The 56,761-nt window shown below is 68.6% G+C and carries 51 protein-coding genes and 2 pseudogenes (1 of these 53 cut by a window edge); 23 read left to right on the top strand and 30 right to left on the bottom strand.

Annotation, left to right across the window (positions count from 1 at the left end; genetic code table 11):
- The 3 genes from AB0I53_RS22005 to AB0I53_RS21995 all read left to right on the top strand — a co-directional run.
- Positions 1-232: the end of an NAD-dependent epimerase/dehydratase family protein gene (locus AB0I53_RS22005; RefSeq protein ID WP_358605859.1), read on the top strand. The gene continues 836 nt to the left of window position 1, outside the view; the window shows 232 of its 1,068 coding nt (coding positions 837-1,068); the start codon falls outside the window, past its left edge; it ends in the stop codon at positions 230-232.
- 88 nt (positions 233-320) lie between these two features.
- Positions 321-863 carry a hypothetical protein gene (locus tag AB0I53_RS22000; protein WP_358605856.1) on the top strand — a complete coding sequence of 181 codons (543 nt, stop codon included), beginning with the start codon at positions 321-323 and terminating at the stop codon, positions 861-863.
- A gap of 76 nt (positions 864-939) precedes the next feature.
- Positions 940-1,377 (top strand): VOC family protein, encoded by a 438-nt coding sequence (locus AB0I53_RS21995; protein ID WP_358605853.1) that lies wholly within the window; start codon positions 940-942, stop codon positions 1,375-1,377.
- A gap of 197 nt (positions 1,378-1,574) precedes the next feature.
- On the opposite strand, the gene AB0I53_RS21990 is transcribed toward AB0I53_RS21995, so the two are convergent.
- From AB0I53_RS21990 to AB0I53_RS21965, 6 genes and pseudogenes are all read right to left on the bottom strand, one after another.
- A complete protein-coding gene (locus AB0I53_RS21990) occupies positions 1,575-1,910 on the bottom strand; it encodes a plasmid stabilization protein (RefSeq protein ID WP_358605850.1) in 336 nt (111 codons plus the stop codon).
- A 111-nt stretch (positions 1,911-2,021) separates the two neighbouring features.
- Positions 2,022-2,426 carry a DUF6292 family protein gene (locus AB0I53_RS21985; RefSeq protein ID WP_358605847.1) on the bottom strand — a complete coding sequence of 135 codons (405 nt, stop codon included), beginning with the start codon at positions 2,424-2,426 and terminating at the stop codon, positions 2,022-2,024.
- 205 nt (positions 2,427-2,631) lie between these two features.
- Positions 2,632-3,819 carry a zinc-dependent alcohol dehydrogenase gene (locus AB0I53_RS21980; RefSeq protein WP_358605844.1) on the bottom strand — a complete coding sequence of 396 codons (1,188 nt, stop codon included), beginning with the start codon at positions 3,817-3,819 and terminating at the stop codon, positions 2,632-2,634.
- Between the two features lie 32 nt (positions 3,820-3,851).
- Positions 3,852-4,043: pseudogene (locus AB0I53_RS21975) on the bottom strand (NAD(P)-dependent oxidoreductase); the annotation flags it as partial.
- A 75-nt stretch (positions 4,044-4,118) separates the two neighbouring features.
- A complete protein-coding gene (locus AB0I53_RS21970; RefSeq protein ID WP_358605841.1) occupies positions 4,119-4,469 on the bottom strand; it encodes a hypothetical protein in 351 nt (116 codons plus the stop codon).
- Positions 4,470-4,836: 367 nt separating this feature from the next.
- On the bottom strand, positions 4,837-5,967 hold the full coding sequence (locus AB0I53_RS21965; RefSeq protein WP_358605838.1) for a hypothetical protein: 1,131 nt from the start codon (positions 5,965-5,967) through the stop codon (positions 4,837-4,839).
- Positions 5,968-6,131: 164 nt separating this feature from the next.
- Here AB0I53_RS21965 and AB0I53_RS21960 point away from each other — a divergent pair, with 164 nt between their 5' ends.
- The gene (locus AB0I53_RS21960; protein WP_358605836.1) at positions 6,132-6,521 is read left to right on the top strand and encodes a hypothetical protein; all 390 of its coding nucleotides are present in this window, start codon (positions 6,132-6,134) and stop codon (positions 6,519-6,521) included.
- A gap of 29 nt (positions 6,522-6,550) precedes the next feature.
- Here the strand turns inward: AB0I53_RS21960 and AB0I53_RS21955 are convergent, their stop codons facing one another.
- The 3 genes from AB0I53_RS21955 to AB0I53_RS21945 form a co-directional block, all read right to left on the bottom strand.
- Positions 6,551-6,733 (bottom strand): EAL domain-containing protein, encoded by a 183-nt coding sequence (locus tag AB0I53_RS21955; protein WP_358605833.1) that lies wholly within the window; start codon positions 6,731-6,733, stop codon positions 6,551-6,553.
- A gap of 337 nt (positions 6,734-7,070) precedes the next feature.
- The gene (locus tag AB0I53_RS21950) at positions 7,071-8,309 is read right to left on the bottom strand and encodes a hypothetical protein (protein WP_358605830.1); all 1,239 of its coding nucleotides are present in this window, start codon (positions 8,307-8,309) and stop codon (positions 7,071-7,073) included.
- Positions 8,306-9,808, bottom strand: a complete 1,503-nt coding sequence (locus AB0I53_RS21945) for a cell shape-determining protein (protein WP_358605827.1) — start codon at positions 9,806-9,808, stop codon at positions 8,306-8,308. The genes AB0I53_RS21950 and AB0I53_RS21945 overlap by 4 nt, the downstream gene beginning before the upstream one ends.
- Positions 9,809-10,103: 295 nt before the next feature.
- Between AB0I53_RS21945 and AB0I53_RS21940 the strand changes: the two genes are divergently transcribed.
- From AB0I53_RS21940 to AB0I53_RS21930, 3 genes are read left to right on the top strand one after another with little or no spacing between them, the layout of a single operon-like run.
- Positions 10,104-10,871: a CDP-alcohol phosphatidyltransferase family protein gene (locus AB0I53_RS21940; protein ID WP_358605824.1), complete on the top strand. Its 768-nt coding sequence runs from the start codon at positions 10,104-10,106 to the stop codon at positions 10,869-10,871.
- A gap of 2 nt (positions 10,872-10,873) precedes the next feature.
- Entirely contained in the window at positions 10,874-11,326 is a 453-nt protein-coding gene (locus AB0I53_RS21935) for an adenylyltransferase/cytidyltransferase family protein (protein ID WP_358605821.1), read from the top strand.
- Complete coding sequence (locus AB0I53_RS21930) at positions 11,323-13,077, top strand: right-handed parallel beta-helix repeat-containing protein (protein ID WP_358605818.1); 1,755 nt, start codon at positions 11,323-11,325, stop codon at positions 13,075-13,077. The genes AB0I53_RS21935 and AB0I53_RS21930 overlap by 4 nt, the downstream gene beginning before the upstream one ends.
- A gap of 34 nt (positions 13,078-13,111) precedes the next feature.
- Here the strand turns inward: AB0I53_RS21930 and AB0I53_RS21925 are convergent, their stop codons facing one another.
- Together AB0I53_RS21925 and AB0I53_RS21920 are read right to left on the bottom strand one after the other, a co-directional pair.
- Entirely contained in the window at positions 13,112-14,770 is a 1,659-nt protein-coding gene (locus AB0I53_RS21925; RefSeq protein ID WP_358605815.1) for a hypothetical protein, read from the bottom strand.
- Complete coding sequence (locus AB0I53_RS21920) at positions 14,767-15,945, bottom strand: DUF1972 domain-containing protein (protein WP_358605812.1); 1,179 nt, start codon at positions 15,943-15,945, stop codon at positions 14,767-14,769. Before AB0I53_RS21920 ends, AB0I53_RS21925 begins: the two co-directional genes overlap by 4 nt.
- A 208-nt stretch (positions 15,946-16,153) precedes the next feature.
- On the opposite strand from AB0I53_RS21920, the gene AB0I53_RS21915 reads away from it, so the two are divergent.
- Positions 16,154-17,455 carry an O-antigen ligase family protein gene (locus tag AB0I53_RS21915; protein WP_358605809.1) on the top strand — a complete coding sequence of 434 codons (1,302 nt, stop codon included), beginning with the start codon at positions 16,154-16,156 and terminating at the stop codon, positions 17,453-17,455.
- Positions 17,452-18,600 (top strand): glycosyltransferase, encoded by a 1,149-nt coding sequence (locus AB0I53_RS21910; protein ID WP_358605806.1) that lies wholly within the window; start codon positions 17,452-17,454, stop codon positions 18,598-18,600. The genes AB0I53_RS21915 and AB0I53_RS21910 overlap by 4 nt, the downstream gene beginning before the upstream one ends.
- 15 nt (positions 18,601-18,615) lie before the next feature.
- Here AB0I53_RS21910 and AB0I53_RS21905 read toward each other — a convergent pair whose 3' ends face one another.
- The 3 genes from AB0I53_RS21905 to AB0I53_RS21895 form a co-directional block, all read right to left on the bottom strand.
- The gene (locus AB0I53_RS21905) at positions 18,616-20,130 is read right to left on the bottom strand and encodes a sugar transferase (RefSeq protein WP_358605803.1); all 1,515 of its coding nucleotides are present in this window, start codon (positions 20,128-20,130) and stop codon (positions 18,616-18,618) included.
- 598 nt (positions 20,131-20,728) lie between these two features.
- Positions 20,729-21,640: a glutaminase gene (locus AB0I53_RS21900; RefSeq protein ID WP_358605800.1), complete on the bottom strand. Its 912-nt coding sequence runs from the start codon at positions 21,638-21,640 to the stop codon at positions 20,729-20,731.
- Between the two features lie 247 nt (positions 21,641-21,887).
- Entirely contained in the window at positions 21,888-22,601 is a 714-nt protein-coding gene (locus AB0I53_RS21895; protein WP_358605797.1) for a GntR family transcriptional regulator, read from the bottom strand.
- A gap of 122 nt (positions 22,602-22,723) precedes the next feature.
- On the opposite strand from AB0I53_RS21895, the gene manD reads away from it, so the two are divergent.
- Genes manD through AB0I53_RS21865 form a run of 6 tightly spaced genes read left to right on the top strand, consistent with a single transcriptional unit; the run spans position 22,724 to position 28,950 of the window.
- Entirely contained in the window at positions 22,724-23,932 is a 1,209-nt protein-coding gene (manD, locus tag AB0I53_RS21890) for a D-mannonate dehydratase ManD (RefSeq protein WP_358605794.1), read from the top strand.
- A 5-nt stretch (positions 23,933-23,937) separates the two neighbouring features.
- Complete coding sequence (locus AB0I53_RS21885) at positions 23,938-25,392, top strand: mannitol dehydrogenase family protein (RefSeq protein WP_358605961.1); 1,455 nt, start codon at positions 23,938-23,940, stop codon at positions 25,390-25,392.
- A gap of 36 nt (positions 25,393-25,428) precedes the next feature.
- Positions 25,429-26,799 carry an MFS transporter gene (locus AB0I53_RS21880; RefSeq protein ID WP_358605791.1) on the top strand — a complete coding sequence of 457 codons (1,371 nt, stop codon included), beginning with the start codon at positions 25,429-25,431 and terminating at the stop codon, positions 26,797-26,799.
- Positions 26,796-27,836, top strand: coding sequence for an L-idonate 5-dehydrogenase (locus AB0I53_RS21875; protein ID WP_358605788.1), 1,041 nt, complete (start codon positions 26,796-26,798; stop codon positions 27,834-27,836). Before AB0I53_RS21880 ends, AB0I53_RS21875 begins: the two co-directional genes overlap by 4 nt.
- Positions 27,833-28,795: a sugar kinase gene (locus tag AB0I53_RS21870; RefSeq protein ID WP_358605785.1), complete on the top strand. Its 963-nt coding sequence runs from the start codon at positions 27,833-27,835 to the stop codon at positions 28,793-28,795. The genes AB0I53_RS21875 and AB0I53_RS21870 overlap by 4 nt, the downstream gene beginning before the upstream one ends.
- Entirely contained in the window at positions 28,792-28,950 is a 159-nt protein-coding gene (locus tag AB0I53_RS21865) for a hypothetical protein (protein ID WP_358605782.1), read from the top strand. The genes AB0I53_RS21870 and AB0I53_RS21865 overlap by 4 nt, the downstream gene beginning before the upstream one ends.
- Positions 28,951-29,623: 673 nt before the next feature.
- Here AB0I53_RS21865 and AB0I53_RS21860 read toward each other — a convergent pair.
- Positions 29,624-30,229: a TetR/AcrR family transcriptional regulator gene (locus tag AB0I53_RS21860; RefSeq protein WP_358605779.1), complete on the bottom strand. Its 606-nt coding sequence runs from the start codon at positions 30,227-30,229 to the stop codon at positions 29,624-29,626.
- Between the two features lie 277 nt (positions 30,230-30,506).
- Here AB0I53_RS21860 and AB0I53_RS21855 point away from each other — a divergent pair, with 277 nt between their 5' ends.
- From AB0I53_RS21855 to AB0I53_RS21840, 4 genes are read left to right on the top strand one after another with little or no spacing between them, the layout of a single operon-like run.
- Positions 30,507-31,748, top strand: a complete 1,242-nt coding sequence (locus AB0I53_RS21855) for a M20 family metallopeptidase (protein WP_358605776.1) — start codon at positions 30,507-30,509, stop codon at positions 31,746-31,748.
- 31 nt (positions 31,749-31,779) lie between these two features.
- Positions 31,780-33,336 (top strand): long-chain fatty acid--CoA ligase, encoded by a 1,557-nt coding sequence (locus AB0I53_RS21850; RefSeq protein ID WP_358605773.1) that lies wholly within the window; start codon positions 31,780-31,782, stop codon positions 33,334-33,336.
- A gap of 9 nt (positions 33,337-33,345) precedes the next feature.
- Positions 33,346-34,548, top strand: a complete 1,203-nt coding sequence (locus AB0I53_RS21845; RefSeq protein WP_358605770.1) for an acyl-CoA dehydrogenase family protein — start codon at positions 33,346-33,348, stop codon at positions 34,546-34,548.
- A 29-nt stretch (positions 34,549-34,577) separates the two neighbouring features.
- Positions 34,578-35,867: an MFS transporter gene (locus AB0I53_RS21840; protein WP_358605767.1), complete on the top strand. Its 1,290-nt coding sequence runs from the start codon at positions 34,578-34,580 to the stop codon at positions 35,865-35,867.
- Positions 35,868-36,046: 179 nt separating this feature from the next.
- Here AB0I53_RS21840 and AB0I53_RS21835 read toward each other — a convergent pair whose 3' ends face one another.
- The gene (locus tag AB0I53_RS21835; protein ID WP_358605764.1) at positions 36,047-36,499 is read right to left on the bottom strand and encodes an Hsp20/alpha crystallin family protein; all 453 of its coding nucleotides are present in this window, start codon (positions 36,497-36,499) and stop codon (positions 36,047-36,049) included.
- Positions 36,500-37,109: 610 nt separating this feature from the next.
- Between AB0I53_RS21835 and AB0I53_RS21830 the strand changes: the two genes are divergently transcribed.
- The gene (locus AB0I53_RS21830) at positions 37,110-38,087 is read left to right on the top strand and encodes an acyl-CoA desaturase (protein WP_358605958.1); all 978 of its coding nucleotides are present in this window, start codon (positions 37,110-37,112) and stop codon (positions 38,085-38,087) included.
- A gap of 30 nt (positions 38,088-38,117) precedes the next feature.
- Here the strand turns inward: AB0I53_RS21830 and AB0I53_RS21825 are convergent, their stop codons facing one another.
- Positions 38,118-38,606: a DUF5994 family protein gene (locus AB0I53_RS21825; protein ID WP_358605761.1), complete on the bottom strand. Its 489-nt coding sequence runs from the start codon at positions 38,604-38,606 to the stop codon at positions 38,118-38,120.
- A gap of 565 nt (positions 38,607-39,171) precedes the next feature.
- A pseudogene (locus AB0I53_RS21820) lies at positions 39,172-39,646 on the bottom strand (zinc-binding dehydrogenase); the annotation flags it as partial.
- A 658-nt stretch (positions 39,647-40,304) separates the two neighbouring features.
- Here AB0I53_RS21820 and AB0I53_RS21815 point away from each other — a divergent pair.
- Positions 40,305-40,937, top strand: coding sequence for a hypothetical protein (locus AB0I53_RS21815; RefSeq protein WP_358605759.1), 633 nt, complete (start codon positions 40,305-40,307; stop codon positions 40,935-40,937).
- Between the two features lie 498 nt (positions 40,938-41,435).
- On the opposite strand, the gene AB0I53_RS21810 is transcribed toward AB0I53_RS21815, so the two are convergent.
- The 12 genes from AB0I53_RS21810 to AB0I53_RS21755 all read right to left on the bottom strand — a co-directional run bounded on the left by AB0I53_RS21810 (position 41,436) and on the right by AB0I53_RS21755 (position 55,146).
- Positions 41,436-41,573: a hypothetical protein gene (locus AB0I53_RS21810; protein ID WP_358605756.1), complete on the bottom strand. Its 138-nt coding sequence runs from the start codon at positions 41,571-41,573 to the stop codon at positions 41,436-41,438.
- A gap of 265 nt (positions 41,574-41,838) precedes the next feature.
- The gene (locus AB0I53_RS21805) at positions 41,839-43,242 is read right to left on the bottom strand and encodes an MFS transporter (RefSeq protein WP_358605753.1); all 1,404 of its coding nucleotides are present in this window, start codon (positions 43,240-43,242) and stop codon (positions 41,839-41,841) included.
- Positions 43,243-43,305: 63 nt separating this feature from the next.
- Positions 43,306-44,478, bottom strand: a complete 1,173-nt coding sequence (locus AB0I53_RS21800; RefSeq protein WP_358605750.1) for a thiolase — start codon at positions 44,476-44,478, stop codon at positions 43,306-43,308.
- Between the two features lie 3 nt (positions 44,479-44,481).
- Positions 44,482-46,026 (bottom strand): AMP-binding protein, encoded by a 1,545-nt coding sequence (locus tag AB0I53_RS21795; RefSeq protein WP_358605747.1) that lies wholly within the window; start codon positions 46,024-46,026, stop codon positions 44,482-44,484.
- Positions 46,026-46,448, bottom strand: coding sequence for a Zn-ribbon domain-containing OB-fold protein (locus AB0I53_RS21790; protein WP_358605745.1), 423 nt, complete (start codon positions 46,446-46,448; stop codon positions 46,026-46,028). Before AB0I53_RS21790 ends, AB0I53_RS21795 begins: the two co-directional genes overlap by 1 nt.
- Positions 46,441-47,937, bottom strand: a complete 1,497-nt coding sequence (locus tag AB0I53_RS21785) for a hypothetical protein (RefSeq protein ID WP_358605743.1) — start codon at positions 47,935-47,937, stop codon at positions 46,441-46,443. The genes AB0I53_RS21790 and AB0I53_RS21785 overlap by 8 nt, the downstream gene beginning before the upstream one ends.
- A gap of 4 nt (positions 47,938-47,941) precedes the next feature.
- A complete protein-coding gene (locus AB0I53_RS21780) occupies positions 47,942-49,378 on the bottom strand; it encodes a hypothetical protein (RefSeq protein ID WP_358605740.1) in 1,437 nt (478 codons plus the stop codon).
- Complete coding sequence (gene accC, locus AB0I53_RS21775) at positions 49,375-50,805, bottom strand: acetyl-CoA carboxylase biotin carboxylase subunit (RefSeq protein WP_358605737.1); 1,431 nt, start codon at positions 50,803-50,805, stop codon at positions 49,375-49,377. The genes AB0I53_RS21780 and accC overlap by 4 nt, the downstream gene beginning before the upstream one ends.
- Complete coding sequence (locus tag AB0I53_RS21770) at positions 50,802-51,332, bottom strand: biotin/lipoyl-containing protein (protein WP_358605734.1); 531 nt, start codon at positions 51,330-51,332, stop codon at positions 50,802-50,804. Before AB0I53_RS21770 ends, accC begins: the two co-directional genes overlap by 4 nt.
- A 41-nt stretch (positions 51,333-51,373) precedes the next feature.
- Positions 51,374-52,996 carry a carboxyl transferase domain-containing protein gene (locus tag AB0I53_RS21765; protein WP_358605731.1) on the bottom strand — a complete coding sequence of 541 codons (1,623 nt, stop codon included), beginning with the start codon at positions 52,994-52,996 and terminating at the stop codon, positions 51,374-51,376.
- A gap of 33 nt (positions 52,997-53,029) precedes the next feature.
- Positions 53,030-53,935 carry a CoA-binding protein gene (locus tag AB0I53_RS21760; protein WP_358605728.1) on the bottom strand — a complete coding sequence of 302 codons (906 nt, stop codon included), beginning with the start codon at positions 53,933-53,935 and terminating at the stop codon, positions 53,030-53,032.
- The gene (locus AB0I53_RS21755; RefSeq protein WP_358605725.1) at positions 53,932-55,146 is read right to left on the bottom strand and encodes an ATP-grasp domain-containing protein; all 1,215 of its coding nucleotides are present in this window, start codon (positions 55,144-55,146) and stop codon (positions 53,932-53,934) included. The genes AB0I53_RS21760 and AB0I53_RS21755 overlap by 4 nt, the downstream gene beginning before the upstream one ends.
- A 125-nt stretch (positions 55,147-55,271) precedes the next feature.
- Between AB0I53_RS21755 and AB0I53_RS21750 the strand changes: the two genes are divergently transcribed.
- Positions 55,272-56,204, top strand: a complete 933-nt coding sequence (locus AB0I53_RS21750; RefSeq protein ID WP_358605722.1) for a LysR family transcriptional regulator — start codon at positions 55,272-55,274, stop codon at positions 56,202-56,204.
- Positions 56,205-56,366: 162 nt separating this feature from the next.
- On the top strand, positions 56,367-56,759 hold the full coding sequence (locus tag AB0I53_RS21745) for a hypothetical protein (RefSeq protein WP_358605719.1): 393 nt from the start codon (positions 56,367-56,369) through the stop codon (positions 56,757-56,759).
- The last annotated feature ends 2 nt before the right edge of the window (positions 56,760-56,761 follow it).

Below are 56,761 nucleotides of genomic sequence, written 5' to 3'. Positions count from 1 at the left end.
CGTCCCCGCGTCGCCGGGCCTGTTCGACGTCTTCCTGCGGCTTCCCGTCATGGATGTGTCGCGAGCCCGGGACGAACTCGGCTGGATCCCGCGGCACAGCTCCACGGACGCCGTCGAAGGATTCCTCCACGGCTTGCGGGAAGCCGCAGGCGGCAGAACCCCGCCTCTCGCGCCGCGCGTCCCAGGAGGCCGCCTGCACGAGCTCGCCACGGGCGTAGGTCAACGCCCCTGACCACGACGACCACGTGCGGTTGAGGTCCGTTCCGGTGGGTAGCCGGTGGGTGTTCGGCTCAGCAGGACAGATCTTGTGAGGTGGCCCGGTGTCACATTCCCAGCACTCGAAGACCCGCGACCTGGTCCGCGCCGGGGCGCGGGGACTCGTCGGTGCCATGGCGATGACCGGCATCCGGACCCTCACCGGGAACGTCGGCCTCGTCGAGGAAACGCCCCCGGAAGCGATAGTCGGCAAGCATGCGCCGGAGTCCGTCCAGCAGCTGCCCGTGGAACACCGCACCGCGCTCACCGCGGCCGCGCACTGGTCCTACGGCGCATTCGCCGGGCTCGGGTACAACGCCCTGCCGCGGAAGATCAGATCGCTCCCCTGGTCCGGCCCGGCGTACGGCCTGATCATCTGGCTGGCGTTCGAGGCCGTCATCGCGCCGTTGCTGGCCGTGCGCCCGACCCGTCGGAGGCTGCTCGGCCGTCTCGTCATCGCGCTCGATCACGCCGTCTACGGCATCGTGGTGGCCGGTCGGCTCGCGCCCGATCCCGATGCGGTCAAGCGGCCGGCCAATGAGCGGCGCCGCCACGTCATGAACGCGGTGCGGGTGCGGGAAAATTGTCAGACCCACAGTAGCGCGTGAACGCCCCGGTGGCTTGTTCGATCGAGCCCCGGCTCGCCACCAGAGCTGCTCAGCCCGGCTCGGTAACATGCAACGCATGGCCATCAAACTTGAGAACGTCGGCATCGCCGTTCGCGACCTCGAAGCAGCGATCGCCTTTTTCACCGACCTGGGTCTCACGGTCCTCGGCCGTGACACGGTCAGTGGTGAGTGGACCGACACTGCCGTCGGCCTTGATGGCAACCACGCCAACATTGCAATGCTCCAGACGCCAGACGGTCACGGTCGCCTTGAGCTCTTCGAGTACATCCACCCCAAAGCGATCGAGTCGAAGCCCACTCGTCCCAACGAGATTGGCATGCACCGCGTCGCCTTCTCAGTCGACGACATCGACAAAGCCCTTGAGATAGCCGCGAGGCACGGCTGCCGTCCGCTTCGTGGCGTGGCGGCGTATGAGGACGTCTACAAGCTCACGTACGTCCGCGGTCCCAGCGGCATCATCGTGATGCTCGCCGAGGAGCTGAAGAAGAACTGACGGCCGATCGGCCCAATTAGAGTGTGTTGCGAGACCTCGTCGAGGCTGTAAGTCTGCCCACTAGACCATCACCTACCGTGTCGCCGTCGTCCTCAAACGCCGTGATCGCCTGGACCCGAGCCTTGTCAGACACGCTGTAGGCGACCACCGGGCGGGACTTGCTCGCTCCTTCCCGCGCGCAAGCCCCGCTTCCCGGGTCAGCTGCGGCTGAGAGCGCGCTCCAGCTGTTCCTTGGTCATCTTCGAACGGCCCTTGATGTTCTGGCGACGGGCGTCGTCATACAGCTGCTGCTTGGTCCGGCCACCGGGGCCTTGCCGCTTGCCCGACCTCGTCCCGCCTCGCCGCTGCGGCGACATGTCCTGGGTCGACGTCTTGCTCCGCTGCCGTGCCTGCCCCTGCTGCGCCCGGTCCTTGTTCACGGTCCGCGCAGCTATCTCCTTCGCACGTCCGGCACTCGACCCGCGTTCCTGAGCCTGTTCCTTGATGTGCTCGTACTGCCGCTCTTGCTTCTTGTTCCAGGTCTGCTGCGGCATCGTTCGCGCCCCCTCACAGGGTTTCCACCCACGTCGGCTACCCGCGGACGGCATGAAGAACACCTTCCGGGCACCTCAACAGGCCACATTGGATTCCAGCCGCCGCCATCGTCAGATGCAGAACCGCGCGAGTCGTTGCTCCATGTCGTCACACGCGTTCGGCAGCCGGAACGCGGGCGAGGCGAGCACGCCGGGGCTGTTCCCGCGGACCGCGTCCCAAAGGAACCGCCGCACCGACGCGGATTCCGGCAGGATGTCCTCGCCCAAGAACTCCAGCGTCGCGGTCCCGCCGCAGCCGTCGGTGTCGATCCGCAGCGCCCACCCGCTCACCTCGTCCCAGGTCAGCAGGAGCGGGAACTCCTCGAACACCGGTACTTGGGAATCAACGAGAATGATCACGGTCGCGAGATCGACATCGACGTTGATGTCGATCTCGAAGACGTCGACGCCGAGATCTTCCGCTACGGCAGTCGCGTAGCCGACCAATCCGTCTGCCGCGAGGCTCATCGTGTCCATCACCGATCCTCCCGTCCGACCTCGCTTCCCGTTCGACCTCGCTTCCCGTTCGACATCAGCAGGCTGCCGCCCATTGGGTAACCGGTATCGCGCCGGCCTAGTCCAGCCGACGACGTACCCGGCGCCGTCGCGGGAACCTACCGGTAACCGCGCGGCGCTCAACCGCTGCAAGCGCTGCCGTTCACCCCCGGCGAGGAGCCCTGGCCTAATCGCCGGGGCGCAGCAGGACCTTCACCGCGCCATCCTCCTTCCGCTGGAAGATGTCGTAGCCGTGCGGGGCCTCGTCCAACGGCAGCCGGTGCGTCGCGAGGTCGCGCACCCCGAGCGGGTCCGCCTCGTCCCGGACCAGGGGCATCAGATCACCGATCCACCGCTTGACATGGGCCTGCCCCATGCTGACCCGCACGCCCTTGTCGAACATCACCAGCATCGGCAGCGGGTCGGCGGTGCCCGCGTAGACGCCGCTGACCGAGATCGTCCCGCCACGCCGGACCGCGTCGATGCACTGGTGCAGGACCGTGAGCCTGTCCACGCCCGCCTTGGTCATCATCGGCTCCGCGACCGCGCCCGGAAGGGCGCTGACCAGCTTCTGCAGGAACTCCGCACCGGGCGAGCCGTGCGCCTCCATGCCCACGGCGTCGATGGCGGAATCCGCGCCGCGCCCCTCCGTCATGGTGCGGACCGCGGAAGGCACGTCGTCGTGCGCGCGGGCGTCGATGACCTCGATCCCGTACCGCAGGGCCATCTCCAGCCGGTCGGGTTCGAGGTCCACCCCGATCACCCGGGCGCCCTTGAAAGCGGCGATCCGCGCGCTCATCTGCCCGATCGGGCCGAGGCCGAACACGACGACCGATCCCCCTTCCGGGACGGCCGCGTACTCAACCGCCTGCCATGCGGTCGGCAGCACGTCCGAGAGGTAGACGAACTGCTCGTCCGGTGGGCCGTCGGGCACCTTGATCGGGCCGAACTGCGCCTGGGGCACGCGCAACAGCTCCGCCTGCCCGCCCGGCACGCTGCCGTAGAGCTTGGTGTACCCGAACAGCGCCGCACCGCTGCCGTGCTCGCGCACCTGCGTCGTCTCGCATTGGGCGTACAGCCCGCGGCGGCACATCCAGCAGTGCCCGCAGGAGATGTTGAACGGGATCACGACGCGGTCGCCGGGCTTGATGTGGGTGACTTCGGAGCCCGTCTCCTGGACGATGCCCATGGCTTCGTGCCCGAGCACGTCACCCGGCTCCAGGAACGGCCCGAGCAGTTCGTACAGGTGCAGGTCGGAGCCGCAGATGCCGGTGGTGGTCACCGCGATGATCGCGTCGGTCGCGGCTTCCAGCCGCGGTTCCGGCACGTCGGTCACCCGGACATCGCGCGGTCCCTGCCAAGTGAGCGCCTTCACGCGCGCCTCCTAGGTGGTCGATCCGTTCGGCGTCACCCGGGGTGGGTCTCGCCGCCGACGGGTGCCAGCACTTCACCGGTGTAATAGCTCGAAAGTCGCTCTGATGCGAAGAAGACGTACGACGGCGCGATCTCGTCGGGGTGGGCTATGCGCCCCATCGGCGTCTGCTCGCCGAATCCCTCCACCTCGTCCTCGGTCAGCGTCGCCGGGATGAGCGGAACGGGCGTCCGCGCGCGAGCCGTAGCCGTCTCCGCCCGGCCCGCTCGGCGCGAGGGAGCCGGGCTCGCCGGCGGCGGGGCTCACTGCTTCCGCGGGCGATCGGCCTTGGGCTTGCCTGGAAGTCCGCCGATGCCGTGCCGCGGCGGGTGCATCGGTTCCGGCGAGCCGCTGGGCTCGACCGGGGAGCCCCCGGGGGTGTCCTCGGCCTCCACGGGCTGCGCCTCGTGCGTCCCGCCTGACGGCGTCGCGCCCTCCCGCAACTCCTGCAACCGGTTTTCCAGCACCTCCATCACTTGAACCCGGTTGTTGTGCACGCGCTCGTAGTCCAGCAGCTGCTGGATCTGCTCGCCGTCCAGCGACCGGATCCGGTGCTGCAGGGAGCCGACCGGTCCGCTGTCGTAGTCGATGAGGGGAAGCTCATGCGGGGCCATCTCTCCTCCTTTGCAACAGCTACAGACGTTCCCCGTTCCCGGCCGGATCATGCTTGGCGCGGCGTGATGCCGCTCAGCGCCCGGCCTTCCACCGGGAACGCCGGGAACGCCGGTGGGACGCCCTGCTGCCGGTCCACGACCAGGGCCCCAGCCGCAGGGACCACGTCATCGCACCGCGTCGTCCGCGATGCCAGCTCAGCGGGCCGATCTTCCCGCGCCGGGCAAGCGAGTTCTCCATCTCCTACCCCTTCCGATCGCATGCTCCGACCGCCGACAGCAGATGATCTCCCCAATCCTGGTGCGGCGCCGTTTTCTCCGGAGCAGGAACACTTCCCGGCCAAGGCGGGGAATTCCTCCGGCACGACCGCTAGCCCTGCTCGCGCGATTCCCGGCGGCGTCGGGCGCGGCGTTCGCGTTCCCGCCGGCTGTAGGTCGCCCGCCGGACGGCCGTCTCCGTTTCGAGGCTGGACCCCAGCGCACCCGCCACCGTGCCCATGGAACTCGCCAGCCAGGACAGGCTGGCGTAGTCGATGAACGTCGCCGCATGCCCCAACTGCTTCCCCAGGTAGTCCACGCTGATCACGGCGGTGGACCCGATCAGGGTGATCACGAACAGCAGGGCGTACATGCAGGCCACCCCGATGGTCAGGGTGATCAGCGTGGCCGCGTTGTACAGCACGACCTTGTTGCGGTCCTCGCTGTTGCGCGGCCTTTCCCACAGGCCGTTGTGCAGCGTGATCCACGTGACCATGGCGAAGACCGCGACCAGGTTGATCACAACCAGGCGGACGACGCTGAGGTTGTCCGCCAGCGACCAGATGGTCGGGAAGAAGATGCCGAACGCGGCGGTCGCGGTGGCGGCCGCGATCGCCCTTGAAAGCTCCGGGACCAACCGCCACGGCCGGTTGTCGCGCACCATCCCGAAGAGGAGGCGCAGCCGGCCGCGCGCCCCGGGCAGCACCAAGGTCACGTAGGCGTGGTCGTTCCCGGCGGGAACCTGGCGGATCTGCGAACCGGGCCAGCCCCACCTCCGCGCGTGGTGGTGCCCTCCTGCCGGGCGGGAATCCGTGAGCTTCAGCGTTTCCCGCGCGAGCAACCCCACCAGGTGCACGACCACGTCCCGGACGTACGGCCGCAACCGGATCCAGCCGATCGCCGGCAGCGACGCCAGGCCGACCCCGTTATCGGTGTCGACCTCGGCCACCACGGGCTGGGTGGCGTCGCGCCGGGGCAGATCGGTCAAGCAGATCAGCAGGTCCCAGCCCTCCGACGACTTCTTCTCCTGCGCCTTGCCCGCGATGTCGATCTTGCCGTCGTCGTTCAGCGACAGCGCCTCGGACCGGACCTCCACGGACCAGTCGAGGTCTTGATCGACTCGCGCGCAGAACTCGTCCGGGAGCCCGTCGGCGATCCGGTGCGCGATCTCCGTGGGCACGCCGGGGTCGGCGACCACACCCACCGTGATCGCGCGGTTGCTGCTTCGCCCTGCCGACGACATGCCACCTCCCACTCCGGCACCAGCACCACCCTTGCCATTCCCGGGGCGGAGCGGCTCCGAAACAACCGCTGCCCGACGAGTTGCTCTCCACCATCGCGGGAGCCGGGCAGCGACACCGGGTACTTCAGCGTTACCGGGCCTTCCGAGCCGAGGAGGCACCCGCCATGCCCGAGCACGAACACCCCTTGGAAGCGCTGCACCGCGGACGCGACGCCGTGGCGGCGGCCGTGAGCCGGCAGGCCAGGACCCCGCAACCGTCCCTGCGGGAGCTCCACGCCTTCGGCTCGGCGATCGTCTCGACGATCGCCCAGCTCAGCCAGTTGAGCTCGGTGCTGGCCGAACAGGTGGGACGCTTCGACGAACGCGAGCTGGAACGGGCCAAGACCAGCGATCACCCCGGCGACAAGCTGAAGGTCGCCGGCACCCACCTGGCCAGGCTGAGCGATCAGTTGGAGGTGGCCGTCACGGACGCCGTCCGGTACTGGACCGCGATCGAGAGCGTGGACCTGCACACCTCGGGCGACCTCAGAGCACGACCCGAAACCGAGGCGTAGCGATCACGAACGCCGGACCGGCACCACCGTCAGCGGAGCTCGGGGCCGGGTGCGCCGATGAGTGCCCGGAACTCTGGCGCCGGCAGGGGGCGTGAGAACAGGAACCCCTGGCACGCGTCGACGCCGAGGCCCTCGATTAGGCGGCGTTGGGTGGTGTTCTCGACGCCTTCGGCGATGCAGGTCCGCCGCATGGCCCGGGCGAGTTCGACCACGGCGCGGACGACCCGAGGTCGGCCGGATCGGTCCCCATGCCGGAGACGAAGCGCTGGCCGAGCTTGACGATCTGGGTGGGCAGGACGTTAGTTTTCGGCACGCACAGGGCAGTTGGCGGCCGGTGTGCGCGGCACAATCAGCAGTAATACCAATAGGCCCCGGAATCTCCGACGCCGAACCACCGAACACCCGGCGCACCGCCGTCCGCAAGTAGCTGATCATTTCGACACACCTCCCCGCGAAATCCATTGCTGCAGCAGGACGATTGCCGGGCTGGCAGGATTTGCACGCGCGCCCCCTTGCTCCCGACCCCTGATCGTCCGCGCTCCAGTCCGGTTAGGCGGTTCGTGCTTCGCGTCGTGAGCGGATCGCCAGGCGTCGCACGTGCCATGCCGAGTAGATTCCTCCGCATGCCATGAGCCACGGGACGGCGATCACCGAGCCCGACAGGACTGTTACGACCGCGACCAGCACGATGCCCAGCGCCGAATCCGCAAGCCGGACAAGGAAGATGTGGCGCGACATGCGCCGGGCGACCACCTCGGTGACATGGGGTAGTCCCGCTGCCCAGACCATCAAGTACGCGACCCACCCGAGCACCAGCAGGGGGTCCACGGCTTGACCGGTCAGCAAGGTGCCCAGGGGGTTGGCAAGCAACGTCAGCGCGACGCCGCCGACTCCGGTGCCGGTGATCAGCAGCCACGTCGCGCGGTGGACGAGCCGCTGCGCGGCGACGGCGTCCTGCCTCATCTTGGCGACGAAGTTCGACAGCAGGAAACTGCCCGCGCCGTTGATCACGACCTGCAGCGGTGCGACGACGAGGCGACCGGCTTCGAGCATTCCCACCGCGGCCGTGGACACCAGCAGCGCGACCAGGGCGCGTGAACCGAGGAGTGCGGCCGGACGCAACGAGGCCTGCAAGGATCTCCAGGCGGCGAACGACATCACCGCGGGCAGGCCGGCGGTTCCGGCCCGCAGCTGCCGCAATTCCGCTGCGGGCAGCTGCACAACGCCCACGAACACCGCTGCGGCCGCTCCGACGGCCATCGACAGGAACAGCGCCGGCAGCGAGACCCCGGCCACCGCTGCTGGTGCGAGCGCGAGCACCGTCCCGGTGACGTGCACGATGTCGTTCCCCACGAGGTGCCAGAACTGCAATCTGGCCATGAGCAACCGCCGCACCGTTTCCGCGGCCAGTCGCAGCACTGCCATCGTCCCGAAGGCCAGTGCGGTAGCTGCTTCGCCGTCGCGCAGCAGCAGGGCCGTGCCGACTGCGGCGGCGAAGCACAGCATCCAGCCCGCGAGGGCGCTGGTGACGATGCTGGCCCGGGTGCGGGGTTCGTGGCGGTCGAGGACCGCTAGCGAGTCACCCACCCAGCCCGTGTACAGCGCGATCGCCGTCACCAGCAACGCCAGCAGCAGCACGAAGGATCCGAACTCGGCGAGCCCCAGCGTGCGGGCGGCCAGCACTTGGAGCACCAGGCTCGTGCCCGCGGTGATGCCCTGCGACAACACCGGGGCGGCGACCTTCGCGACGAGGCGCCGTTTCGGCGCTCGCGCGCCGGTCGTGGTCATCGGGATGGTTGCGGGGCGGGAGATTCGCCAGCACGCCAGGCCGGGGCCGCCCCGGCGAATGTCAGCACGTACCCGGTGATCGTCCCGCCGAACAGCTGGAGCTGCTCGCGCAACCTGCGCAGCGAACCGAGATCGCCGTCTCGCCGCACGGTCACCACCACCCCGTCAGACGCGCTGATCAGCGACGTCGTCTCCGGCTGGGAGATCAGCGGGGGCAGGTCCACCAACACCAGGTCGTAGCGCGACCGCATCTCCGCGATCACCTGCTGCAGCAGTCCGGAACGCAGCTGCTCCCGGGAGTAGGGCCGTCCATGCCCCGCGGGCACCACGCTGAACCCGACCCCGTTGCCCAGGTGCACCGGGTGCGCCGACTGGGCCAGCGACGCGGTCCCGGTGGCGATCGAAGTCAGCCCGGGCCAGTCGGCCAGCCCCAGGATCTGCGACAAGTCGCGGGAGCGGAACGCGGCGTCGACCACCAGCACCTGCAGGCCGTCCCGGGCGGCGGCGCCGGCGATCTGCAGCGTGGTCGTCGTCGCTCCCTCGCCGCCAGACGGGCCCGTGACGAGTACGACTCCCCTGCCCACCGTCGACCGCAGACCGGAGGCCACCAGCTGGTAGGAACGCAGCGGCGGGACGCCCGGTCTGCGCAGCGCCAGGATGGCCTGGGCGGGCAGCGTCTCGATCTCGCCGAGCACCGGTTCGTCGACGACGCGGGTGAGGTCGTCGGCATCTCGCACCCGGTGATCGCGATCAGCGCGGAACCAGGCAAGCGCGCCCGCGAGCATCAGGCCGACGGCCGTGCCGATGGCGAAATCGCGCAGGACCCCGCGCCAAGGGCTCGGGCCGTCCGGCGACGCGACATCCACGAACGACACCCCGTCGGCGAACTGGGCCGCCACCACCTGGATCCGGGTGATCTGCTTGTCCAGATCGCTGAGCGTCGGGCCCGCGGCCGAGCCGACGGGGCTGCCCGGCGGGACCGCGCCTGCCTCCGCCACGATCGCCGCGCGTTGCGCGTTCAGCGTCTCCAACGCCTTGTCCGTGGCGGCGACCACCTCGGCCCTGGACCGGTCCTGGTAGGCGGCGATGACGGCGTTGGCGATCAGCACGGAACGCTCGAAGCCCGGCCCGTCGACCTTGATCTCGATGGACTCACCGCTCGAGGAGGCGTCCGCGGTGATGGCGGCACGCAGCTGCAGCACCGTCTCGTCGCCGCCGAGCCGGACACGCGCGTCGTCGAGCACTTCGTCGGAGGTGACGAACAAGGCCCGCTGCTTCACGTATCGGAGGAAGCTCGACTCGCTGGCCATCTCGATCCCGAGCACGCCGGTCTGGTCGGGTGCCTTGAGCACGATGCGCGCTTGCGCGCTGCGGCCGTCGCCCGCCACCAGCGGGACCAACAGGCTGATCAGCACCGCAGCCGCCACGATCCCCAACGAGATCCAGCGATACCGCCACAACGAACCGAAGATCGTCGGTGCCGGGTGGGCGTCGTCCATCGACCGTCATTCCGCTCTGTGTGCCAAAAGGGGGATTCCTCCGGGCAGGCCGGCGCTCATCGGTAACGCACCGGGCCCCTGCGGCGAATACCGCGTGAGCGCAGTGATCGGAGACCGCTAGGAAGATCGCGGCCGATGAGGCAAGTCAACCGGTCTGGCTACCCGGGAGGAGAACTACCGATATTTTCAGTATTCAGACGATGGTGATCGCCTGTCAAGTTCCTCCGCCCGGCGGCGCCGCCCGTTGGCCTACCCAGTGATTTCCGCGCGTGTTGCGCAGGAACGAAAGGCTTCGATGACCACCACCGACATGCCGAAATCCGGGTTCGCGGCGGCGTTGCGCCGGTTGCCGTCCGCGCAGAAGTCGGCCAAGGGGGCGCCGGCCTACTCGCGGTTCGTCAACCGCAGAGCGGGTGGCTACCTCGCGGCGGCCGCCTTCCTGCTCAAGGCGACCCCGAACCAGGTCACCGCTGTCAGCGCGATGTTCACCTTCGCCGGCATCACCGCCGTTGCCACCGCCGCACCGTCGTGGCCGCTGGGCATCGCGGTGGGCCTGGCGCTGGTCGTCGGGTACGCGCTGGACTCGGCCGATGGGCAACTCGCCCGGTTGCGGGGCACCAGCAGCATCGCGGGCGAGTGGCTGGACCACGTGATCGACAGCGCGAAGATCGCCACCCTGCACCTGGCCGTGCTCGTCTGCGCGTTCCGGTTCTTCGGCCTCCCCAGCGGTTTCCTGCTGGTCCCGCTCGGTTACGCCGCCGTCGAGACCGTCATGTTCTTCGCGATGATCCTCAACGACCAGTTGCGCCGCGGCCATCATTGCGGTTCCGGCGCACCGGCGCCCGCCGGGGCGCCGCCTTCGATCCTGCGGTCGTTGCTGGTCCTGCCGACCGACTACGGGGTGCTGTGCCTGGCTTTCCTGCTGCTGGGATCCCCGATGGCGTTCTCCGCGGTCTACGGCGCGCTCTTCCTGCTCAACACCGCCTTCCTCGCCGCAGCGCTGCCGAAGTGGTTCGGCGACATGGCGCGCCTCGACGGCGCCGTTGCGGAACAGGTGCGGTGACGATGCCCACCATCGGATACGCGCCCGGCGCCTTCGACATGTTCCACATCGGACACCTCAACATCCTGCGGCGAGCCAGCAAGGAATGCGACCACCTGGTGGCGGGTGTGGTGACCGACGACGTCCTGCTGAAGGTGAAGGGCCGCAAGCCGGTCATCCCCTTCGAGGAGCGGTTGGAGATCGTGCGCAACATCCGGTGTGTCGCCGAGGCCATCGCCGACCAGTACGAGGACAAGTTCCGCATGTGGGAACGCCTCCGGTTCGACGTGCTGTTCAAGGGCAGCGACTGGCGCGGCACGGCACGCGCCGACGCGTTGGAGCGCAAGCTGTCCGCCGTCGGGGCGCGGATCCGCTACTTCAGCTACACCACCCACACGTCCAGCACCCTGCTGCGGCAACGAATCTCGCTCCCCTCGCCCAGCGTGCTCGGCGAGCTGGAGCCCGGGCCGACATGAACCGCCCACGTCGCCGCGACCGGCTCGTGCCCGCAATCGCTGTCGTGACCGCGCTGCTGGCGGCCTGCACCGCGAACAACAACGACACAACCGCAGCGCATCCCGTCGACGCGACGATCACCACGACGGACTACCCGGTGCCCGCCGGCGCGCTCTTCGTCGCCACCAACGGGAAAGACTCTGCGCAGGGCGATAAAGCGCGACCGCTGAGCAGTCTCGGCGAGGCGGTGCGCCGAGCGCAGCCCGGCGCCACGATCGTCCTGCGAGAAGGGACGTACCGGGAGACGGTCGGCATCATCGGCAAGAAGTTGTCCATCCAGCCGTATCCGCGTGAGCGCGTCTGGCTCAAGGGCAGCCGGGTGGTCGCGCAGTGGTCCCGCGACGGCGATGTGTGGCGGCACGCGGGCTGGAACGTGCCGCTGTGCCGGACCTGCTTCCTGCCTGAGATCATCGACCCGGCGCATCCGCTGGCCGGGCTTCCGGACATGGTTTTCGTCGACGGCAAGCCGCTTCGGCAGGTGGGCGAGCGGAGATCCGTCACCGACGGCACGTTCTACGTCGACGTCGCGCGCGAGGAGTTGGTGATCGGCGAGGACCCGGCCGGGCGGTTCGTCGAGGCGACCGAATTCGCCTGGCTGCTGCAGTTCGACGGCGCGGGAGCCGCGGGCAGTTCGCTGCGCGGGATCGGGATCGCGCACTACGGCTCGAACCAGAAGTACGGTCAGCGCGGCGCGATGGTCGTGGTGAACGCGCCGTCGGTGGTGTTGGAGAACAACACCTTCGCCGCTTCCGCCTCCAGCGGCGCAGCGGTCTTCCAACCCGATGCGAACGTGATCGGCAACCAGTTCCTCGACAACGGTCTGGTCGGCTTGATGGCCAACCGGGCCGACGGGCTCCGGTTGGCCTCGAACACTTTCGCGCGCAACAACAACGAGAACTTCGCCTTGACCGGCGAGGCCATCGGAGCGGCGGGTGCGAAGGTGACGCGCACAAAGCGGGCGTGGGTGTCCGACAACACGTTCGCCGACAACATCGGCACCGGCTGGTGGTGTGACCTGGGGTGCACCGACGCCGTGGTGGTCCGCAACGTCGCGCGGGGCAATGCCGTGAACGGCCTGTACTACGAGGTTTCGGCGAGAGCGCTGATCGCGTCGAACGTCGTGGTTTCCAACGGCGGGCGCGGCATCAAGGTCTCCAGTTCCGACCACGTCCGGCTCGTGCACAACACGTTCGTCGACAACGGGATCGAGCTCGGGCTGTACAACGACAAGCGGTCTGCGAGTTCGGACCCCTACAGCGCAGAACTGGGCCTGTCCTGGATCACGTACAACACCGAACTGGTGAACAACTTCCTGATCAGGCAGCACGACACCGAGCCGTTCATCGAGTCCGCCGACTACAAACCGCACCCCAAACCGGCGTCGCCGTTCCTCTCCGCCAGCGACGGCAACGCCTTCCTACGGGCGGCGGGCTCGGCACCGCTGGGCACTTGGTCGCTCGGCTCTGGTGAGATCGTCACGATCCACACGCTGCCGCAGTTGCGGGAACGGACGGGACTGGACCTGCACAGCCTGGCGGTAGCACCGCCGCCCGCCCCGTTCCGCGATCCGGACCGGGGCGATTACTCGCTCCGCCGATCCACGCCGGGTGTCCGCGCCGGTCAGGCCCTGCCGCCGGATGTCGCCCGGATCGTCGGCATTCCACCGCTCGACCACCCCGACATCGGCGTGCTCACCGGCCCACGCGGGTGAGCGTGGGGACGCCTGCTCCGACGTCCCCGCTGGATCAGCCGATGCTGCTGCGCGGGGTGCTGAGCACCGCGCCGTCGGCGTCGACCGCCCTGACCCAGTACTCGTTCCTGCCCTGGGGCGCTTGGTCGTCGGTGAAGCTCATCGTCGTCACCGACCACGGCCAGGCGCTGCTGGTGGTGGTGTAGATCGGGTTCGCGGTTCCGCCGCGCATCACCTCGTAGCGGATCTCCCGGTTCTGCGCGTCCCAAGTTCCCGTCCAACTGATGGAGATTCCGCCGAACAGGCGTCGGTTGAGCTTCGGAGCGGGGAAGGGCACCTGCGGCCCGTTGTTGACAGCGCTGGGCTCGCCCCGGGCGGCGAACCGGGTCAGCGACTGCTGGGCGCTGCCGTTGACCATCGTGAACTCGCCGCCGACCACCACGTAGCGACCGTCGGCGTCCACTGCCCACGGCCCGTTCAACCACGGGCTGCTGGCGGGGCCGCCGTTGGTGTTGGGCAGCCACGGCAGCAATTCCGGAACCGGGTCGCCGAAGCGCACGTGGTTGACGTCGCGCTGGGCCGTTCCGGTGGCGATCGTCGTTTCGGCGAGCAGCCGGTGGTAGTCGATCGGTCCGTTCTCGGGGACGGCGTTGATGGCCTCGCAGTTGTGGGTGTGCGAGGCGCTGTAGAGCACACCCCCTGCTACCGCGACGCTTTGGGTGTCGCCGTAGCAGCCGTCCAACCAGCGCGGCGTGCCGGTGGCGATGTCGATGGCGCCTCTGCCCTCCAAGCGGGGATTCCCGCCGCGCCAGTTGTAGGATCCGAGGTAGACCGTCCCAGTGCCGTCGGTGACCAGGTCCGTGATCGTGTCATCGGGCGAGGGCGTGACCCATTCCCACGGCACGAGGGCACCGCTGGCCGCGTCGACCGCGGTGAGTCCGTGCCGGTAGGTGCCGTTGACGTTGTCGAAGGCTCCCCCGATCACCGTGCGCCCCTGGGCCGGGGCGGCCAGGACCGCGAAGACCTCCCGGTCCGCGGTCGGCGCCCAGGGCAGCAGCGCACCATTGCCGGTGGACACCGCGGCGAGCCGGGTGCGCGGCACGCCGTCGACGGCGTTGAAGCCGCCGCCGAGGTAGACGGTGTCGGTGGTGATCGACAGGCCACGGACCCGGCCGGCCACGTGGGGCTTGAAGTTCGGATCCAGCGCGCCGGTCGCGGCGTCGAAGGCGGCCACGCGCGAGCGCCACTGACCGTCGACCTTGTCGAAGTCGCCGCCGACGTAGACCTTCTTCCCGTCCGGGGAAACCTCGATCCGGAACACGGTGTCGCAGATCCAACGCCCGGCGTCGGCGGGCTTGCAGAACGGTCCCGGGTCCGCGCCGGAGAAGACGCTGCCGCTGACCACCGGTGCCCACGGCAGGAGCTCGCCGGTGGTCACGTCGAAGGCCAGCAGGTTGTTGCGGGTGACCTCACCTGGTCCCCCCGGCGCCACGCCGGCCGGGCGCGCCTTGCTGAACCTCCCGCCGGCGATGGCGGTGTTGCCCGCGATGGCCACCGCGAAGACGACACCGTCGGTCTGCGGCGTCGGCAGCGCCCCGGCGGTGACCGGCTGCGGCAACTCCGCGGCGATCGCTGCCGGCCCCGGCACCACCGATGCCGACAACGCGGCGACGGCCACTGCGGCGACGCACGACAGCTTCCGCGCGCGATTCATCGGACCTCCTTGGTTTCCGGCATGGACACGGCCGCTGTGACGGCAGCCCGCGCGCCGGGCAGCCCGCGCGGCGTGGGCCTGCGCCTGCCCACGAGCAGGACTCGGGCGGCCAGTTCTTCGTACTTCTGCGCTACCCCGTCCCACGTGTAGCGGTCGAGCGAGGCCACCTGCTCTCGCCCGCGCAGCAACGTGCCCGGTGGGTCGGCTTCCGCCGCGTCGCACAACGCCGCGAGATCGCCAGGATCGCGGAAGTAGCGGCCGAACGAGCCGAGGACTTCGCGGTTGAACCGCACGTCGAAGGCGGAAGTCGGGGCGGCGGCGCCCATCGCGCGCAGCAGCGAGGGGTTGGTGCCGCCGACGGAATGACCGTGGATGTAGGTCAAGGTGTTGCCGTAGAGCTGGTCCAGCAGCCGCTGGTCCCACACCGCGCCGAGCAGCCGCACGCGGGGATCGCCCTTCGCCGCTCGCGCGATGCTCGCGGTGTATTCGTCGGCGTAGGGCGCCGATCCCACCACGACCAGCGGGTGGCGGGCGGTGCTGCGGAGGTAGCCCTCGACTGCCACGTGCACGTGGTTCTCCGGTTCGAACCTGGCCACGACCAGGTGGTAGCGACGGGGGCCGAGCCCGAGTTCGGTGATGCCGTCGGTCCCGACCTCGCTGAGGACCGGTGCCCCGTAAGGGATGTAGTCGGTCTCGGTGTTGAAGCGATCGCGGTAGTAGTCCTGGATTCCCCGGGCGTCGGCGATCAGCGCGTCGGACCAGCGGACGGCGAGCGCTTCGGCGCGGCGGTAGTAGGCCGACCCCGCAGGTCCCCACTTGGCCCGCTTCCACTCCAGGCCGTCGACGTGGGTGATCGTGGGAATTCCGCGGAGCCCCAGCAGGGGCAGCAGCGGCGCGTTGGCGGCGTTGAACACCACCGCAACCTCCGGTGGCCGCACCACCGCGTGCAATGCCGAAAGGGCCGTGTGGCTCAGCGTTTCCAGTGTCTTGCGGCGCAGCGCGGGAAAATGCACCAGGCGCATCCCGAGGTGGCGCTCGGGGCGGGGGCCGCGCCCGCCGAGGTTGCGGCAGTACACCGTGACCTCGTGTCCGCGCTGGACCAGTCGTCTCCCCACCTCCTCGACGCACGTCTCGAAGCCGCCGTAGCGCGCGGGCACGCCGCGGGTTCCGATCATCGAAATCCGCATTCTCGCTCTACCGTTTCGTCGAAGGGCAGCCACCGGATCACGACGGGCAGCCCCGAAGCCGCACAGCTGTTTTCGCGCGGCTCACTCGATTCGGTGCCCAGCTTGTAATATGTCGACGGCGGGCAGTCGTTACACCGATTCCGCAACCCGTCTTCGGCGCATTCGCGCCCGAACCCACCTGATCCGAGGACCGGCCGTGAGCTGGAATGCCCTTCGACGCCGCTATGGCGTCGCGCGTCGCCGGGCCTTCGACGCCGAGCGCTGGCCCGTCGTGTGCGTGCTCGCACTGATCGTGGCCAGCGAATACAAGTTCCGCGTTCGCGCCGACGACCAGTCGGTGTCTGGCTCGCCCGACCTGTTCGTGCTGGCCGAAATCGCCGTCTACGCGGCCGTGGCGTGCTTCCTGTTCCTGCGCTTCCGCCCCACGTCCCAGGTGCGGCGCGCCGGCTGGATCACCTGTTCGGCCTATGCCTACGCGGCGGTCCTGGTGCTCTCGGCGCTGTACTCGCCGTACCGCGAACTGGCCCTCGTGCGGGCCTGCCAGGTCGTGGTCGTGCTGGCGCTGAGCCGTTCGATCGCCCGCCATTGCGCCCGGGATGCGTTGCACCGCATCGCCCACGCCTTCGCAGTCCTGGTCAGCGCCTCGGTCGTCTTCGGCGTGGTCGTGCCGTTCCCCCGGCTTCCGACGCAGCTCGACAGGTTCACCTGGCTGCACCTGCATCCGGTGGACGCGGGCCAGTTCCTCGCGCTCGCGGTGGTGATCCTGGTGGCGTACGCCTTCGGCCACCGGTTGGCCCGGCCCGGCCCGCACTGGCCGCTGCCCGTCTACCTCGTGCTGCTGACGATCTGCGCCGCCGGGTTGATCGGGAGCAACACCCGGGGGGCCGCGTTCGGGGCGATCGTGGGTTGCCTGGTGATCGCGGGATTGCGATGGCGCGGCCGCCGGCGGCTGGAGATCGCGGTGGCGTTGGCACTCTTCCTGATCACCGCGTGGCTCGCCGCGGGGCCGCTGGTCGAGGCTTTCTTCGTCCGCGGTGAGTCCGCCGAGCGGCTCGCGTCTTTGAACTCGCGAACGGACCTGTGGGCTTACGCGTTCGACGCGTTCCTCGAACGCCCGCTATACGGCCACGGTCTCACCGCCTCGCAGGGTTTGTTCCTCGACGAGATCGGGTTGGGCGGCGGGCACAACGGGCTGGTGAACCTGCTCGTCGACGCCGGACTGATCGGCGCGGTGGTGTGGCTCGTGCTGCTCGGCTGCATCTTCACCGCCGCGGTCGCGCTGCGGAACCTCCGGCCCGAGCCGCGACTGGATCGCATCCTGATCCTCGCGGCGTTGTCGGGCTTGCTCGCCAACTCGATGTTCACCGAAGGGCTCGGTGCTCCGGCCAACGTCGCCTGCGTCTGGCTTTTCCTGCTGGCTGCGTGGACGAGCATGGCGAGTACGCGGAACTCGGCCTCGGTGCTGCCATCCCACATCCCCGTCGAAGAGCTGGAGTGACGTTGGTCCGACGAACCGCGCTGATGGTCCATCCCGGTGCCGAGCTGTACGGATCCGACCGCATATTCCTGGAATCGGTCATCGCGTTGACCGAGGCGGGCTGGCGGGTGGTGGTCGCGCTGCCGGAGCGCGGGCCGCTCGCCGACCGCCTGCGCGACCGGGGCGCGGACGTGGTCCTGTGCCCGACCCCGGTGCTGCGGAAGGCGGCGTTGCGCCCAGCCGGGTTCCTGCGGCTGCTGCTGGAAGGCCTGCGAGCAGTGGCACCGACTTTGCGCTTGCTGCGGAGGACCCGCCCCGACGTCGTGTACGTCAATACCGTGACCGTGCCGTTGTGGCTCCTGCTCGCCCGCTCGACCCGGCGATCGGTGATCGCCCACGTGCACGAGGCTGAAGACAGCGCACCACGCCTGATCAGGACCGCGCTCGCCGCTCCCCTGCTGTGCGCTGTCTCGGTCGTGGTGAACAGCGAGGCCACGGCTCGCGTGATCACGCGACCGCTGCCCTGGCTGCGTCGCCGGATCCGCTTGGTCTACAACGGTGTTGCCGGGCCGGTGCATGCCGCGGCCCGTGGCGGTGAGCGACCCGATCCGGTCCGGATCGTGCTGGTCGGTCGACTGTCACCGCGCAAGGGCATCGACGTCGCGGTGCGCTCGATCGCCCGCTTGCGCGCCGATGGCCACGACGTCGTCCTCGAATTGCTGGGGTCCGCGTTCACCGGCTACGAGTGGTACGAGCGGCAACTGGAGGACCTCGTACGGCGTCACGGCCTGGCCGGGGTGGTCGCCATCCGCGGTTTCCGCGCGGACGTGTGGGATGCCTACCGGGACGCCGACATCGCGCTGGTCCCGTCGCGGTTCGAGCCTTTCGGCAACACCGCTGTGGAGGCGCAGCTGGCCGGAACCCCGGTGATCGTGACCGATGTGCAGGGCTTGCCCGAGACCGTCGCGCAGGGGCGCTACGGCCGCGTCGTGCCCGCCGACGACCCCGACGCGCTCGCCGAAGCGATCAGCGATGCGCTTGCCGAATGGCAAGGAACTCTCGACACCGCAGCGCAGGCTCGCGAGCACGCCCAGGAGGTGTTCTCACCGCAGCGCTACCGCGCCGACATCGCCGCGATCGCAACCGACGTCGCCCGCTGCCGCTGACGGAGCCAACGGCCGTCAGTACGCGCCCTGCTTGGTCAGCACCGCGCGCACGGTCTTCCAGAGGATCACGGCGTCCATCGCCAGCGACCAGTTCTCCACGTACCGCAGGTCGAGCCGGACGCTTTCGGCCCACGACAGGTCGCTGCGACCACTGACCTGCCAGAGCCCGGTGAGCCCCGGCTTGACCAGCAAGCGGCGCCCCACCTCGTAGTCGTAGGTCTCGGTCTCCTCCGGCAGTGGCGGCCTCGGGCCGACCAGCGACATGTGCCCGGCGAGGACGTTGAACAGCTGCGGCAGCTCGTCGAGCGAGTACCGGCGCAGCAGTCCACCGACCTTGGTCACCCTCGGATCGCGGCGCAGTTTGAACAACGGCCCTTCCGCATCGTTGGCCGGGTGCAGCGCGGTTCGCATCGCGTCCGCGCCCACCACCATCGTGCGGAACTTCAGCATCGTGAACGTGGTGCCGCCTCGCCCGGTCCGGCGCTGCCGGTAGATCACCGGTCCACCATCGGACAACTTGACGGCGAGGGCGATCACCAGCATCGCCGGCCCGATCAGGCCCAGCAGGAGCAGCGCGCTCACCCAGTCGGCGAGAGCCTTCACGACTCGGCGACCACCGGTGAAGGAGGGTTCGCTCACCTTCAGCATCGGCATCCCCAGCACCGACGACACGTGCAGCCGGGGACCGGCCACCTCCATCAGCACCGGGGCGACGACCATCTCGGCGGAGGTGTCCTCGATCTTCCACGCCAGTTCCTGCAGGCGACGTGGAGTCCAGTAGGAATCGGCGGTGATGGCGACCACCCGGTACCCGCCGCGCCGGACGTGCTCTGCGAGCTCGTCGACATCACCGATCACCGGAACGCCGTCCACCTCGCAGATCAGTCCCTCGTCGGCCTCGGGACGAAGGCACAGCGCTTGGATCTGCCATCCGACATGCGGCTGCTGGCGGGTGCGGGCGATGAGGTCGCGCAGCGTGTGCGTACTGCCCGCCGCGATCACCGGTAGCAGGCACCTGCCGTCGCTGCGGGCGCTGTGCAAGTAGCGGCGCAGCACGTACCGCTGCGCGAGCACCAGAAGCGCAAGCGCGGGTAGGACGCCGAAAACCCATGGCCGCACGTCCAACGGCGGTACCGCAAGCCCCGCGACCGCCAGGACGGCGCCAGCGGAGAAGATCCCTCGCCCCAGGCGCCGGTACTCCTCGTGTCCTTGCCCCAGGACCCTGACGTTCCAGGAACCGGCCAGGGCCCACAACACGGCCACCGCGGTGAGCAACGCCAACACCGGCGGAGGCAGCACCGCGATGTCCAGCACTGCCACCCAGACCGCCCCAGCTGCCGAAGTCATCGCTGTTGCGATGGCGTCGCTGGCGATCACAGCGATTCGGTATCGCCGTTCCCACACCATCGCGGGAAGTGCGGGGAGCGGGTGGGCTGGGGGCGCCGTCGCGTTCAACCGCGGAGCCCGGACAAATCCGGCCGACCCCACCCCGTCCGGCAATGACATCGGTGCGCGCATCGGCTCCTGCATCGGACCCCTCTCCAGTTGGCAGAAACGTCCGCGCGGCAGAGGCGATCGGACGTCAGAGCTATCGGGGCCATCACGAATCCGTTACACGTTCCCCGACGAGAGGTGAACGGCCGTGCGGACTGGAAAAGCTTCGTGCTGCGGCTACGTACAGCCGGGGCTCGGACTCGTCGGGCTCATCGACGGCCCGCTCCGCGCTGGCGCGCCCATCTTCGCAGCCGCTGTGCTGGCCGGTTCGCACGCGGCGCTGTTGGCGGGGCGGCATCAGCATGGGCTCGTCGCATGACGGCAGCCAGACCTGTCGTGATTCGGCGATCATCCGCAACGCGGCGACCGGGACAACTCATCAGCTCCTCGCCAACATCGGCGTGGTGCTCCTCGCACAGGTGGAGAAGTACCCGCGTCACCTACCAGAACCCGGCCTCGCCGGACATCACCGTGACGGTCGATGTCGTGCTCTGCCGAGAAAACTTCCGAAGTCCTAAAAGGACTAGACGAGTTCTGGAGGTTTGCGAAGCACTCCTCCACCGCACGGCCTGCTGCCCATGCCGCGCGTTTCGCTTGGTCCCCGATCCCTCAGGCGTGCCAGCGAATCATCCGGTCAGAAGACCGACCATCCGGTCAGGGTGGTGAAGTGATCGAGCGCGGCCACACCGGCCACGGAGTTGCCGCGCTTGTCCAGCCCCGGGCTCCACACCGCGACCGCGCACCGGCCCGGCACGATCGAGAGGATCCCGCCACCGACCCCGCTCTTGCCCGGGACGCCGACCCGGTAGGCGAAATCCCCGGCGGCGTCGTAGGTCCCGCAGGTGAGCATGATCGCGTTGATCCGCTTGGCCTGCCTGCGGGTGACCAGTTGCGAACCGTCGCGGCGGACACCGTGCGCGGCGAGGAACAGCCCCGCCAGGGCCAGGTCGCGGCAGCTCATCTCGATCGAGCACTGCCGGACGTACTGGTCGAGCACGGTCGCCACCGGATTGCGCATGTTGCCGTAGGACGCCATGAAATGGGTCAGCGCCAGATTGCGGTCCGCATGGCCCGCCTCGGAAGCGGCGACCTCCTCGTCGACCCGCAGAGCCGAGTTGCCGCTTTCGGCTCGCAGGAACCCGAGCAGCTCCCCGGTGGCGTCGCCGACCAGGGAGATCAGCTCATCGGTGACCGTCAGCGCGCCCGCGTTGATGAAGGGGTTCCGAGGGATCCCACGTTCGTGCTCCAGCTGGACCAGCGAGTTGAAGGCACTGCCCGACGGCTCCCGGCCGACGCGCTGCCAGAGCGCCTCATCGCTGCCGGCGAGCACGAGTGCGAGGGTGAAGACCTTCGAGATGCTTTGCACCGAGAACGGCGTCTCCCAGTCGCCGACCCCGTGGACGCGGCCGTCGAGATCGGCGAGCGCGATGCCGAAGTGGCCGGGGTCGACTCGCGCGAGCGCCGGAATGTAATCCGCGACCGTTCCGGCCCCGCGCAGCGGGGCGACCTCGTCCACGACCTGTTCGAGCAGCTGAGTCAACTCCACGAAGGACCATCATGTCATCGCCGCGGCCGGGCCCTACCCGCGGCGGGGTCCGGTGACAGGCAACCTCCCGAAAATCGGGCTCTACTGCAGGAACTGTGGTGAGCAGCACCTGGCGGCGGCCGCTCGACGGCAATGATCGTCCAGTTCGGATGCACGGCGGGCCACCCGCCGGGATGTACTGACCCGCCTCGGAATCCCCGCCGATCTCGTCGTGGCGCTCAACCGCCACCTGGCACGAACGCCGGGTTCACTCCCAGACCACGACGTTGCGCCGCACGGGCGTCGCGGTGGAGTTGGTGACGAACAGCTCCGGGCTGCGCTCGCGGATCTGCTCGATGTCGGCGAAGACCTCGCGCAGGTGCGCGCGCATGGTCTCGCGGGCACGCGGTGGGTCGTGGTCGAGCACGGCCTCGAGGATCCGGACGTGCTGGTCGACGAACACGCGCGGTGAGTTCGCCTCGTAGAGCCCGAGGCGGCGCGCGCGGTCGAGGTGCCCCTTCGCGGACACCACGGTCGGCCAAGCGCTTTCGTGGCCGGACAGCCGCAGGAGCCCGCGGTGGAACTCCTCGTCGAGCACGAAGAAGTCCTCGAGATCGATCTGCGGCTCCTGCTGGCGCGCCAGGTTGGCCTCCAGTTCGGCGACCACCTCGTCGTCCAGCTCCGCCGGAAGGTCGTCGAGCGCGGCGAGTTCGACCGCCTCGCGCAGGAACTGGGCATCGGCCACGCTCCGCAGATCAACCCGGGAGACGAAGGAACCGACCTGCGGGAACACCTGCACCAGCCCCTCCTCGGACAGGAGGATGAGGCTCTCGCGCACGGGAGTGCGGCTCACGCCGAGGCTCGCGGCCAGCTCGTTCTCAGACAGCGCGGCCCCCGGCCGCAGCTCCAACGTCAGCATCTTGCGGCGCAGCGTCTCGTAGACGGCACGCCTGCTGGTGCGCCCTCTGGTCTCCTCGGTCACGGATCCAACACTAGTGGACAAGCCTGCCGAACTAGTACACCAGTGCTTGACCCTCTCCGCGACAGGTGCTTGTATACCAGCACTGCTACACCAGTCGTCGAGTCCTCGAGGGAGCGGATCCTGTGAGCAAGATCGAGCGGGCCGAGGTGTTCGTCGCCTCACCCGGCCGGAGCTTCGTCACGCTACGTCTGACCACGTCGGACGGGGTGATCGGACTCGGGGACGCCACGCTCAACGGCCGCGAGCTAGCGGTGGCCAGCTACTTGCGCGACCACATCGCCCCGCTGCTCATCGGCCGCGACCCCGCCCGCATCGAGGACGTCTGGCAGTACCTCTACCGCGGCGCTTACTGGCGGCGCGGCCCGGTGACGATGACCGCGATCGCGGCCGTGGACACCGCGCTCTGGGACATCAAGGGCAAGGTCGCGGGCCTGCCCGTCTACCAACTGCTCGGCGGCCGCTCGCGCGACGGGGTGCTGGTGTACTCGCACGCCAGCGGCACCGACGTGCCGTCGCTGCTCGACGACGTGGCCCGCTTCCGCGAGCTCGGCTACCAGGCGATCCGCGCGCAGGCCGCGGTCCCGGGCATCGGCGGAACCTACGGGGTGCGCAAGGGCGTGGTCTACGAACCCGCGGCCACCTCGCTGCCGGAGGAGCAGCCCTGGTCCACCGAGGCGTACCTGGACCACGCCCCGACGTATCTGGAGGCGATCCGCGAACGCTACGGCTTCGACTTCCACCTCCTGCACGACGTGCACCACCGCCTCACCCCGATCGAGGCCGCGCGGTTCGGCAAGCGCGTCGAGGACTGCCGCCTGTTCTGGATGGAAGACCCCACGCCCGCGGAGAACCAGGAATCCTTCCGGCTGATCCGCCAGCACACCACCACGCCGATCGCGGTCGGCGAAGTGCTGTCGTCGATCTGGGACGTCCAGCACCTCATCACCGAGCAGCTCATCGACTACGTGCGCACCAGCGTGGTGCACGCGGGCGGGATCACGCACCTGCGGCGGATCTTCGACCTGGCCGCGCTGTACCAGGTCCGCACCGGCTCGCACGGCGCCACCGACCTCTCCCCCGTCAGCCTGGCCGCGGCGGTGCACCTCGACCTCACCGTGCCGAACTTCGGCATCCAGGAGTACATGCCGCACGCACCCGAGACGATGGAGGTCTTCCGCAGCGGGGTGCGCTTCGAGGACGGCATGCTCCACCCGCCGGAAGAGCCCGGCCTGGGCGTCGAGTACGACGAGAAGGCCGCCGAGCGCTTCCCGTACGAGCCGCGCTACCTGCCGGTGGCTCGCCGCCTCGACGGCTCGGTGCACGACTGGTGAGCGCGATGCTGAGCCGGTCCACGACAGGCGAGCTCAGTCCGGAGATGCGACCGCTGGTCGATCCCGGCGAGCTGCGGCCGCGAATCGTCCACTTCGGACTCGGCGCCTTCCACCGGGCGCACCAGGCGGTGTACACCGAGGCCTCCGCGGCGCGATCCGGGCAGCCGTGGGGGATCGTCGCCGTCGGGCCGCGTTCAGCCGCCCCGGTGGAGGCCGCCCGCGCCCAGGACTGCCTGTTCTCGGTGACCGACCGGGTGCCAGGCGAGGGCCGGATCCGGGTGGTCGGCTCGGTGCTCGACGCGCTGATGATGCGGGCGGACGCCGAGCGCATCGACGGGCTCATCGCCTCGCCCGAGGTGACCACCGTAACTCTGACGGTGACCGAGAAGGGGTACTCGCGCGATCCCGGTACCGGGCTGCTGAACACCGCCGAGCCCGGGGTCACGGCCGATCTGACCGCGACCGCGGTCGGCGATACGGCGCCGATGCGCACCGTCGTCGGCAGGCTCACCGCCTCGCTCGCCGTGCGCTTCCGCGCGTCCGGCGCGCCGATCAACGTCGTCTCGTGCGACAACGCGGCCGGCAACGGCGCCGCGCTGGCGGCCGTGGTGCGCGGCTTCGTCGAAGCGTCGGCGTGGGCGGACCGGGACGCGCTGCTCGACTGGCTGCAGACCTCGGTCGCGTTCCCCTCCACGGTCGTTGACCGCATCGTCCCCGCGACGACGCCCGAGGACCGGGCGGCGGCGTCGAAGGCGCTTGGCCTGCGCGACGAGACGCCGGTGGCGGGTGAGCCGTTCCGCCAGTGGGTGATCGAGGACCGCTTCGCCGCCGAACGCCCGCCGTGGGAGCTGGACGGCGCGCTCGTCGTTCCCGACGCGGGCCCGCACCAGCTGATGAAGCTGCGCCTGCTCAACGGATCCCACTCGATCCTGGCGTACCTCGGGCTCGCCGCCGGGCGCGACACCGTCGCCGACGCCCTGGGATCGGACTGGGGCGAGCGGGCGGTGCGCCGCTTCGCCGCGGAGGTCGCGGCGACCCTCCCGGAGGCGGGGCTCGACGTGGCCGGGTACGTCGAAGCCCTGGTCGAGCGGTTCGGCAATCCGGCCATCGGTCACCGGCTGCGGCAGATCGGTTCGGACGGTTCGCTGAAGATCCCCGAGCGGTGGCTTCCCGCCCTGCGCGCGCTTCGGGCGGGCGCGGCCGCCACGCCCGTGCTGGAACTCGCACTGGCCGCCTGGGTCAACGCCACCCGCCCCGGCAACGACGGCGGCCAGATGTTCGGCACGGACGATCCGGCCGCCGAGGCGCTCGCGCGGTGCTGGCGGGGCGCCGCCGAACCTGCCGTGGTCGCACGGCTGCTGACCGCCATCGGCGCCGCCGACCTGGCCGAAGACGCCGACCTCGTGTCCGCGGTCGCCGATCACCTACCGGCCCTGCGCGCAGGCCGGATCGAGTTGTGAGACCGCCCCCAGTACGTGAAGCAAAGGAGCGCACGGATGACTGAGAGCACGCAGACGGAGCCGGACGGCTCCGTACGGCGGACGACGCGCGATCTCAGCCGCGCCGCCGTGTCCGGCTGGCTCGGCACGGCCATGGAGTTCATGGACTTCCAGCTGTACTCGCTGGCCGCCGCCATCGTCTTCAACAAGATCTTCTTCCCGGACGTGAGCCCGGCCATCGGGCTGATCGCCGCGATGGCCACCTACGGCGTCGGGTACGTCGCGCGCCTCGTCGGCGCCGTCTACTTCGGACGGATGGGGGACCGGATCGGCCGAAAGAAGGTCCTGTTCCTCACCATCATGCTGATGGGCGGCTCGACGACGCTGATCGGCGTGCTCCCGCCGTACCAGATGATCGGCATCGCCGCGCCGATCCTGCTCGTCGTGCTGCGGCTCATCCAGGGGTTCGGAGCGGGCGCGGAGATCGCCGGGGCTACGGTCATGCTGGCCGAGTACGCGCCGAAGAAGCGCCGCGGCCTCATCGCGTCGCTGGCGGCGCTGGGCACCAACTCCGGCACGCTCGCCGCATCCGGGCTGTGGGCGGTGCTGCTGGCGGTGCTGTCGGAGGAGCAGCTGCTCAGCTGGGGCTGGCGGCTGCCGTTCCTGCTGAGCTTCGTGCTGCTGCTGCTCGGCGTGTGGATGCGCTCGAACCTCAAGGAAAGCCCGGTCTTCGAGGAGCGGCCCGACGTCGTCGACGGTGTCGCCCTGTCGCGCAGCGAGATCGAGAAGTCCACCGAGCACTCGCTGGAGGCGGGGCTGCACCAGAGCAAGGGCAAGGCGTTCCTGCTGACGCTGGGGCTGCGGTTCGGCCAGGCCGGGAACTCCGGTCTGGTGCAGACCTTCCTCGTCGGCTACATCACCACGAACCTGCTGGTGAGCAAGTCCGTGCCGACGGCCGCGATCGTCTACGGCTCGCTGCTGGGGTTCGCCACGGTTCCGCTGGTGGGCGTGTTGGGCGACCGGTTCGGCCGTCGCCCCGTGTACCTCGCGATGACCGCGCTGACCATCGTGCTCGCGGTGCCGATGATGGCGACGATCGCCGCCGGGCACACCGTGGCGCTTTCCGTCGCGATGGTCGTGGGCCTGAACATCGGCGTGCTCGGGCTGTTCTCGCTGGAGAGCGTCACGATGGCGGAGATGTTCGGCTCCCGGAACCGCTTCACCCAGCTCGCCGTGGCCAAGGAGATCGGCGGCGTCCTGGCCACCGCGATCGGCCCGGTGCTGGCCGCCACGCTCACCGCCGTGACCGGGCACTGGTGGCCAATCGCGGCGATGCTCATCACCTACTCGTTGATCACGTTCGCGTCGGCGTACTTCTCGCCGGAGACCCGCGGTCGTGACCTGGTCCGGTTGGAGGACGCGGTATGAGGGCCGTGGTCGTGCATGGCCCTGGCGACGTCAGGGTCGAGCGGCTGCCTGATCCGGTGCCCGGCGACGGCGAGGTCGTCATCGCCATGGAGTGGGGCGGCATTTGCGGTTCGGACGTGTCCTACTGGCGGCACGGCGGCTCCGGTACCGCGGTGCTGAAGTATCCGCTGGTGCTGGGGCACGAGGTCGCCGGACGGGTCGCGAGCGTCGGCCGCGGGGTGACCGGGGTCGAGGTCGGCCAGCCGGTCACCGTCCACCCGGCCGAGTTGGTCGGTCCCGAGGCGCTGCCCGAGCGGCTCGCCGGGCGCACCAACCTTCATCCCCGGGTCCGGTACTTCGGCTCGGCGGCGTTCCACCCGCACACCGACGGCGGTTTCAGCGAGTTCCGGGCCGTGCGCGCCGATCAGCTGCGACCGTTGCCGGAGGGCGTGAGCACGCGGCGGGGCGCGCTGGCGGAGCCGCTCGCGGTCGCGCTGCACGCGGTCAACCGCGCCGGGGATCTGGCGGGGCGGACGGTGCTGGTCAACGGGGCCGGGCCGATCGGCGCGCTCGTCGTGGCCGCGGCGAAGCATCGCGGGGCCGGCACGGTGATCGCCGCCGATCTCGCCGGTCCCGCGCTGCGCATCGCCGAACGCCTCGGCGCCGACGAGGTGCGGAACCTCGCCGCAGGCGACTCGCTGCCCGCAGACGTCGAGCTGGTCTTCGAGGCGTCGGGCGCGCCGGGCGCGCTCGGGCCGGTGCTGCGCGCGACCGCGCGCGGCGGCACGCTCGTGCAGGTCGGCAACCTGCCCGGCGAGCCGGCGCCCGCCGCCCTCGGCGACCTGGTGACCAGGGAGATCACCTGGATCGGCTCGTACCGGTTCGTCGACGAGATCACCGACGCGCTCGGCGCCCTGGCCGACGGGCTGGACGTTGATCCGCTCATCACGCACACCTTCGACCTCGACGATGCCGCGGCGGCGCTCGCCGTCGCGGCGGACCGGACGAGCACCAGCAGCAAGGTTCTCCTGCGGCTGGGCGGGGAAGGAAACGAATGACGCCGGTCGTGACGCTGGGCGAGACGATGGCGCTGCTGAACACCCCGGCACAGGGACGTGTCGTGGCCGGTTCGGCGCTGCCGGTCGGCATCGGGGGCGCGGAGTCCAATGTGGCCATCGGGCTGGCCCGGCTCGACGTGCCCTGCACCTGGATCAGCCGCGTCGGGGACGACGCGCTGGGCTCGCTGGTGACGCGCGAGATCCGCGCCGAGGGAGTGCGGGTGCTCGCGCACCGCGACCCCGAGGCACCGACCGGGATCATGCTCAAGGAGATGCGGGGCGGCAGGCCGTGGCGCGTCCGCTACTACCGGCGCGACAGCGCGGCCTCGCGGCTGTCCACATCGGACATCGATGAGTCGCTGATCGCCGCGGCCGACGTCGTGCACCTGACGGGCATCACCGCGGCGCTCGGGCCCGCGCCGCTCGGCACCCTCGACCACGTCATCGAGCTCGCGCGAGCCACGGGCACGCTGGTCTCGTTCGACGTCAACCACCGCGCGGCCCTGTGGTCGCCGCAGGAGGCTTCGCCGGTCCTGGCCCGGCTCGCCGCGGCCGCGGACATCTTGTTCGCGGGGCAGGAGGAGGCCGCGCTGCTGCTGGGCCGCGACCCCGGCGAGCCCTCGTTCGAGTCGGGCGAGGAACTGGCGCACGCGCTCGCCAAGACCGGCCCGCGCGCGGTGGTGGTCAAGCTCGGCGCCCTCGGTTCGCTCGCCCTCGACGGCGACCAGATCCACCGCGCGGCCGCGGTGCCGGTCACCGTCGTCGACCCCGTCGGCGCGGGTGACGCATTCGTCGCCGGATATCTGAGCGGCCTGGTCTCAGGCAGTCCGGCCCCGGAATGCCTGCAGTCCGGCAACGCGGCCGGCGCGGCGGTGTGCGGCGTGCCCGGCGACTGGGAAGGACTGCCCACGCGCGCGGAACTGGAGTCGCAGGCTCTCGCCGGAGAGGTCGTCAGGTGACGGAGTTGTTGAGGCGCTGCCCGGTCATTCCCGTTGTGGTGCTGGACGATCCGGCGCAGGCGCTGCCGCTCGGCGCGGCGCTGGAGGAACGCTGGGACGAGGTCACCGAACGATCGACCGCCGCATTCCGCGCAGCGGGCGCGGAGCGCGGGTAGTCGTCCGCGAAAGTTCAGGTGACGATCGGCGGCATGGGCGGACGCGGCTGCGCCCGAGCTGCCATGCCGATTTCGCGCCCATCAGCCACGACCACGCCAAAGCGCAAAGCCGCTGCGTCCCTGCCACGACCGGAAGACCCGAGCCGAAAAGCCCAGCGACAGCAGGCAGATCGGACATGGTAGACGCGATCGTCAGTGCCACATCTGCAGACGTTCGCAGCAAAGGGGAGGTTGCGGGCTTGGTCGTCCGGGCTTTGACGGCACGCTTGGGCAGCGGACGGGTAGCTGGACCGGATGCGCTCTTGAAGTCCTCGATCGACATCGACCCGGGCACGTCTGGACCAGGAGCGATGTCGCCGCTCTGCTGAGCTCGGGTTTCCCAGCACGCTCCAGCAGTCCCGGCCGCCTGCCATGGTCATGAGACCACCGGTTTGCCACGAGCCGGGGGCCGGCTCGGGCCTGGTCGTGGGCCGTGGTGATCCTGCCCCAGTGGTGGGCGCGCCTCGGGTCTTCTTCTCAGACACCCTTCGCCACGTTGGGAATCAGCGAGGTGAAGGCGCGCGACTCGGTGCAGAGCTCGTCGCCAGCAACTCACTTCGGATCCTGTTCGCCCTGCCGGTGTTGGCTTCCCGGCAGGTCGCGAGGTCGCCTCCCGGACGGCCTGACTGCCTGCTCAGCTGGATGCCGGCTCCGCAGCCCAGCGGCGCCCGCGGGTGGAGAGTTCACTGAGCATTGCGGCCACCTGATCAGCGGTGTATCCCGTGTCGCCCTGGAGCCACCACACGAGTGTCCCGATCAGCTCGCCCGCCCACGCGCGCGCGACGAGTTCCACGGGGATGCGCGGGGCGTGGCCGGATTGTTCAGCACGCGCCTGGAACAGAGCCTCGGCTTCTTCGCTGGTCCGTTCGTAGAACTCACGCAACGGCCGGCCGTCGCCGGCGCCCTGAAGGATCACTCGGTAGACGGCAGCGTTCTTCTCGGCGTGCGTGAAAATGCTGCGCAGGGGGTAGCCCGTGAAGCCATCGGGGCACTGTGCCTCGTACTCCGCCATCCACGCAGCCCGATCCTCGGTGAGCGAGCGGGCGATGTCGACGAGGACGTCCTCCTTGGCCTTGTAGTGGGCGTAGAAGGTCGCCCTCGCCACGTCCGCGCGGTCGAGGATGTCCTCGACCGCGAGCGAGCCGAAGCCCTGTTCGGCGCACAGCTCTACGAGCGCCTCGCGGATCGCCCTGCGGGTGCGGCGCACCCGTCGGTCGCCGCCTCCGGACTGCGGTGACATGGCCCGGCTCCTCTCCGTCAGGTCCTCGGTTCGGCGGGTCTCGAACTCATGATTCCCCACGCTGCGCAGGCGGCGATGCGGAGGGCCACGCCCGAGTCCACGTGGCCTGCACGTTTGACGACCTGGCGCCCGCACAGGCCCTTCGAGACCACGATCGCCGTCGCTGCTGCGGTGATCCCCCAGCAGGAGAGGCGCATTGACGGTGGATGCAACCCACCGTACGATCACGAACTGTTTGTTCAAAAACATACATATTGTTCATTTATGGAGCTGTCTCGTGAAGATCGCAGCGGACGGTCCTCGGTCCCCGGCCACGCTGGCCGAACGCCTCATCGCCCAAGGAAAGGCACTGCTGCCCGAGCTGGTGACGCTGCGACGGGCGATCCACGCAGAACCCGAGCTGGGCCTGCAACTGCCAGAGACCCAACGGAAGGTGCTCGAGGCGCTCGCCCCCCTCGATCTGGAGATGCAAACCGGAACGGCACTGACCTCGGTGGTCGCGGTCCTCCGCGGCGCCCACCCGGGCCCGACCGTGCTGCTGCGCGCCGACATGGACGCCCTGCCGCTGCAGGAGGCGACCGACCTGCCGTTCCGGTCGACCAACGGAGCCATGCACGCCTGCGGCCACGACCTCCACGTCGCCGGACTCGTGGGCGCTGCCCACCTCCTGCACGCGCACCGCGACGAGCTCGTCGGCGACGTCGTATTCATGTTCCAGCCCGGCGAAGAAGGGTTCGGCGGAGCCCGGCTCATGCTGGACGAGGGTCTGCTCGACGTGACCGGCGAACACCCGGTCGCGGCGTACGCCGTGCACGTCGGCCCCGGTCCCCGCGGCACCTTCCTGACCAGGTCCGGCACGGTGACCGCAAGTTCGAGCACGTTCTCCGTAGAGGTGTCCGGACGCGGGGGCCACGGCTCCCGGCCGCATGAGGTCGTCGACCCGGTGCCGGCGCTGGCCGAAATCGTGTTGGGACTCCAGTCCTTCGTCACCCGCCGGTTCGACGTCTTCAACCCGGTGGTGCTGTCGGTGACCAACCTCGCCGCGGGGACGGGCGCCAGCAACGTCATCCCCGGTTCCGCCCGGCTCAGCGGGACCGTGCGGACCATGTCCCCCGAGGCGCTGGCCAGGGTCGAGGCCGAGTTGCCCCGTGTCGTCGCCGGGATCGCCGAGGCGCACTCCGCCACGGCGACCGCGGAGATCACCACCGGCTATCCAAGCGTCGTCAACGACCAGGCAACCACGGAGCGCGCTCTTGAAGTTCTGCGTGCGGCGTTCGATGGCCGGATCCTCGCGGCACCGCATCCCACCATGGGCGCCGAGGACTTCTCCTACGTCGCCCAGCACGTGCCGGCCACGATGCTGATGCTGATGGCGAGTCCGCCCGACCTCGACGAGACTCCCGCGCCGAACCACTCCCCGCACGCGATGTTCGACGACGCCGTCCTCGGCGACCAGGCCGCCGCGCTCGCGCTCCTCGCCGCGCAGACCCTCACCGCACACGCACCGGCAACCCGCTGACCGTGCCCAATTCACCGGAAGAGACCACCCCATGAACCTTGCCCAGTTCCTGCGCCGCAATGCGGTGCACCAGCCCGGAGCCGAGGCCGTCGTCTGCGAGCAGACCCGGATGACCTACGCCCAGCTGGACCACGACTCCGACCGGCTCGCCGCCGCTCTCCAAGATCTCGGCTTGGCCGCAGGTGACCGGGTCGCCACGCTGTCGTGGAACTGCGCCGAACTCGTGGTGACCGAGTTCGCGCTCTACAAGGGCGGTTTCGTGCGGGTGCCGATCAACGCCCGGCTGAGCGAGGGCGAGGTTGCGCACCTGTTGCGCGAATCCGGCGCCCGCGTCCTGCTCGCCGGTCCCGAGCACGTCCCGGTGGCGGTCGCCGCGGCGGTCGACAGCCCGGTCGAGCACGTGGTCGGGCTACCCGGCGCCGTGGGCGCGCAGCACGGGTACGCCGATTTCCTGGCCCGGACCGACGCGCCGCCCGCGTGGGCCGACGTGTGCCCGGAGGACCCCGCGGTGCTGCACTTCACCTCCGGCTCCACCGGAGCCCTCAAGGCGGCGGTGCAGACGCAGGGCAACCGGCTGGCCCTCATGCGCAAGTTCGCCTCCAGCCCCGAAGTCCGCGTCGGCCCCGGCCAACGGCAACTGCTGGTCGGCCCGATCACGCACGCATCGGGAATGCCGATCATCGGCATCGTGTTCGCCGGTGGCTGCCTCGTGGTGCTGCGCGGTTTCGAGCCCAAGCAGGTGCTGGAAACCATCGAGCGGGAGCGGGTGACGCACGCGCTGCTCATCCCGACGATGATCAATTTCATCCTGCAGGCCTGTTCGCGCGACGACTTCGACCTGAGCAGCTTGGAGCGCGTGGTGTACGGCGCCGCACCGACGACGCCGACCCGGATTCGTGCGGCCTGGGACTTCTTCGGCCCCGTCCTGGCGCAGGCGTACGGGGCGGGCGAAACCACCTCGGCGGTCATGTTCCTCACCACCGAGGACCACCGGCGGGCCATCGAGGACGGCGAGCAGGAGCTGCTGTCCTCGTGCGGACGACCGGCCACCGAAGCCGAGGTCCTCGTCGTGGACGACGACTTCCGGGAGGTGCCGCCCGGCGAGGTGGGCGAGATCGTGGTCCGCGGCCCGGAGGTGGTGCCCGGCTACCACGAGGCCCCGGAGCTGACCGCGCGCAGCTTCCGGGACGGCTGGTTCCGCACCGGTGACCTGGCCACCCGCCGCGAGGACGGCTACGTGTTCATCGTCGACCGGAAGAAGGACATGATCATTTCCGGCGGCTTCAACATCTACTGCGTCGAGGTGGAGGCGGTGCTGCACCGCCATCCCGACGTCTACGACGCCGCCGTCGTCGGCGTACCCGACGACCGGTGGGGCGAGGCGGTCAAAGCCGTGGCGGTGCGCCGTCCAGGTTCCACTGTGGACGCCGAGGCGCTGATCGAGTTCTGCGGCGAGCACCTGGCACGCATGAAGCGCCCGCGATCTGTCGACTTCGTCGATGCGCTGCCGATCAACCAGAACGGGAAGATCGACCGGAAGGCGATCCGCGAGACCTACTGGGCCGGCGTCGACCGCCGGGTCAACTGAGGAGGCCCGATGACCTTCACGCCGGAACCCGACTACCGCCACCTGCCCGAGCTGCAGGGCTGGGTCGCCAAGCTGCGGTCCTACCTCGACGAGGAGCTGATCCCGTTCGAGCGCGAGCGCGGCATCACCGCCGAAACCCGGCTCGACCGAACGACCCTGCGACAGGTGTGGCGCCGCAGCCGCGAGCTCGGCTTCTACGGCATCAACCTGCCGTCGGAGCTGGGCGGCCACGGACTGTCGAACCACGACCTGTGCGTGCTCAAGGAGGAAGCCGCAGCCCGCGGGTCGTCGCTGTTCCCGAACGTCCTCGGCGACATGGGCGGGCCCCTGCGGGTGGGCGTGGCGCTCAACGTCGCCACCCAGGAGCAGCTGGAGCGGTACTTCCTACCGGTCGTCCGCGGCGAGCGGGCCTGCTGCTTCTCGCTCACCGAACCCCAGGCCGGCTCCGACATCCGCCGGATGACGACGACCGCCCGGCGCGACGAAGACGGGTATCGGCTGACCGGCCGCAAGGTGTTCAGCTCCGCAGCTCCCTTCGCCGACTTCGCGATCGTGGTCGCCCGCCACCACGACGAGGGCGAGACGTACAGCGCGTTCATCGTCGACTTCGACGCTGCGGGCTGCACCGTGCTCGACGGCGACACCCCCATGTCCGGCCAGCACATCGAGGGCGACATCCTCCTCGAGGACTGCTTCGTGCCCGCGGCGAACGTGCTCGGTCCCCTCGGCAAGGGGCTGCAGGTCGGTGTCGGCCGGATCAACATGAACCGCCTGCTGCACTGTCCCACCATGATCGGCCTCGCCCGGCGCGCCCTGCAGCTGTCGCTGGATTACGCCCGCAACCGCACCGTCTTCGGCGGCCCCATGGTCGAGTTGCAGGCGATCCAGCACCACCTCGCGCAGATGTCCACCGACCTGCATGCCGCCCGCGCGATGGTGCTGGCCACCGCGGCCCAGGCCGACCGCGGTGAGCCGATCGTCGTCGAGGCCAACATGTGCAAGCTGTTCACCGCCGAAGCGGCCTTCCGGGTGGCCGACCTCGCCGTGCAGATCCACGGCAAGACCGGCGTCACGCAGGGGCACGAGGTGGAGCAGATCTTCCGCACCCTGCGCATGTTCCGGATCGTCACCGGCACCACCGAGATCCACAAGAACGCGATCGCCAAGGGCCTCGCGGGAAGGGCCGCAACGGCAGCCGGAGCCTCGCGGTGAGCGCCGCCACCCGGACTGAGGGGGCCGCCGTGACACCCGGGCACGGGACCCGCTGGTCGCGTGGCAAGAACCTCGCCCTGCTCACCGCATCGACCTCCATGGACAACGCCGAGAACAGCATCACCACGGTGATGTTCCCGCTCATGCGCGACGCCTTCGGGCTGTCGGCGGCAGCACTGGGCACGATCGTCGCGGTCGCCAAGGTCGCAGGCGCCGCCACGAGCGTCCCGTGGGCGATGCTCGGCCGCCGGTACTCGCGACGGACGGTCCTGGCGATCTGCTCCGGGTTCTGGGGCGTCTGGATCATGGCCGCCGGCATGTCCACGAACTTCACCCTGTTCCTCGTGTTCTACGGCATCGGAGCCGCCGGCTTCGCCGGTTCCGGTGCCATTGCCCTGGAGATCCTCGGCGACGTCTACGACGACCACCACCGGGGCCGCGCCACCGGAATCCTCTACGCCGGGGTCGCGATCACCGCTGGCGTCAGCGCACCGGTGTTCGGATTACTGGCGCACGTCGACAACGGCTGGCGCTACGGCTACCTCTGCTCGGGCGCGATCTGCCTGGTGATCGGTGTCCTGATCCTGGTTTTCCTCGACGACCCCAGGCCATCGGCCTCCAGCAGCGCACCGCATCGCGACGAACTTGAGACCAAAGCGCGAAGGACGCGCAACGGCCTGCGCCAACTGCTTCGCATCCGGAGCTTCCGCTACCTGCTGGTGCAGCGCCTCTTCTCGGGCCAGAACGTGATGATGAGCTTCGGGATCGTGTTCCTGGTCGAGGAGCGCGGGTTCTCGACCTCGACGGCATCGGTCGCCGCGCTGCCGTTCTCGCTGGGGTACGTCGTCGGCACCCTCCTCGGAGGGCGACTCCTGGACCGCCTCCACCTGGCCCTCCCCCGAAGCGGCCGCGTGGTCATGCTCCAGGCCAGCCAGCTCGCCTTCGCCGCCATCGCCTTCGTCGCGCTGCAGCTCACGGCGGAGGGCATCGCGCCGTACGCGGTGCTGTTCGCGATGCTCGGGCTGCTCCAGGGACAGGTCCCCGTCGTGAACCGCCCGCTCGTGATGGCGGTCGTTCCACCGCACCTGCGTTCCCTGGCGTTCGCCGTCTCCGTCTACCTGGTCGAGTCCGTCTCATACGGCGGCTACGCACTGCTCACGGGCTACCTCGGGGACCAGATCGGGCTGCAACTCTCGCTGCTCCTCATCACGGTCGCACTCACCACGGCGAACGGTCTCGCCTCGGCCGCCTTGTACCACCCTTATGCCCACGACAGCGCCGAGCAGGCACGCCGGGACGTCACCGCCAACGAAGGATGACGCATTTCCGCAGGCAGCAAACCCGGACAGCACAGGCACATCCGCCGTTCCAAATGACTGATCGGGACCACTTCAACACCCACCGTCCACATGAGAGCCTCGATCAACACCCGCCGGAAACACCATTTCCGTTACAGACCCGGCCGGCACGGTGGTCCGCTGGAAGAGAGCCGACCTGCTTAGCCGTCGGAGTCTTCGGTGGGCCCGGCGATCGTGCGGGGTTCGTCGCTTCGGCCGACGCTGATGCGGCGGGGTTTGGCCTGCTCGGCTACCGGGATCCGCAGGGTCAGCACCCCGTTGCGGTACTCGGCCTGGATGCGGTCGACATCCAGGGCTCCGCCGAGCTGCAGTTGCCGGGCGAACGTGCCGGTGGGGCGTTCGGCGACCACCCAGCCGACTTCCGAACCGCTGGACTCGGTCGGGCTGCGCTGAGCACGCACTGTCAGTGTGTTGTGCTCGGCGATGATTTCCAGAGACTCGCCCTCAATGCCTGGTAGGTCGAACTCGACGACGTACTCCTCACCGCGGCGGTAGGCATCCATCGGCATGGGCTGCGGCGCGCGGGCCGCACTGAGCACCTCGTTGGCCAACCGGTTGATGTCGCGGAACGGGTCGAACTGCAGTACCGGCATCGCACACCTCCTTTCGAACACACGCCCTGGGGATGGGATTTACCGTCCCCGGATGGCGGCTCAGGTGCGCTCTCGATGGCAGGATGACGTCCCTGCTGATACATGGTGCAAGTCGACTGCTGAGCAGAATTCTAGTCCGGCAAGGAGAGATCCCTCCATGCACCGCGACGCTTGTGGCAGATGCGCATTCGAGAGCCGGCTGGGGACGATGGCTGCGGTCTCGGCCCGTTTCAACAGGTCCCGTGGACACTGAAGAACTGGGTCTGTTGGCCAGCGACACTCCTGTGGTGATACGTGGCAGAGGTGCCGGTGTGCTGATGGTTTCGGGGTGTCCTCGGCCTTTGCGGAACAAGCAGTCGCCTGCGGTGGCTCTGGGCCGGGATTAGGCTGCTGAGCACACCCATGGGGTTGTGGGAGTCGCTAGGCGAGTTGGGTCATAGGACTGGTGGGGGCGATCATGACTTCCGATGCAGCGCCCGATGCTGGCGGACAACGGCGGGCCCGGCGGTGTAGCTCGGGTGACGCCGTGGAGACCGTGGGCGAACCGGACGACGCACGTCCGGGCGGCGCGGGCACAGGGCGGGGCAGTGACTTCGCCGAGTTGGTTCAGATGGTCAAGCAGCGTGGTTTGCTCGATCTTCGCCGCGTTTACTATGCGGTGAAGATGGCCTTCAACGGCGCGGTGCTGGCGGTCGGCGCGGTGGCGTTCGTCTTGCTCGGTGATTCGTGGTGGCAGCTGGTCACTGCGGTGGCCTTGGCGGGAGTGTTCACTCAGCTGGCCTTCATCGGACATGATGCCGGGCACCGCCAGATCTTCCGCTCCCGCCGGGCCAACGATCTGGTAGGTCATGTTCACGGCTGTCTGACGGGAATCAGCTACGGCTGGTGGGTCGGCAAGCACCGGCGTCACCACGCCAATCCGAACCACGAGGATACCGACCCCGACATCGACATTCAGTCGCTGGCGTTCACCGCCGAGCAGTCTCGCACCAAGCGCGGCGCTCTCCGGTGGATGGCCAAGTACCAAGCGTTCTTGTTCTTCCCTCTCCTGATGCTGGAGGGGATCGTTCTGCACGTCCACAGCATCCGGGCCGTGCTGCGGCGGGAGGTGAAGGCGCACCGAGTGGAAGCCGCTCTGCTCGCCGCTCATGTGGTGGGCTACCTGGTGGTGGTGTTCCTGGTGTTGTCACCGCTCAAGGCGGTGGCGTTCATCGCGGTACATCAGGGGCTGTGGGGCGTGTACATGGGCTGTGCGTTCGCGCCCAACCACAAGGGCATGCCGACCCTGTCCGCGGCCGACAAGCTGGACTTCCTGCGCAAGCAGGTGCTCACCTCCCGCAACGTTCGCGGGGGCCGGTTCGTGGACTTCCTGCTCGGTGGCCTGAACTACCAGATCGAACATCACCTTTTCCCCAGCATGCCGCGGCCGAACCTGCGCCACGCCCAGCCGCTTGTGCGCCAGTTCTGCACCAGCCGCGGAGTGTCATACAGCCAGTGCGGCCTGTTCCATTCCTACGCACTGGTCCTGCGGCACCTGCACGCCGTCGGCGCACCACTGCGACACCCATCGGTGCCGCAGCAGTACTAGACCGATGATCCGTTCCTCCGCCGAGCGGGTCTACCGGACCGTGAGAAGGTGGCCGCCGTCGTTTTCCCAACGGGCTTCCGGTGATTCCTCGGTTGGCTTCGGATCATCGGCCAGCAGGTCGTGGGGAGAGGCGACGCTGTCTTGTTCGGACGCTTTGGCCAGGACCGCGTTGCCGCGAAGTTCGGTCGTCTCCGCGGGGACGAGCAACAGGACCATATGGTGTCCGCTCGGGTCCGTCAGGCTGACCGTGTGCTGATCGAGTGCGTGGAAGCCTTCGAGACGTACCTGGCGTCCATTGATGCGGAGTTTCCTGGGGGCCGGTTCCCAAGCGGTCAGGTTGTAGGCGAGCCGGGTCATCGGCCCCGAGGTGGCGGTGAGTGCGGTGAGCAGCGACGTGAACTCGGTTGCTGGGTTCGTCGAGCGCGGCCACCAGGCGCCGTCGACGAATCCTCGCGTGCTCGTTGCCGGCTTGAGCGTGAAGCGCGGAGCGGTGCTCGGGCGCGGCTGGTCGAGTCCCATGGTGGAACTCCTTCCCGGTCGATCAACGACCGGTATTGACCCCCGGGACTGTGGAGCTGGACTGCTCACGTTGCCGAGAACCTCGTTGATCTCAGACTACGCCGAATGCCCTTGATCAGGGGCGATAGCGAGGGTTCGCGAGCGTTCGGGGTGCTCGCTCCCGCTCCGGTTGCCGGCGAGGGCACGGTCGCCGAGCGGACGATGGGGGTAGCGGTGTTGCCCGGGGAGGTGGCCGTGATGGTCAGGCAACCCCGGCATCCTGCCGGGGTCACCAGGTGGATGCCGCGGCTCGTCACGTGCCATGCACCGCCGTCCGGCTCGTACCGGATGCGGAGCCGGAGCGGCCAGGTCCCGTGGACATCAGTTCTCCACCGCGGACGGCAACAGCGCTCCGTCCTTCGTGGACGGATTTCGGGCCCTTGGCCGCCCGGTAGCGACGTCCCGGGCGGTCACCGCCCACTCGGAGACCACCCGGGCGCCCCAGCCAGGACGAACAGTCGACGACGAGTCATGTAGCCACTGTGGACAGTCCCTTTCGTCCTCGCGCAACCGATCAGGTGGGCGGTCACGCCAACGTCGCGATGACGATGACGATGACGATGACGATGACGATGACGAAGCGGTACCGCACGTCGGAGGCCAGCACGCGTTCGTAGGCTTCGTTGATCTTCTCCGCGCCGATCACCTCGGCTTCGGCACCGACGCCGTGCTCGGCGCAGAAATCCAGCATCTCCTGGGCTTGGCGGATGCCACCGGTCAGCGAGCCGGATATCAACCGCCGGTTGCCCGGCAGCGAGAACACGTTGAACGACACCGGCTCCGGCGGAGCGCCAACGTTCGCCAGCGGCTCCGCCGAGCCCCAGCAGGTACAGGTAGGCGCTCACGTCCAGGGACGCGCGCACCGTGTTCACGATGAGGTCGAACGAACCGGCCAGCTCCTCGAAGGTCGCCGGATCGCTGGTCGCGCGGTAGTCGTGCGCGCCGAGGCTGAGACCGTCGTCCTTCCCCACGGAGCCGCTTGCTGCGTGCAGGGTGACCTGGCGGTTGCTTCTGGGCGTATGAAAGGGCCTCCGCAGCTGCGGAGGCCCTTACCGGAACGCCAGCTCGAGTTTGACGAGCGTCTTTCGCACTTCTGAACTCCGCCTGCTCCAGAACTTCCGGCGGGGCTCAGGACTACGAACGTCCTTGAGTTGGACCATGCATTCCTTCGGGGCTGTCGCGATAGCCCCTTCGGTTCACCGACCCTCTCAATCGATTCACCGCACTTTTAGTACACGCCCGTTCAGGGCAAAAGTCAATGAATCGAGCCGTCTGAGCTGCGGAAATTTGGTGCAGACAGAGTCACGTAGGTCAACGAATGCGCGGAGAGAACACCGGATCTGCCCAACGTTCCCCGTCGTTCCCTTCGTCCAGAAACCATTCGCCTGCCCCTGCGGAGGATCGGCAGATGGCCACTTCGCGGGCGACGGGCGACGGGTGGCACCGGTACAGCAACGGGTTCACCAGGCGGTTCCCCAGCGGGTTCTGCCAGCTGCAGCCGCAGCCGTGGTCGAAGCACTCGCGTTGTTCGTCGAGGGGGCAGTCGCAGTCCGCCCGCGACGATCAGCGAGCGGATCGAGGCCGGACAGCGGGAAACCGTGTGCTGCAACGAGTGTCATGGGCGGCGTGGCGGCTGGAGCAGGCCGAACGGGAACGGCTGTGGGCACTGGTCTCGGCTCGGGCCGAGGGCGTCTCGATCCGGACGCTGGCGAAAGCGGCGGGGCCCTCGTCGCCGGGGCCGACGTGGAGGCGGCTGAGGCCGCGTTGGGCAAGCCGCGGGCGGCGGGCTGGCCTGCCCCGGAGGCCCCGGACGACGGGGATGATCCCGAACTGGGCGGGCGAGACCAGGTGGCCGACCGGCTCAGTGATGAGGTGGACTGGCTGCGCCAGTGCGCGGCCTGGTTGACCCAGCTCGACACCGGCCGCTACCCGCCGGTGGTGAACCTGCGCCCGATCGCCGACTGGCCGGCCACCTGCAACCGAGCCGTGGATCTCGCGCGGGTCGCCGCTGTGCTGGAGCGCATCGCCGCCGATGTGGACGAACTGGCCCGCGCCCGCCGCGTCGAGAACCTCGACGGCGCGGCCGTGCGTGGGGACGCGCGGGCCGAGCGGCGGCGTCGGCTGGCCGAACCGGACCTGGACTTCCGCACCTTCCGCGAGACCACCACCCTGCCGACCAGTTCGACGCCGCAACTGGAACGGGTCTGGGAAGCCTGGCAGGCTGAGCGGTACCGCCGGGGCAAAACCGAGCATCCGCCGGATCTCCGGGACAACCCGTTCCGCCCCCGCTGAGCACGCGCCGTTTTTCGCAGCTCAGACGGCTCGATTCATTGACTTTTCCCCTGAACGGGCGTGTACTAAAAGTGCGGTGAATCGATTGAGAGGGTCGGTGAACCGAAGGGGCGATCGCGACAGCCCCGAAGGAATGCATGGTCCAACTCAAGGACGGAGTGCAGAAGTGAGAAAGACGCTCGTCAAATTCGAGCTGGCGTTCCGGTAAGGGTCTCCGCAGCTGCGGAGGCCCTTTCATATGCCCAAAAGCGCCTCGCCTGCGTGGCGATCAGCGCCCGTGATCACGCGAATTACGTGCCCAGTACGCCTGTTCGGCCTCCAGCCTGTTCGTCTCGGGTCAGATTGTCGAGATCGGCCCAGGTGAGCCGTTGGAACCGAGCCATCAGAACGAGCCTTTCCGCCGGTGCTGGGCGTCGATGGAGTCGTATGCGGTCTGCTTGCGCTGCCGCAGGTCGGCCCACGGTGCGCGAGAGCTGATCACGATCGATCCCGGGCTGTTCATCGCGGACTCCGGCCGTAGGTGGTGCGGCGGGCGGGCGCGGCGCTGGCTTCGGCGTGGGCGGCGACGCGCTCAACACCGTCGCCGCCGTGGCGGCTGTCCTCGATGGCGGCAGCGGTGCTGATGACGTTGCCCACCAGGGCCTGACGATCGTGGAGAGCGGTGCGGATGCACCCGGCGAACTCTCGCTGCGATGGCGAGCTTCCACGACTGGGCGATCCTCGCCAAGGATGCTGCGAGCCCGCGCCCCTCGAAGTGCCCGCATGGTGTTACCGCCACTCGTGATCGGCTTCTCCGCCTGTGCCAAATGTTCTGGAATCCCGGGCGTTGAAGCGGTTACCGGTCATCCGGTGGGCGACACCCTCGCCTGTGATGCAAGCGGGGCCCGTGGGGCGTCAGAACTCAGGACGCTCCTGCCTGGTCGATGCTCATGCCGCGGGTTTCACGAGCACGGAGCACGACGGGTCCGAGGCACACCAGGAAGATCGCGCAAATGAGCCAGAACGGAGCACTCGTCCCCCAATTGGCTTGCAGGAAGGGAATCGACGCGACGACGAGAACTCCACCGAAGCACCGGCTCGCGGACTCCACGAACCCGGCGGCGGTTCCCCGTGCGTGAGTGGGGAATTGCTCGGCCGTGAACAGCTTGGTGAAGGGCACCAAACCCGTGCAGAAGAACGCGCTGACAAGACCGAAGGCGACAGCGAGTGCAAGGCTCTGGGATAGCGCGAGCATGCTGAAACCGAACACGGCGCCGAGGCTGTAGGTGAGGAAGGTCTTCTTACGGCCGAGTCTGTCGGCAAACTGCCCCACCGCGGTCGCCCCCACTGCGCCGGCAATGATGATCCCGATGGTGGTGACCAGCGCTCCCTGGGCTGACATCCCCATGTCCGCGTAAATCGTTGACGCGTACACCAAGAGCACATAGGCACCGGCACTTGCGCCGGCGCAGATCAGTAGGCACAGCACGAGTCGGCCGAGCAGCGGCCGGCGAAACAGGGCCGCAGACTTGCTGCCTCGTTCGGTGCCGGCCTCGTATTCCGCTTGCACGATGGCAGTGATCCCGGGGTGCAAGAGCGAGCTGTCGTGCTCGTATCCCGCCTCGCGTTCCATCCGCTCCACCAGCGCCTGCGCTGCGACTCCGCGTCCCTTGAGCAGCAGCCAACGCGGGCTTTCCGGCAGATACCGGTAGATGAACGGCACCGCCAGGATCGGCAGGCCGCCGAGGAGGAACAGGATGCGCCAGGCCAGATCGACCGGAAGGCGGTCGATCACGGCGAGCGCAGCAGCCTGAGGAATCAGATAGCTCAGCGCGAGCACCGCGGACGCCGCGGCGATCATTCTTGCGCGGGACCGGGTCCCCAGCAGTTCCGAGAGCATGAGGTACGGGATCGGGAAGACCGCGCCGAGCGCGAGGCCGCCGAGAAGGCGCATCGCCATGATCCAACCGACATCCGCCGACACCGCGCACAGCGCGGAGAACAGCGAAAACAGCGTGACGCCCCAGAGCAGCACCACCTTGCGGCCGTGGCGGTCGATGAGACGACCGGCGAGGGCTGCGCCCACGATGATGCCGCTGGTGGACGCGATCCCGAGCTGGGCGGTGCCCTGAGCCGTCAGGCCCCAGGACTCCTTGACCAGCAGCAGGATTGGGCCGATCACCCCGGTCTCGAACCCCTCCGCGACCCAGATGACGGTCACGAGGATCGTCGTCAGCAGCGCTGTCCTCGTCATGGGTAGCCGGTCGAGGCGGGACAGCAGGTTGGCCGTCACCATAGCGTCCGGCGCGATGGTTTTCTCTTGCATAGGGCCCTCCTTGGAGGGATGAGTGGCCGGCAGAGACGAGGCCTTCGATAGCGGGCCGAGAAGTCAGTTCGCGTCCAGGATCATGACCATGTACGCGGACATGACCATTCCTCCGGCTTGCACCAGGCAGGTGCGCGCGCCGGGGACCTGACGCAGGTCGCATTCACCGCGCAGCTGGCGGACCGCCTCGATCATCAACTGCATGCCGAACTGGCCGGAATGGTTGAACGAGAGCCCTCCACCGGAGGTGTTCAGCGGGAACGTCCCTCCCGGGGCTATTCGTCCGCCGCCGACGAATGCGCCGGCGCCGCCGGGTTCGCAGAACCCGAGCGCTTCCAGCCCTACGAGCACGTTGATGGTGAATGCGTCGTAGATCTGGACCATGTCGATGTCCTGGCGGTCGAGCTGCGCCATGGCCAGTGCGTCGTCGGCGACCATGCGCAGGGCGCCGTTGTCGAGCCAGTCCTCGTTGCTGAGGGGTGTCATGTGATGCCGGTAGGTATCACCGAAGCCGCGAATCGACACCGGTTTCCGCGCCAGGTCGCGGGCACGATCGGTGCTGGTCAGGATCATGGCGCCGGCGCCGTCGTTGATCTGGCAGATGTCGAGCTTGCGGAGCGGGTCGGCGATCAGCGGTGAGGCGAGGTAGTCGTCCATGGTCAGTGGCGCCTGGAGTGCTGCGTTCGGATTGAGCTGTGCCCAACGGCGGGCGGCGAGGGCCACCTCGCCGAGATCTTCTGGCGCACAGCCGAAGCGACTGAAGTACAGCTGGGTCAGCATGGCGTAGTACCCGACCGGATTGAGCATTCCGTACGGCGTGGCGAACTGGCCCATCGGCGAGCGCGGGTCCTGGACAACGCCGCCCCGTGCACGACTCTTGTCCAGGCGCTGGGTGCTGCCGTAGGTGACCAGGGCGACCTCGCACAGGCCTGCCTCGATGGCGGCCATCGCATGGACCAGGTGGGTGATGTTGGACTGGCCGCCGACCACCGTGTTGTCGACATACCGCGGGTGAATGTCCAGGTACTCCGCAACGAGGAGTGCGTTCGCACGATCGTCCCAGTGTGCGAAGACACCGTCGATGTCGGCCAGGCCGAGCCCGGCGTCGAGCATCGCCAGGCGTGCTGCCCGGCATTGCAGCGACAGCGACGTGGAGCCGGCGGGCGCCCTCCCGAGTCCCGCTTCACCGACCCCGACGATGGCGTACCGTCCCGCAAGGGTGCGCTTGTCCGCCATCTCTCAGTCCGTCCCCGTGTGTTCGTCGATGAGCTTGGCGCGTACGTCCTTCTTGAGGACCTTGCCGACCGAGCTGCGCGGCAGCGTGGGCCAGAACTCGACCTGCTTGGGGGTCTTCATGCTGCCGAACCGGTTCCGGCACATCTCGGCGATGCTCTCGGCGGTCACATCGGACTCCGACTTCAGCTCGATCACGGCGGTGAGCCGCTCGCCCCAGTCGTCGTCGGGCACACCGACGACCGCGCAGTCCTGCACCGCGGGGTGCGACCAGATCAGCTGCTCGATCTCGCTGGGGTAGATGTTGAATCCGCCCGAGATCACCACGTCTTTTTTGCGGTCGACGACGTAGAGGTGGCCGCTCTCGTCGAAGACCCCGATGTCGCCGGTGTGGTGCCAGCCGAAGCGGTGGGCTTCGGCGTTCGCCTCGGGATTGTTGAGGTATCCGGGACAGACCAGTTCACCTCGGGCGACGATCTCCCCGCGCTGGCCGGCCGGGACGAAGTTGCCGTGGTCATCCATCAGCGCCACCTCACACGCCCCGGTCGGTCGGCCGGCCGACGCGAGGTGTTCGACGGCCGCGGGGTCATCGCTGAGGTAATGATCCTGACGAGACAGGCACGTGATCACTCCCGGTGCCTCGGACTGACCGTAGAACTGGACGAACACCTGGCCCCACAGCGCCAACCCTTCCTTGAGCTTGTCGACCGACATCGGCGCGGCGCCGTAGATCACGTACTCGAGGGAGGAACAGTCACGGGTCTGTGCGTCCGGATGCGCCAGGAGCCGGTAGATCATTGTCGGCGGTAGGAAGATGTGCGTCACTCGCTCCCGCTCGATCAGTTCGAGGATCACCGCGGGATCGGTCGACGGCGCCAGCACGTTGCGCGTGCCGAAGGCGGACAGCCCCATCGCCGTCGCGCCCGCAGCATGGGTCAGCGGCGCTACCACCAGGTGCACCGGTTCTTTCGCCGGTGCGGTGAATTGATTGGCGATCCGGTAGGCGGAGAGCAGGCAGCGGTGGGTCTGCACGATCGCCTTCGGACGGCCCGTCGTGCCGCCGGAGGACTTGATCAACGCAATGTCGTCGAGATCTCGTCGGGTGCCGCAGGTCTGTCCACTGTGTTCTCGCTTCCAGGCCTCGGCGCTCGGCCCGTTCGCGGTGTGCTCTTCGAAGGCGATACATGCTGTGAGCGTGGGTACTTCGGACCGGATGCGGTCGATGTGCGGGAGGTACTGCTCGTGGTAGACCAACGCCGACATTTCCGTGAAGCGCATGAACCAGATCAGGTCCTCGATCTGATCGCGGGCGTTGAGCGGCACGTAGGTGGCGCCCGCGCGCAGGATCCCGAGCATCGCGACGAAGCCGTCGGGATGATTGGGAGACAGAATGCCGATGTTGCCGTTCCCCAGGCCTTCCTGGGTCAGTCCGTGCGCAATCGCGTGCGACGCGTCCACGACGTCCTGGTAGCTGAGCCGTGCTGTGTCGGACTGCAGAAACGTGCGCTCCGGGTATCGAGCGGCACCCGCGTCGAAGTAGTCGGTGATCATCAGTCTTCCAGCTCTGTCAGAGTGAATTGGGGCAGGACGGTGGTACTGCTGATCCGTTCGAAGCGCACTGCGACTCGGGCGCCGACGCGGATGCGGTCGATCGGGCAGTCCACGATGTTGGTCAGCAGCCGGACCCCCTCGTCGAGGTCGATCATGGCCACGGCATAGGGGAGTTTGTCCGCCATCGAGGGATGCGCGGGAAGCCGGCAGATCGTGAAGGTGTAGATGCGCCCCAGCCCCGCGGACTGCACCCAATCCAGCCGTTCCGACAGGCAGGCCGTGCAGAAAGCGCGCGGGTAGAACTGGTGGCACCCGCAAGTTTCGCAACGCTGGACCACCAGGCGCTCGTCTGCGGCGGCCTCCCAGTAGGCCGCCGTCTCGGCGGTGGGGCGAGGTTCCGGGCGCAGCGCGGCGTCAGCCATTGGCGCGCAGTTCGACGCCGGGTGCCACCAGTCGCACGTTCCGCCGGCTCGGCATCCGTCCGAGCCCGGCCACCAACTCCACGATCGACTGCTCGACGCTGAAGGTGTCCTCGACCGGGACGAGTGCGTCGATCTTCTGGTCGTCGTACATGTACCGAAGGATCATCTCGTCCGGCGAGAGGTGCCCGTGCCGGCCGCGCAGTCGCGGCAGGATCGGGTCGAGCTGCGGCGGTGTCTCGGATATGTCGCGCGAGCCGTTGTTCATCACCAGGTCTCTGACGTTGTCGTCGACGGGCAGAGGCAGCGCACCGAAGTATCCGCACACATACTTTTTCACCTCGTCCGGCACCACGGCGTAGCGCTCGGTGTTCAGGACGTTCATCACCGCCTGGGCCGCGACGATGGCGGGGAACGGCGTCGCCATGACGGGTGAACCCAGCTCCTCGCGAACCCGGCCGATCTCCTCGATCACCGCCGGCAGCTTGTCCGCAATTCCGGCCGCCTTCAGCTGCGCCTCGAGATTCGTCATGGCGCCGCCGGCGTACTGCGTCTGGTAGTTCGAGGGGTCGTACTCCGCCGGGACACCCACCGGGTAACCCAGTTGGTCGGCGAGCTTGCCCAGGTAGTCCCCGACCTCGTCGAGCAATCGGTCGTCGACGGCGACGTCGAACCCCAGGGCGCGCAGGTCGCGGGCCATCATCTGGGCCGACGTCAGCGAGTTGCCGTTGGCCAGCGGGTCAATGGCGGTCAGGATCTGATCCGCGCCGTACACCGCCGCCTCGAGAGCGACCTGCGGACCCATCCCGGTCAAGCAGTGCGTGTTCAGCTCCAGCCGGGTGTCGCCGATCGCGGCCCGCAGCGCCGGTACCAGCGTCCGGGTGCGCTCGACGGTCAGGCTGCCACCGGCATCGGCGAGGCAGATCGTGTCCGGGCCGAAGCGCTCGATGACCTCTCGTGCCTGCCGGACGTAGAAATCGTCGTCGTAGCCCGGCGCGAGGTTGAACACGAGAGCGATCGTGACCTTCGCCCCGAGCCGTTTGGCGACGAGGATTCCGGGTGCCACGTTGTCCCACGAGTGGAGGGAGTCGAGGAACGCGAAGTCGCGGATGCCGTTGACCAGCATCCGCTCGATGAAGAGCTCGTTGATGTCGTCCGGCTGGGGGTAGAAGCCATGAAGCAGGTTGCTGCGGACACCGCTCCGGAGGGGAGTCGTCGTGATCCGATCACGGAGCAGCCGCAACCGCTCGAAAGGGTCCTGATTCAGGAACAGGATTCCGGCGTCGAAGCCCACCATCGCGAGCGCCTCGACGGAACCGAAGCCCGCGTCTTCGATCTTTTCCGCGATGGGCAGCATGTGTTCGGTGCGCATCCGGGTCGCCCACAGGCACTGATGAGCGTCCCGGAGCGTGCCGTCGGTCAGGGCGATCGTCCGTCGCTTACCCGTCCGGGCATATTCGGCCTCGACGAGGTTCCGAAGGTTGGTGAGCACGGGATCACCCTTCCTGTTGCAGATGGATGCGGACACCGGGCGCGTGCACACTCAACGTGGCGTACCGGCCGGCACGCTCGAGCAATCCGCGAGCGAGGCTCTCGTAGGGTGTCAACGCCTCGTACGGCACCACGTCCGCCCTCCGCGGGACCGTGGCGATCGTGACTCCGGCCACCCAGGCGAGCACTGCATCCTCATCGTCGGCTTCGAGATCGGCTTCGACCGTCGGGGACGAGGATTCGGATGACAGCAGTGAGCCGACCCGCGCCTGGAGGTCGGTACGAAGGTCACCATCGACCGTGCCGTACGCGCCCTGCAGCAAGCGGCGCAGCACCGGCCGCAGGCTTTCGTATCTCTGCTCGCCATCGAAGTGACACATCGCCTGCTCGGCGATCGCGCGGGCGAAGGGGGCAACCATCGGCGGCGAGCCCATCTCACGGCGCACGGCCGCGCACTCGGCGGCGAACTCGTGCAGGTCTGCCCAGCGTCCACGCTCGCGCACGGCCTGCCGAACGTCGGCCGCCACCTCGCCCGGCAGCTGATGGACGTACGTCGCCAGATCGAAAGGCCACGCCGCCGCAGCCGGAAAGCCTTCCTGGTCAGCGATATCGGCGAGGATCGCATCGGCGGCCAGCAGGCTGTCGAGGTCAGGCAGATCCAGATGGCGATGCTCGCGTTGCAGGACGCGGATCAACGACGGCAGCGACGGCAGGGAGGCGCCGTTGGCGACCGAGGGCAGCGCCGTGTCGATGCCACTGACGCCGAGCCCGCCGGCCTCGAGAGCGACGACGGTCCCGAGCGCGGTATGGCATCGCGTGTGGAGGTCGAGTGGAGTGCTGCCGAGCGCCGCCACCAGTGTCGGGAAAAGGTCGTGAGCCCGATCCGGTGTCAGTACTCCGCTCTCGTCCCGCAACATCACCCGCGCAGCGCCGGCAGCGACGAGCGAGGCCGCTCGCTGCGCGTAGGTTTCGTCCGACACGCCGTCGTCGGCCGCATAGGGCAGGGCGGCAATGGCGGTCAGCCCCGCGGTGGAGGCAGATTCCAGAGCCGCCTTGAGGCGAGCCAGTTCCAGCAACGGATCCAGCAGGACCACCTGCTGCAGGCCCGCCGCGGCAAGTGCCGACAGCCAGCCGTCGATCGCCGTGGGGCCGAGCACGTCGGCGCCCGGTCGTCCATGCCCGGTCAGCAGGTTGACGGTGGCGCGCAGCGGAACGGAGCCGTAGTGCCGCCGGGCGAGTTCCACCCGCTGCAGCGGGTGCTCATCGCGGGCCAGGCATTCGTCCAGGACCGCCGGGCTGAGCACCTCGACCGCCGCGAGCCCACTGGAGGACAACGCTCCGGCGGGGGCGAGGAGCATCCGATCATCCAGTGCTCCAGCCCAAACCGCGGCCTGGCCGTCGGTAAGACTCGTGTCGGTGAACGTGAGCCGGTGGCTGCTCATGCCGATGCTCCCGCCTCTGCGAGGGACTGACGAGTGCCGAGGTCACGGTCACGCGATGGGAGAAAGGTGTCCTCGACCCATCTCGTGGTGACGGCCCCCTCGGAGAAGTGCGGGTGGGCGAGCACCGCGTGGTGGAACGCCGCGGTGGTCGTCGGACCGGTGACCGTCAACTCGGACAGCGCGGTGCTCATCTTCTCGATCGCCTTGGCCCGGGTGGGGGCGTGCACGATGATCTTCGCGAGAAGTGAGTCGTAGTACGGCGAGACCGTGTACCCCGAATGGCAGTGGGTGTCGACGCGCACGCCCTCCCCGCTCGGCGGCGCCCACTCCTCGACCAAGCCAGGACTGGGGAAAAAGCCCCGGTCGGGGTCCTCGGCGTTGATGCGGCACTCGATGGCGTGGCCGTGCAGGACGATGTCGTCCTGCGCAAAGGACAGCGGCAGGCCGGATGCGATGCGGATCTGCTCGGCCACCAGGTCGCGTCCGCTGATCATCTCGGTCACGGGATGCTCGACCTGGATGCGGGTGTTCATCTCCAGGAAGTAGTAGCTGTTGTCGCGGTCGTCGACGACGAACTCGACCGTGCCCGCACCGACGTAGTCCACATTCCGTGCGAGGCGGACCGCGCTCTCCCCCATGGCGGCACGTTCGTCTTCCCCGAGTACCGGTGAGGGTGCCTCCTCGATCAGCTTCTGATGGCGGCGCTGCGTCGAGCACTCACGCTCACCCAGGTGCACGATGTTGCCGAACTGATCACCGATGACCTGGATCTCGATGTGCCGCGCTCGTTCGATGAACTTCTCGACGTACAGCGTGGGATCACCGAAGGCCGATTGGGCCTCCGAGGATGCGGATCGGAACGCGTCCGGGAGCTCCTCGGCCGACCCCACGACCCGCATGCCGCGGCCGCCGCCGCCCGCAGTCGCCTTGATCAGCACGGGAAAACCGATCTGGGTGGCGATCGTCAAGGCCTCGTCCGGATCGGACACCGCCCCGGAGCCGGGCACGCACGGAACGCCTGCCTCCGCAGCCAGGCCCACCGCCGTGATCTTGTCGCCCATGCTGTCAATGGACTCAGGCGTCGGACCGATGAAGATCAGTCCGGCGTCACCACAGGCACGGGCGAACGACGCGCGTTCGGACAGGAATCCGTAGCCGGGATGGACTGCGTCGCACCGGGTCCGCTTCGCGGCCCGGACCAGCAGGTCCGCCCGGAGGTAGCTGTGCGTCGGCTGGGGCGGGCCGATGACGACGACCTCGTCGGCCATCCGCGCGGCCAGGCTGTCGACGTCCGCCTCGGATACACCGAGAACGGTTTCGATGCCGAGCGAACGGCACGCCCGGATGATGCGAACCGCGATCTCGCCGCGATTGGCGACGAACACCCTCCGGATGTCGTGCCGAACGATGGGGATGTCGCCGGTCATGCTGCGTCCTCCGCCTCGGCTGGATCGACGATCATCAGGATCTGGTTGTGCTCCACAGCTTGCCCGTGCTCGGCGAGGATCGAATGGACCCGGCCCGCTGCCGGCGCCGCGACCGAGTTGAACATCTTCATGACCTCGACCAGGCACAGCGTCGCGGACGCCTCGACCTGCTGGCCCTCTTCCACGAACGGCGGCTGATCCGGTGCGGGCGTGCGGAAGAACGTGCCGGGCATGGGCGCCCGGATCGCGATCATCCGATCCGGGACCTCGGATGTCGCCGGGCTGCTGACGGCCACCGGGGCAGCGGTCGGGGCACTGGCCGGCGCGGGTGGCGGCGTCTTGACGTCCGGGGCCGCGGTGGTGGGGGGCGCTGCGGGGAGTTCGACCGGCAGCGCGCTCAGCTGCGCGGCCCCGGGTTTGCGCGCCTGCAGGACCACGTCTCCGATCCGAAGGTCGAGCGAATCCAGATGCTCCGCGGTGTCCAGCAGTTCAAGGATGCGTCGGACGTCTGCGTGTTGGAGATTCATGTTCCATTCCTCGTAAGTCGCATTCGCGATGGGAGCTGCGGTCAGGCACGCATGGTGCGCGCGGTCGTACCGAGATGTTCGGGCAGGATTCGGTATGCCTGACGGACCCATTCGCACAGCATCGGACGGGTGTCGCGGGGATCGATGATGTCCTGGATGCCGAACCGTTCCGCGGTTCGAAACGGGTTCTCCACGGGTTGGAAGCGGGCATACAGCTCCTCGCGGAGCGTGTTCGGGTCATCGCTTTCCGCGAGCGTGCGCCGGTAGGCGGCTTCGACGCCGCCCTCGATGGGGATCGATCCCCAGTGCGCCGTCGGCCAGGCGAGACGCCGGTTGATGCTGCCACCACCCACCGGGCCGTAGGCGGCGCCGGCCAGCCCGTAGGCGCGACGCACGAACAGCGAGAGCCAGGGGACACGCGCCTGCTCGAGCGCCATCGCTGCCCTGATGCCCTTGCGCAGGGTGCCCTTCTGCTCGGCATCGCTGCCGACGAAGGTGCCGGGCTGGTCGATCAGGTTCACCACCGGCAGGTGGAAGGTGTCGGCCATGTCGACGAACCTGGTGATCTTCTCAGCGGAGTCGACGGTCAATGAGCCGCCGAGCCACCTGGGATCATTCGCGAGGACCGCGACGGGATGACCGTCGAGACGTGCGAGCATCGTGATCTGAGATTGTCCGAAGTAGCGTCCGATCTCGAACAGGCTGCCGTCGTCGAAGACCGAGGCCAGCAACTCGCGCATGTCGTACGAGTACTGCTTGATCGCCGGGATCGTCGTGGACAAGGCCTCATCACGACGGTCCACCGGATCGGCGCAGGGCATCGCCGGAGGGAGCTCGTGGACGCTCGACGGCAGGTAGGACAAGAAGCGGACGACTTGCTCGAGTGCCTCGAACTCGTCGGCTGCCTCGTTGTCGACGACACCTGATCCGCGTGCATGCACACCCGAGCCGCCGAGTTCGGCATTGGTGACGTCTTCGCCCACGGCCTTCCTCACCACCGCAGGTCCACCGGCGAAGAGATAGGAACCTTCGGCGGTCATGATCGACAGGTGGCTCGCGCACACCCTTACCGCACCGAGGCCGGCGGCGGCGCCGAGCGCGACGCCGACGACGGGGACGGTGCCCAACAACTCCACCATCGGCCAGTGCGGGTATCCGGGAATCTTGGTGGCAGACATCTGCTCGAGGAGGTTGACGCTGCCGCCGGCGGTCTCGACCAGCCGGATCACGGGCCAACGGTAGGTCAGCGCCAAGCGCTCGACGTACTGCCACTTCTCGGGGTTGGTCGCCTCCGACGACCCCCCTCGCACGGTGAAGTCCTCGGCCACGACGATCACGTCACGGCCATCGATCTTCGCCTGCCCGCACACAACATTCGACGGTTCGACCGAGATCAGCTGCCCGCGTTCGTCGTAGCGGGCCGAGCCGGTCATCATGCCGATCTCGCGCCACGATCCCTCGTCGACGAGTCGCTCGACGCGTTCGCGCGCCGTCAAGCGGCCGCGCGCGTGTTGGCGCTCGATCTTGTCCGGGCCACCCATCGCCAGGGCGAACTCACGGCGCTTGGCTATTTCCGCTTCGAACCACGGCCGGCCGGTGCTGTCCGCGGCGCTGGTGCCGACGGTCAGGGCCGGGGAATCCGCTCGGGATTCGATCTGGGGCATGGCGAGGTTTTTCCTGTCTGTCAGGGATGCCGGTCAGCGAGAAACCGCGGCCGGGAGTGCTTCCGCTAGGTGCGCGCGTACGTCATGCGTCGAGCGGGCCACGAGGACGCCCGCGTCGGCGAGCGCTGCACACTTTTCCTGCACGGTCGCACCATCGGCGCCGCGCGGTGCGTGACCGAACGGCAGCGCCGTCGGCAAGGAATCGCCGGCACGCCCGGCCACCATCGCGATGATCGGCACCTCGATTCGTCCGTCTGCCACCGCGAGGGCCAAGTCGACTTCTTGGTGACTGGACGGTTCGCCGAACACCACCACGGCGCGGGTGTTCGGGTCACTCGCGACCAGTTCGACGCCTTCGGTGAGGGTGGTGCCGACCGTCGGCATGCCGCCGATGGACATCTGCACGCTGGTACCCAATCCCCACGTCCGCATCAACATCGACAGTTCGGAGGCCATGCCGCCGCTCCGCGAGACGATGCCCACCGACCCGGGGGCGAACCGCTGCCACGGTTCGTCACCGCCGGGACAACCGATTCTGGCCACGCCTGGGACGACGACGCCCTGGGAGTTCGGTCCGATCACGCGGCAGTTGTGCGCTCGCGCGACCTCGAGCGCCCGAAGCCAACGATGCTCTGGAATGTTCTCCGAGCTGACCACGATCAGCTCGATACCCGCCTGCGCCGCCTCCTCGACCGCATCGGCCGCGGCCTGCGGCGGCGCGTAGCTCATCGCCACCTGTGCACCCGTCGCCGCGACGGCCGCGGCGACGGTGTCGAAGACCGGCACCCCGTGCACCTCGGAGCCGCCCTTGCCGGGTGTGACACCGGCTGCCACCTTGACACCTGACTCGAGCATCCAGCGGGTCTCCAGCTGCCCTTGCCTACCGGTGATGCCTTGCACGAGAAGCCCAGGACCAGCTTCGAGAAGTCGACGAATCATCGGGCAAGCCCTTCCAGTTCCTGCGGTGACCGTTCCATGGCGGACAGCAGCAGGTCACATGCATCTTCGAGCGACGCTGCGCGATCAAGTACGAGCGCTCCTGGCAGGCGCTCTTTCAGGACTGCGTGGGCCGCTGCTTCGTGCGGGCCGGCCAGTCGGACGACAGTCGGCACACGAGTAGCGTCGAATCCGGCCCGATCCGCGGCAGCAACGAACTCGAGCGCGACGTCACGCGCATCGGCGAGACTCAGTACTGCGCCGCCGAACAGCACCCCGCGAAGCCCGGGGACAGAGAGTGCGGAACTGAAAAGTGTCTGCAGCTTCTCACTACCGGCACCTGGCGAAGCGTCGAGATAGCAAGCGGGGCGGAGGCCGAGATCCGTCAGGTAGTCCAGCCCCAGAAGTCCCGCACCGCCACCGGTGATCATGCAGGCGACGTCGCCGTCCAACTCGAAGAACTTGATGCCGGCCCGGTTCGGCTCGGCGGCGTCGGCCTCGCGCACTGCCAGCTCGCGCGGGGTGGGTGCGCGGTCCAGAACAGCGCCGGGATCGACCAGCGGTGTCGGCCGGAGTGCCTGTGCGGCCGGATGACCGTGGGGATCGAATTCGACCGCCACACCGACGGCGACCAGTCGCTCACCGTCCCAACGGAACGGGTTGACCTCGATGAGGACGGCCTCCGCACCGCAGAAGGCGGTCCACAGGACCTGCAGCGCACCAGCGATCGCACTTCGCAGCCGTAGGTCGTGGACGGCAGCCTCATCGAGCAGGGCCGCTACCACGTGGTCCTCGAGGCCTTCCGTCAGACCGACCGTCGCGGCTGCCGCCTGGTGCGCGTCGAAACCGACGCCGCCGGTGGCATTGGCACGTACGACGGCGCCACGTGTGGTCTCGTCAAGGGCAATGGAGAGGTAGCACTCCGCACCCTCGACGTACTCCTCCACCACTGCGGGCGCGCCGCTTCGAAGGGTTGCTGTCACGGCGGACGACAGCTCGTCCCGGGTCCGGCAGATGTGCACGAGGCCGGCGAGGCCCTTGCCGCTGCCCGCGATGTCGGGCTTGACCACCCACGGTGGCCCGAACGCAGGCCTGTCCGACGCCGATAGCTGCTCATCCGTCACGACGATCAACTCGGGCGTCTCGACGCCGAGCCGACGAAGCCATGGCATCGCGGCGCTCTCGGTAGCGCGGGGCATCTCGTCTCCCTTCATCCAGGACCTCAGGTGGTGGGCCTCTCGATTCGCCTATCAGCGTGATGCAAGTTACTGATTCAAGGAAGTGGCCACCGTAGACCACAGTGATTGCCATCATCGATCGCGCCGCCTATGGTCTCGGCATGAGATCGGAACAGCTGCGCTACCTGGAGGCGGCGATCCGCCACGGTTCCCTGCGCAAGGCAGCTCAGGAGGCCGGCGTCGGGCAGCCGACGCTCAGCCAGCAGATCCGGCGCCTCGAAGAGGATCTCAACGTCATCCTGCTGATCCGCCGCGCCAACGGGGTCCTCCCCAGCGCCGAGGCCCGGATTCTGCTCCCACACATCAGGCAGGTGCTGCAGGCCGACCGCGCCCTTCGAGAGGAGGCCGGGCTGATCAACGGACTGCGCAGCGGCAGCGTCCGTCTGGGCGCAGTCACCACGGCCAGCCAGATACTTCTGCCGAAAGTGGTCCCGTCCTACCGGAACTCGTTTCCCAACGTGCGCTTTTCAGTGAAGGAATCCGGCTCCCAAGCAGTGCTCGACAGCGTGACGAACGGCGAGCTCGACCTCGGGCTGGTGGTGGGCCCCGGCGATCCGGCCTCCAGCGCGAACCTCACCGCAACCGATCTGATCACCGATGAAGTCGTGCTGTGCGTGCACCGGAGCCATCCGCTGGCGAACAAACCAACCGTCAGCATCCAGGACCTCGAGGGCCAGTCCTGGGTGGTCTCCGCGCGCGGCTTCGCATTGCGGGAGCTGGTGGACTCCACATTCGCACCAACAGCACAGGACATCGTCTATGAGACGACCAACCCGCACACGAGCCTGCTCATGGTCGCCGCCGGAGTGGGCATCGCCATGCTGCCCCGGCATACGCTCCGCGACCACCACTCCGACGAGATCGCCACACCCCTAACGGACTGGGACCCGCCCCAGCTGACCGTCTGCATGATCTGGCGCACGGACACTCAACCAGCGCCCGCGGTACGAAAGCTCATCCAGGCACTGCGCGAGGTCAGTGCGGAATGGTCGCGCAACTACCCGCTGAAGCGGTCGACACCCCCCAAACCGTAGGCGCGATTGTTGCCCGCCATGTGCATGGGACCGCGCTGAGCGGTTTTCCGCCAACTTCATGGGACCACCTGGATTGCCAGTCCAACGAAAACTGGGCGAGTTCGACGGAAATTTTCGACCGTTGCGCGGCCTCACCGCCGGTTTGATGACCTGTTCAACCTCGTGACCGATCCCGCGTTCCTTCTGGTGGCGTGGGCTCGGGTGCGGGCCAACAAGGGTGCCCGCACGCCCGACGTAGATGGGCGAACCACCTACTACGTCGAGGAAGTGCGCGGAGTCGAGAGCTTCCTCGACGAGTTGCGGTCGTCGTTGAAAGACCGCAGTTTCCGTCCACTGCCGGTGCGGGAGCGGATGATTCCCAAGGCGAACGGCAAACTCCGTCGCCTCGGGATTGCGACCGTGACCGACCGGGTGGTACAGGCATCCGTGAAGCTGGTGTTGGAGTCGATCTTCGAGCCGGACTGTGCGCCACGAGGCGCTGCTTTTACCGGACGCGGTGAGAGACCGTGTCGGGCTCTTGTCGCAGCAAGGGCCTGGAAGCTGGAGACAGCCTGATC

It is taken from the genome of Saccharopolyspora sp. NPDC050389 (genome assembly GCF_040655595.1).
In the GTDB taxonomy this organism is placed as follows: Bacteria; Actinomycetota; Actinomycetes; order Mycobacteriales; family Pseudonocardiaceae; genus Saccharopolyspora.
The sequence above is the reverse complement of the archived record's forward strand: the minus strand, read 5'-3'. Positions and strand labels throughout refer to the sequence as shown.

Excerpts from the sequence above, each read along its gene's own strand:
- AB0I53_RS21995 (WP_358605853.1), top strand. The coding sequence starts at position 940 with ATGGCCATCAAACTTGAGAACGTCGGCATCGCCGTTCGCGACCTCGAA.
- AB0I53_RS21990 (WP_358605850.1), bottom strand. The coding sequence starts at position 1,910 with ATGCCGCAGCAGACCTGGAACAAGAAGCAAGAGCGGCAGTACGAGCAC.
- AB0I53_RS21985 (WP_358605847.1), bottom strand. The coding sequence starts at position 2,426 with ATGGACACGATGAGCCTCGCGGCAGACGGATTGGTCGGCTACGCGACT.
- AB0I53_RS21970 (WP_358605841.1), bottom strand. The coding sequence starts at position 4,469 with ATGGCCCCGCATGAGCTTCCCCTCATCGACTACGACAGCGGACCGGTC.
- AB0I53_RS21965 (WP_358605838.1), bottom strand. The coding sequence starts at position 5,967 with ATGTCGTCGGCAGGGCGAAGCAGCAACCGCGCGATCACGGTGGGTGTG.
- AB0I53_RS21960 (WP_358605836.1), top strand. The coding sequence starts at position 6,132 with ATGCCCGAGCACGAACACCCCTTGGAAGCGCTGCACCGCGGACGCGAC.
- AB0I53_RS21950 (WP_358605830.1), bottom strand. The coding sequence starts at position 8,309 with ATGACCACGACCGGCGCGCGAGCGCCGAAACGGCGCCTCGTCGCGAAG.
- AB0I53_RS21945 (WP_358605827.1), bottom strand. The coding sequence starts at position 9,808 with ATGGACGACGCCCACCCGGCACCGACGATCTTCGGTTCGTTGTGGCGG.
- AB0I53_RS21940 (WP_358605824.1), top strand. The coding sequence starts at position 10,104 with ATGACCACCACCGACATGCCGAAATCCGGGTTCGCGGCGGCGTTGCGC.
- AB0I53_RS21935 (WP_358605821.1), top strand. The coding sequence starts at position 10,874 with ATGCCCACCATCGGATACGCGCCCGGCGCCTTCGACATGTTCCACATC.
- AB0I53_RS21930 (WP_358605818.1), top strand. The coding sequence starts at position 11,323 with ATGAACCGCCCACGTCGCCGCGACCGGCTCGTGCCCGCAATCGCTGTC.
- AB0I53_RS21925 (WP_358605815.1), bottom strand. The coding sequence starts at position 14,770 with ATGAATCGCGCGCGGAAGCTGTCGTGCGTCGCCGCAGTGGCCGTCGCC.
- AB0I53_RS21920 (WP_358605812.1), bottom strand. The coding sequence starts at position 15,945 with ATGATCGGAACCCGCGGCGTGCCCGCGCGCTACGGCGGCTTCGAGACG.
- AB0I53_RS21905 (WP_358605803.1), bottom strand. The coding sequence starts at position 20,130 with ATGCAGGAGCCGATGCGCGCACCGATGTCATTGCCGGACGGGGTGGGG.
- AB0I53_RS21885 (WP_358605961.1), top strand. The coding sequence starts at position 23,938 with ATGCTGAGCCGGTCCACGACAGGCGAGCTCAGTCCGGAGATGCGACCG.
- AB0I53_RS21880 (WP_358605791.1), top strand. The coding sequence starts at position 25,429 with ATGACTGAGAGCACGCAGACGGAGCCGGACGGCTCCGTACGGCGGACG.
- AB0I53_RS21875 (WP_358605788.1), top strand. The coding sequence starts at position 26,796 with ATGAGGGCCGTGGTCGTGCATGGCCCTGGCGACGTCAGGGTCGAGCGG.
- AB0I53_RS21870 (WP_358605785.1), top strand. The coding sequence starts at position 27,833 with ATGACGCCGGTCGTGACGCTGGGCGAGACGATGGCGCTGCTGAACACC.
- AB0I53_RS21860 (WP_358605779.1), bottom strand. The coding sequence starts at position 30,229 with ATGTCACCGCAGTCCGGAGGCGGCGACCGACGGGTGCGCCGCACCCGC.
- AB0I53_RS21850 (WP_358605773.1), top strand. The coding sequence starts at position 31,780 with ATGAACCTTGCCCAGTTCCTGCGCCGCAATGCGGTGCACCAGCCCGGA.
- AB0I53_RS21845 (WP_358605770.1), top strand. The coding sequence starts at position 33,346 with ATGACCTTCACGCCGGAACCCGACTACCGCCACCTGCCCGAGCTGCAG.
- AB0I53_RS21835 (WP_358605764.1), bottom strand. The coding sequence starts at position 36,499 with ATGCCGGTACTGCAGTTCGACCCGTTCCGCGACATCAACCGGTTGGCC.
- AB0I53_RS21830 (WP_358605958.1), top strand. The coding sequence starts at position 37,110 with ATGGTCAAGCAGCGTGGTTTGCTCGATCTTCGCCGCGTTTACTATGCG.
- AB0I53_RS21825 (WP_358605761.1), bottom strand. The coding sequence starts at position 38,606 with ATGGGACTCGACCAGCCGCGCCCGAGCACCGCTCCGCGCTTCACGCTC.
- AB0I53_RS21805 (WP_358605753.1), bottom strand. The coding sequence starts at position 43,242 with ATGCAAGAGAAAACCATCGCGCCGGACGCTATGGTGACGGCCAACCTG.
- AB0I53_RS21800 (WP_358605750.1), bottom strand. The coding sequence starts at position 44,478 with ATGGCGGACAAGCGCACCCTTGCGGGACGGTACGCCATCGTCGGGGTC.
- AB0I53_RS21795 (WP_358605747.1), bottom strand. The coding sequence starts at position 46,026 with ATGATCACCGACTACTTCGACGCGGGTGCCGCTCGATACCCGGAGCGC.
- AB0I53_RS21790 (WP_358605745.1), bottom strand. The coding sequence starts at position 46,448 with ATGGCTGACGCCGCGCTGCGCCCGGAACCTCGCCCCACCGCCGAGACG.
- AB0I53_RS21780 (WP_358605740.1), bottom strand. The coding sequence starts at position 49,378 with ATGAGCAGCCACCGGCTCACGTTCACCGACACGAGTCTTACCGACGGC.
- accC (WP_358605737.1), bottom strand. The coding sequence starts at position 50,805 with ATGACCGGCGACATCCCCATCGTTCGGCACGACATCCGGAGGGTGTTC.
- AB0I53_RS21770 (WP_358605734.1), bottom strand. The coding sequence starts at position 51,332 with ATGAATCTCCAACACGCAGACGTCCGACGCATCCTTGAACTGCTGGAC.
- AB0I53_RS21765 (WP_358605731.1), bottom strand. The coding sequence starts at position 52,996 with ATGCCCCAGATCGAATCCCGAGCGGATTCCCCGGCCCTGACCGTCGGC.
- AB0I53_RS21760 (WP_358605728.1), bottom strand. The coding sequence starts at position 53,935 with ATGATTCGTCGACTTCTCGAAGCTGGTCCTGGGCTTCTCGTGCAAGGC.
- AB0I53_RS21755 (WP_358605725.1), bottom strand. The coding sequence starts at position 55,146 with ATGAAGGGAGACGAGATGCCCCGCGCTACCGAGAGCGCCGCGATGCCA.
- AB0I53_RS21750 (WP_358605722.1), top strand. The coding sequence starts at position 55,272 with ATGAGATCGGAACAGCTGCGCTACCTGGAGGCGGCGATCCGCCACGGT.